Source organism: Pseudanabaena sp. UWO310, assembly GCF_006861605.1.
Taxonomy (GTDB): Bacteria; Cyanobacteriota; Cyanobacteriia; order Pseudanabaenales; family Pseudanabaenaceae; genus Pseudanabaena.
In genome coordinates this window covers 1-57671 of sequence record NZ_SELU01000016.1, presented here as the reverse complement: position 1 = coordinate 57671, position 57671 = coordinate 1, and the positions used below count along the sequence as shown (strand labels likewise).

At 44.6% G+C, this 57671-nt stretch carries 48 protein-coding genes (1 of these 48 running past the window's edge); 17 read left to right on the top strand and 31 right to left on the bottom strand.

The window, feature by feature from the left end; translation table 11 throughout:
- Nucleotides 1–667: the 5' portion of a FecR domain-containing protein gene (locus tag PseudUWO310_RS07300; RefSeq protein ID WP_142600061.1), read on the bottom strand. It extends 476 nt beyond the left edge of the window; the window shows 667 of its 1143 coding nt (coding positions 1–667); the start codon lies at nt 665–667; the stop codon falls past the left edge of the window.
- Between the two features lie 210 nt (nt 668–877).
- On the opposite strand from PseudUWO310_RS07300, the gene rplI reads away from it, so the two are divergent.
- On the top strand, nt 878–1339 hold the full coding sequence (gene rplI, locus PseudUWO310_RS07295; protein WP_142600060.1) for a 50S ribosomal protein L9: 462 nt from the start codon (nt 878–880) through the stop codon (nt 1337–1339).
- A gap of 267 nt (nt 1340–1606) precedes the next feature.
- Here the strand turns inward: rplI and pdxA are convergent, their stop codons facing one another.
- On the bottom strand, nt 1607–2749 hold the full coding sequence (gene pdxA, locus PseudUWO310_RS07290) for a 4-hydroxythreonine-4-phosphate dehydrogenase PdxA (protein WP_142600059.1): 1143 nt from the start codon (nt 2747–2749) through the stop codon (nt 1607–1609).
- Nucleotides 2750–2833: 84 nt separating this feature from the next.
- Between pdxA and dnaA the strand changes: the two genes are divergently transcribed.
- From dnaA to PseudUWO310_RS07275, 3 genes are all read left to right on the top strand, one after another.
- Complete coding sequence (gene dnaA / locus PseudUWO310_RS07285; RefSeq protein ID WP_142600058.1) at nt 2834–4315, top strand: chromosomal replication initiator protein DnaA; 1482 nt, start codon at nt 2834–2836, stop codon at nt 4313–4315.
- 159 nt (nt 4316–4474) lie between these two features.
- Nucleotides 4475–7117, top strand: a complete 2643-nt coding sequence (gene alaS, locus PseudUWO310_RS07280; RefSeq protein WP_142600057.1) for an alanine--tRNA ligase — start codon at nt 4475–4477, stop codon at nt 7115–7117.
- Nucleotides 7118–7279: 162 nt separating this feature from the next.
- On the top strand, nt 7280–8116 hold the full coding sequence (locus PseudUWO310_RS07275; RefSeq protein WP_142600056.1) for a RimK family alpha-L-glutamate ligase: 837 nt from the start codon (nt 7280–7282) through the stop codon (nt 8114–8116).
- 337 nt (nt 8117–8453) lie between these two features.
- Here the strand turns inward: PseudUWO310_RS07275 and PseudUWO310_RS07270 are convergent, their stop codons facing one another.
- From PseudUWO310_RS07270 to PseudUWO310_RS07255, 4 genes are all read right to left on the bottom strand, one after another.
- Nucleotides 8454–8603 (bottom strand): chlorophyll a/b-binding protein, encoded by a 150-nt coding sequence (locus PseudUWO310_RS07270; RefSeq protein ID WP_009628724.1) that lies wholly within the window; start codon nt 8601–8603, stop codon nt 8454–8456.
- A 346-nt stretch (nt 8604–8949) separates the two neighbouring features.
- The gene (locus PseudUWO310_RS07265; RefSeq protein ID WP_142600055.1) at nt 8950–10830 is read right to left on the bottom strand and encodes a lipoxygenase family protein; all 1881 of its coding nucleotides are present in this window, start codon (nt 10828–10830) and stop codon (nt 8950–8952) included.
- Between the two features lie 214 nt (nt 10831–11044).
- The gene (locus PseudUWO310_RS07260) at nt 11045–11734 is read right to left on the bottom strand and encodes a response regulator (RefSeq protein WP_055077132.1); all 690 of its coding nucleotides are present in this window, start codon (nt 11732–11734) and stop codon (nt 11045–11047) included.
- 559 nt (nt 11735–12293) lie between these two features.
- The gene (locus tag PseudUWO310_RS07255) at nt 12294–13847 is read right to left on the bottom strand and encodes a hypothetical protein (RefSeq protein WP_142600054.1); all 1554 of its coding nucleotides are present in this window, start codon (nt 13845–13847) and stop codon (nt 12294–12296) included.
- A gap of 222 nt (nt 13848–14069) precedes the next feature.
- Between PseudUWO310_RS07255 and PseudUWO310_RS07250 the strand changes: the two genes are divergently transcribed.
- Both PseudUWO310_RS07250 and PseudUWO310_RS07245 read left to right on the top strand, forming a co-directional pair.
- Nucleotides 14070–14354 (top strand): hypothetical protein, encoded by a 285-nt coding sequence (locus tag PseudUWO310_RS07250; RefSeq protein WP_055074569.1) that lies wholly within the window; start codon nt 14070–14072, stop codon nt 14352–14354.
- Between the two features lie 32 nt (nt 14355–14386).
- On the top strand, nt 14387–15721 hold the full coding sequence (locus tag PseudUWO310_RS07245; protein WP_142600053.1) for an ATP-binding protein: 1335 nt from the start codon (nt 14387–14389) through the stop codon (nt 15719–15721).
- A 268-nt stretch (nt 15722–15989) separates the two neighbouring features.
- On the opposite strand, the gene PseudUWO310_RS07240 is transcribed toward PseudUWO310_RS07245, so the two are convergent.
- From PseudUWO310_RS07240 to PseudUWO310_RS07230, 3 genes are all read right to left on the bottom strand, one after another.
- Entirely contained in the window at nt 15990–16400 is a 411-nt protein-coding gene (locus tag PseudUWO310_RS07240; protein WP_142600052.1) for a GtrA family protein, read from the bottom strand.
- Nucleotides 16401–16526: 126 nt separating this feature from the next.
- On the bottom strand, nt 16527–17483 hold the full coding sequence (locus PseudUWO310_RS07235; protein WP_142600051.1) for a glycosyltransferase: 957 nt from the start codon (nt 17481–17483) through the stop codon (nt 16527–16529).
- A gap of 151 nt (nt 17484–17634) precedes the next feature.
- Nucleotides 17635–18804 (bottom strand): glycosyltransferase family 2 protein, encoded by a 1170-nt coding sequence (locus PseudUWO310_RS07230; RefSeq protein ID WP_190315940.1) that lies wholly within the window; start codon nt 18802–18804, stop codon nt 17635–17637.
- Between the two features lie 478 nt (nt 18805–19282).
- Between PseudUWO310_RS07230 and purL the strand changes: the two genes are divergently transcribed.
- The gene (gene purL, locus PseudUWO310_RS07225; RefSeq protein ID WP_142600082.1) at nt 19283–21610 is read left to right on the top strand and encodes a phosphoribosylformylglycinamidine synthase subunit PurL; all 2328 of its coding nucleotides are present in this window, start codon (nt 19283–19285) and stop codon (nt 21608–21610) included.
- A 135-nt stretch (nt 21611–21745) separates the two neighbouring features.
- Here purL and PseudUWO310_RS07220 read toward each other — a convergent pair whose 3' ends face one another.
- The 7 genes from PseudUWO310_RS07220 to PseudUWO310_RS07190 all read right to left on the bottom strand — a co-directional run bounded on the left by PseudUWO310_RS07220 (nt 21746) and on the right by PseudUWO310_RS07190 (nt 30826).
- On the bottom strand, nt 21746–22258 hold the full coding sequence (locus PseudUWO310_RS07220; protein WP_142600050.1) for a chemotaxis protein CheW: 513 nt from the start codon (nt 22256–22258) through the stop codon (nt 21746–21748).
- A 14-nt stretch (nt 22259–22272) separates the two neighbouring features.
- Complete coding sequence (locus PseudUWO310_RS07215) at nt 22273–25212, bottom strand: hybrid sensor histidine kinase/response regulator (protein WP_142600049.1); 2940 nt, start codon at nt 25210–25212, stop codon at nt 22273–22275.
- A 219-nt stretch (nt 25213–25431) separates the two neighbouring features.
- Entirely contained in the window at nt 25432–27750 is a 2319-nt protein-coding gene (locus PseudUWO310_RS07210; RefSeq protein WP_142600048.1) for a methyl-accepting chemotaxis protein, read from the bottom strand.
- 197 nt (nt 27751–27947) lie between these two features.
- Nucleotides 27948–28457: a chemotaxis protein CheW gene (locus PseudUWO310_RS07205; RefSeq protein WP_190315939.1), complete on the bottom strand. Its 510-nt coding sequence runs from the start codon at nt 28455–28457 to the stop codon at nt 27948–27950.
- A gap of 1 nt (nt 28458) precedes the next feature.
- Nucleotides 28459–28824, bottom strand: coding sequence for a response regulator transcription factor (locus PseudUWO310_RS07200; RefSeq protein WP_142600046.1), 366 nt, complete (start codon nt 28822–28824; stop codon nt 28459–28461).
- Between the two features lie 137 nt (nt 28825–28961).
- Entirely contained in the window at nt 28962–29321 is a 360-nt protein-coding gene (locus PseudUWO310_RS07195; protein WP_142600045.1) for a PleD family two-component system response regulator, read from the bottom strand.
- Nucleotides 29322–29530: 209 nt separating this feature from the next.
- Nucleotides 29531–30826 (bottom strand): response regulator, encoded by a 1296-nt coding sequence (locus PseudUWO310_RS07190; RefSeq protein WP_142600044.1) that lies wholly within the window; start codon nt 30824–30826, stop codon nt 29531–29533.
- A 1000-nt stretch (nt 30827–31826) separates the two neighbouring features.
- On the opposite strand from PseudUWO310_RS07190, the gene PseudUWO310_RS07185 reads away from it, so the two are divergent.
- Together PseudUWO310_RS07185 and PseudUWO310_RS07180 are read left to right on the top strand one after the other, a co-directional pair.
- On the top strand, nt 31827–32462 hold the full coding sequence (locus PseudUWO310_RS07185) for a YdcF family protein (RefSeq protein ID WP_317845550.1): 636 nt from the start codon (nt 31827–31829) through the stop codon (nt 32460–32462).
- A gap of 294 nt (nt 32463–32756) precedes the next feature.
- Nucleotides 32757–34616 (top strand): polysaccharide deacetylase family protein, encoded by a 1860-nt coding sequence (locus PseudUWO310_RS07180; RefSeq protein WP_142600042.1) that lies wholly within the window; start codon nt 32757–32759, stop codon nt 34614–34616.
- Nucleotides 34617–34732: 116 nt separating this feature from the next.
- Here PseudUWO310_RS07180 and PseudUWO310_RS07175 read toward each other — a convergent pair whose 3' ends face one another.
- From PseudUWO310_RS07175 to PseudUWO310_RS07155, 5 genes are all read right to left on the bottom strand, one after another.
- Nucleotides 34733–35725 (bottom strand): heme o synthase, encoded by a 993-nt coding sequence (locus PseudUWO310_RS07175; protein WP_142600041.1) that lies wholly within the window; start codon nt 35723–35725, stop codon nt 34733–34735.
- Nucleotides 35726–35760: 35 nt separating this feature from the next.
- On the bottom strand, nt 35761–36777 hold the full coding sequence (locus tag PseudUWO310_RS07170) for a COX15/CtaA family protein (protein ID WP_142600040.1): 1017 nt from the start codon (nt 36775–36777) through the stop codon (nt 35761–35763).
- Nucleotides 36778–37111: 334 nt separating this feature from the next.
- The gene (locus PseudUWO310_RS07165) at nt 37112–37783 is read right to left on the bottom strand and encodes a Spy/CpxP family protein refolding chaperone (RefSeq protein WP_142600039.1); all 672 of its coding nucleotides are present in this window, start codon (nt 37781–37783) and stop codon (nt 37112–37114) included.
- 74 nt (nt 37784–37857) lie between these two features.
- A complete protein-coding gene (locus PseudUWO310_RS07160; protein ID WP_142600038.1) occupies nt 37858–38361 on the bottom strand; it encodes a hypothetical protein in 504 nt (167 codons plus the stop codon).
- Nucleotides 38358–38969, bottom strand: a complete 612-nt coding sequence (locus PseudUWO310_RS07155; protein ID WP_009628549.1) for a sigma-70 family RNA polymerase sigma factor — start codon at nt 38967–38969, stop codon at nt 38358–38360. Before PseudUWO310_RS07155 ends, PseudUWO310_RS07160 begins: the two co-directional genes overlap by 4 nt.
- A 306-nt stretch (nt 38970–39275) precedes the next feature.
- Here PseudUWO310_RS07155 and PseudUWO310_RS07150 point away from each other — a divergent pair, with 306 nt between their 5' ends.
- On the top strand, nt 39276–39776 hold the full coding sequence (locus tag PseudUWO310_RS07150; RefSeq protein WP_142600037.1) for a DUF2993 domain-containing protein: 501 nt from the start codon (nt 39276–39278) through the stop codon (nt 39774–39776).
- Nucleotides 39777–39823: 47 nt separating this feature from the next.
- Nucleotides 39824–40369 (top strand): thermonuclease family protein, encoded by a 546-nt coding sequence (locus tag PseudUWO310_RS07145; RefSeq protein ID WP_142600036.1) that lies wholly within the window; start codon nt 39824–39826, stop codon nt 40367–40369.
- Nucleotides 40370–40580: 211 nt separating this feature from the next.
- Here the strand turns inward: PseudUWO310_RS07145 and rpsU are convergent, their stop codons facing one another.
- A complete protein-coding gene (rpsU, locus tag PseudUWO310_RS07140) occupies nt 40581–40772 on the bottom strand; it encodes a 30S ribosomal protein S21 (protein ID WP_009628553.1) in 192 nt (63 codons plus the stop codon).
- A 218-nt stretch (nt 40773–40990) separates the two neighbouring features.
- Here rpsU and PseudUWO310_RS07135 point away from each other — a divergent pair, with 218 nt between their 5' ends.
- Complete coding sequence (locus PseudUWO310_RS07135) at nt 40991–42652, top strand: GMC oxidoreductase (protein WP_142600035.1); 1662 nt, start codon at nt 40991–40993, stop codon at nt 42650–42652.
- Between the two features lie 163 nt (nt 42653–42815).
- On the opposite strand, the gene PseudUWO310_RS07130 is transcribed toward PseudUWO310_RS07135, so the two are convergent.
- Together PseudUWO310_RS07130 and PseudUWO310_RS07125 are read right to left on the bottom strand one after the other, a co-directional pair.
- Nucleotides 42816–44552 carry a M48 family metalloprotease gene (locus PseudUWO310_RS07130; RefSeq protein WP_142600034.1) on the bottom strand — a complete coding sequence of 579 codons (1737 nt, stop codon included), beginning with the start codon at nt 44550–44552 and terminating at the stop codon, nt 42816–42818.
- 342 nt (nt 44553–44894) lie between these two features.
- Nucleotides 44895–45110, bottom strand: coding sequence for a hypothetical protein (locus tag PseudUWO310_RS07125; protein WP_142600033.1), 216 nt, complete (start codon nt 45108–45110; stop codon nt 44895–44897).
- A 5-nt stretch (nt 45111–45115) separates the two neighbouring features.
- Here PseudUWO310_RS07125 and PseudUWO310_RS07120 point away from each other — a divergent pair, with 5 nt between their 5' ends.
- Entirely contained in the window at nt 45116–45625 is a 510-nt protein-coding gene (locus PseudUWO310_RS07120) for a hypothetical protein (RefSeq protein WP_142600032.1), read from the top strand.
- Nucleotides 45626–45813: 188 nt separating this feature from the next.
- Here the strand turns inward: PseudUWO310_RS07120 and PseudUWO310_RS07115 are convergent, their stop codons facing one another.
- The 4 genes from PseudUWO310_RS07115 to rpsT form a co-directional block, all read right to left on the bottom strand.
- A complete protein-coding gene (locus tag PseudUWO310_RS07115; protein ID WP_142600031.1) occupies nt 45814–47076 on the bottom strand; it encodes an MFS transporter in 1263 nt (420 codons plus the stop codon).
- A 278-nt stretch (nt 47077–47354) separates the two neighbouring features.
- Nucleotides 47355–48896: a DEAD/DEAH box helicase gene (locus PseudUWO310_RS07110; protein ID WP_055074499.1), complete on the bottom strand. Its 1542-nt coding sequence runs from the start codon at nt 48894–48896 to the stop codon at nt 47355–47357.
- 385 nt (nt 48897–49281) lie between these two features.
- Nucleotides 49282–49515, bottom strand: a complete 234-nt coding sequence (locus tag PseudUWO310_RS07105; RefSeq protein ID WP_142600030.1) for a hypothetical protein — start codon at nt 49513–49515, stop codon at nt 49282–49284.
- Between the two features lie 333 nt (nt 49516–49848).
- On the bottom strand, nt 49849–50142 hold the full coding sequence (rpsT, locus tag PseudUWO310_RS07100) for a 30S ribosomal protein S20 (protein ID WP_009629068.1): 294 nt from the start codon (nt 50140–50142) through the stop codon (nt 49849–49851).
- A 200-nt stretch (nt 50143–50342) separates the two neighbouring features.
- Here rpsT and PseudUWO310_RS07095 point away from each other — a divergent pair, with 200 nt between their 5' ends.
- Entirely contained in the window at nt 50343–51950 is a 1608-nt protein-coding gene (locus tag PseudUWO310_RS07095) for a NupC/NupG family nucleoside CNT transporter (RefSeq protein ID WP_142600029.1), read from the top strand.
- Between the two features lie 400 nt (nt 51951–52350).
- Here PseudUWO310_RS07095 and PseudUWO310_RS07090 read toward each other — a convergent pair whose 3' ends face one another.
- Both PseudUWO310_RS07090 and PseudUWO310_RS07085 read right to left on the bottom strand, forming a co-directional pair.
- On the bottom strand, nt 52351–52650 hold the full coding sequence (locus tag PseudUWO310_RS07090; protein ID WP_142600028.1) for a DUF6825 family protein: 300 nt from the start codon (nt 52648–52650) through the stop codon (nt 52351–52353).
- Between the two features lie 283 nt (nt 52651–52933).
- Nucleotides 52934–53887 carry an NmrA family NAD(P)-binding protein gene (locus tag PseudUWO310_RS07085; RefSeq protein WP_142600027.1) on the bottom strand — a complete coding sequence of 318 codons (954 nt, stop codon included), beginning with the start codon at nt 53885–53887 and terminating at the stop codon, nt 52934–52936.
- Nucleotides 53888–54554: 667 nt separating this feature from the next.
- Here PseudUWO310_RS07085 and PseudUWO310_RS22800 point away from each other — a divergent pair.
- Together PseudUWO310_RS22800 and PseudUWO310_RS07080 are read left to right on the top strand one after the other, a co-directional pair.
- Nucleotides 54555–54728 (top strand): hypothetical protein, encoded by a 174-nt coding sequence (locus tag PseudUWO310_RS22800; RefSeq protein ID WP_009629642.1) that lies wholly within the window; start codon nt 54555–54557, stop codon nt 54726–54728.
- Nucleotides 54729–55081: 353 nt separating this feature from the next.
- Nucleotides 55082–55336, top strand: a complete 255-nt coding sequence (locus tag PseudUWO310_RS07080; protein WP_142600081.1) for a YciI family protein — start codon at nt 55082–55084, stop codon at nt 55334–55336.
- Nucleotides 55337–55533: 197 nt separating this feature from the next.
- On the opposite strand, the gene PseudUWO310_RS07075 is transcribed toward PseudUWO310_RS07080, so the two are convergent.
- Complete coding sequence (locus tag PseudUWO310_RS07075; RefSeq protein WP_142600026.1) at nt 55534–56592, bottom strand: AI-2E family transporter; 1059 nt, start codon at nt 56590–56592, stop codon at nt 55534–55536.
- A 120-nt stretch (nt 56593–56712) separates the two neighbouring features.
- On the opposite strand from PseudUWO310_RS07075, the gene PseudUWO310_RS07070 reads away from it, so the two are divergent.
- Nucleotides 56713–57492, top strand: a complete 780-nt coding sequence (locus PseudUWO310_RS07070) for an ABC transporter permease (RefSeq protein ID WP_142600025.1) — start codon at nt 56713–56715, stop codon at nt 57490–57492.
- The last annotated feature ends 179 nt before the right edge of the window (nt 57493–57671 follow it).

Sequence of the window (57671 nt, the reverse complement as noted above, 5' to 3'; positions counted from 1 at the left end):
AGATAAGTGAATTATTGGCAATGCTTTTAGCAATACTTTCTTTGTCAAGGCGTTTGGGAGTTGTCGCCTTGCCGTTAGCTTTGATGCTAATCTCTTCACCCTTACCGAGCGTTACAATTTCAGAAGTGCTTTTTAACAACACTGTAACCGTCCCATCTAGGGCAATTACCCGACGATCCTCTGCTGCCTTGGTAGGAATTTCTACGTATAAAGTGCCATCGTTACTAGAAATTTCGCCAAAGGGGGTTTGGATTTGAGCGGGAGCTTGACTATCTTTGGCAGCCCATGCCAACAAACGTCCGTTGTTAAATTCAACTTGATTTTGGGGTTTGAGGGTTAGACTCGATTGCCCACCAATGCGAATAATTGCCCCACTGCGTAAAGTTACTTGGGCAGTTGAGGAATCTTCGGTACTGACGCTTTCATTTACTTTGAGGGGTACACCAACGGTTGCAGGTCTGGGGGCATTGGCGTTGATGTATTTAACCCGCACTGGAAAACTGCGAATTTCACTGATTTCGGCGATCGCTTCCGTCGGTAAAGCCTCAGAGCTAAAAGGTTTAGCTGGCTGATTAAAAGCACAACTAGGCAGCATTACAGCTCCTAGAGATAAGACGAAAAGAGGCAAAATTCGTCCAGAGATTTTAGATAACTGCCAACGCTGCATCGTAAATTTTTTGTAGAGTCTACAAAGCCAGTTTTTTCGCTATACTAGAAAGTCTGGTTAAAACCGTAAATTCTAATATATACATATTAGTTCTAACATCGTTGTTTGACCATAGCTATCAGTAATTCTAATTATGATTGATGAAAGAGTGCTGATGGCAGACTTTCATGGATCTCAATCTATCTTCAAACGAGTAAGAGTCAAAAGCACATGGCAAAGAGTAATTTGCAGGTCATGCTGACCAAAAATGTTACAAAATTAGGTAAACTCGGCGACTTAGTATCGGTAACACCGGGTTATGCCCAAAATTTTCTCATACCTCAGGGTTTAGCTATTCGTGCTACCTCTGGTGTGGTTAAAGAAGTTGAAAGACGTAAGGAAGTCGAACGTCAACGTTTGATTGCCATTCGTCAAGAAGCCGAAAGCCGTAAGACTGCGCTCTCGACCATTGGCGGTTTTATTATCAAGAAAAAAGTTGGTGAAGGTAATGCGATCTTTGGTACTGTGACCGATCGCGAAGTCGCTCAGTTGATTACCGCGAAGTCGATGTTAGAAATCGATCACCGTGATATTACAATCCCTGAAATCAATCAAACAGGTACTTTTGATGTTTCGATCAAGCTTCATGCTGAAGTCACCGCAACAATCAAGATCCAAGTTATTCCCGAATAATTCAACTAAAAAAAGGGCGACGCAATGCGTCGCCCTTTTTTTGCTGCCTTTTTTTGCTGCCAAGTTATAGCTACCGCCAACTGTATCAGGACATAAAACCCAAGATCGTGTTGCCGCGCTCCGCGCGGCAACACGATCTTGGGTTTTAATTCTGTCCTAACAAGACTGGCGGTAGCTATAACTTGGCAGTAGCTATCGCCAAATGTACTAGGAACCCAATAAAAGAATAGCGGCGCGAAGCGCCGCCATTCTTTTATTGAGGGCAGCTTAAGAGCCAAGCTTGCGTATATTTGCCAGTTCCACCGCTAAGGCGATCGCTTCGATCGTACTGGCGGGATCGGCGAGCCCCTTGCCAGCGATATCAAAGGCAGTACCGTGATCGGGGGATGTCCTCACAAAGGGCAATCCGATTGTGGTATTCACCGCCCGATCAAAGGCTAAAAGCTTGACGGGAATTAAACCCTGATCGTGATACATCGCCAGATAAGCGTCATAACCAAGGTCAGTGCGATCGCGATCCTGCCAAGCCTTGGCAGGATTGAGCCACATGGTATCGGGAGGAATGGGGTTGCTAAGTTGGACATTGGGGTGTTGTTGACGATAGCGATCGATCGCAGGTTGCAGCCATTCCAGCTCCTCCCGTCCCAATTGCCCCTGTTCACCACTATGGGGATTGATCCCCGCGATCGCAATGCGCGGGTTAGCGATCCCAAAGTCCTGCCATAGCGATCGCCTTAATAGTTCTAATTTTTGCTCGATCAGTTGGGGGGTGAGCCTCTGCGTGACTTCATGTAAAGGAATATGGACTGTGGCTAGCAAAGTCCTCAATACCCAGTCAGTATGGGGAGACTTGCCCACAAACAACATACCAAAATCATCAACTTGGCTGCGCTCAGCAAGCAGTTCTGTTTGCCCAGCATAGTGATGTCCCGCTTGTTTCCATGCTGACTTGGCGATCGGGGCGGTGACGATCGCATCAAAGTCCCCCGCCAAGGTTGCCGCGATCGCCGCATCGAGATAGGCAAAACTTGCTGCTCCACTTGCCCGATTGCCGATCCCCAAGGAAATATCGCCCTCGGTGCAAATATCGACAATCTCTAAGCGCGAGGGGTCAGCCAGTGGCAGATTGCTATGATTTATTAACAAATTATAGGTTTCTTGCAAGTAACGGCGATCGCCAAAGATCGTGAATGTAGCCTCTAAACCACGTAAATTACGGGCTAAAGTACGATCTAAAGAGGGCTCTAAATTTGGCTCTAAAGAACCATCTAAATAGCGATCGGCAAGAGACTTTAGAATGATTTCCGTACCAATTCCTGCGGGATCGCCTATAGTGAGAGCTATTCGCGCTCTAGAGCTAGAATGAGATTTTGCTACAGAGCTTATATGGGAATTCCGCAGAGTATTCATTAAGTCAATTAAGTAATTCTCCAAAATTTTAATACACGCGATAAGATCGTGATCCGCCGTTAGCCCTCTTGACCACCACCAACGATGTCAGTTGATATTTCCTTAGAAACCCTCTGGAATCAAGTCCTCGAACTGCTTGAAAGCCAACTTAGCCGTCCTACCTATGAAGGATGGATCAAGACAGTTGTGGCAGATGGGCTTACGGCCGATCGCTTGACCATTCGTACGCCCTCTCTTTTTGCCAAAAATTGGCTGCATAAGTATTATTTTCAAAATATTACCGATGCGGTTACCGAGATTCTTGGTTATCCTGTCGAGATTCATATCGTCGCGGCTCCTAGTAGTGATCCGCCCACGGGACAACCCGAACTCAATCTAAATCTTGATGGTAAAGATGAAGTTAGTCAGGATGGGATGCTTGAAACAGCGATCGCCGCTGAGGCTGTGCAAGCCATGGCAGCCGCCATTCCCCCACCGCCCCTTGACAATGGTCAGAGTAATTCTCAAACCGAGAGTAATGGCAATGCACCGCGCCCTAGCAACCTCAATCGCAAGTATAATTTCAATCGTTTTGTAGTTGGCTCTACCAATCGGATGGCTCATGCGGCCGCTCTGGCTGTATCCGAAGCGCCGGGACGTGAGTTTAATCCCTTGTTTTTATGTGGTGGCGTGGGTCTAGGCAAGACCCATTTGATGCAAGCGATCGCCCATTACCGTCTGGAAATCGATCCAAAAGCCAGAATTGCCTATGTATCGACGGAGCAGTTTACGAACGATCTGATCTCGGCAATTCGTAAAGATAGTATGCAGAGATTTCGGGAGCTATATCGCGAGATCGATATGTTGATCGTCGATGATATTCAATTTATTGAAGGCAAGGAATACACTCAAGAGGAGTTTTTCCATACTTTTAATACGCTCTATGAAACGGGTAAACAAATTGTATTAGCGAGCGATCGCCCGCCTGCCCAGATTCCCCGTTTACAAGAGCGTCTTTGCTCACGCTTTTCGATGGGTTTGATTGCCGATATTCAAGTTCCCGATCTGGAAACCCGCATGGCGATTTTGCAAAAAAAAGCCGAATACGACAACCTCAAAATTCCCGCCGATGTCCTCCATTACATCGCCGCCAGCTACACTTCCAATATTCGCGAATTGGAAGGAGCGTTGGTGCGAACCGTTGCCTATATTTCGATTTCAGGGCTGCCCATGACGGTGGAAAATGTCGCGCCCGTGCTGAATCCCCCTAAAGAGCCTGTGGAAGTTTCGGCGGAGATGGTTTTAAGTGTGGTTACCGAAACCCTAAATATCGATCTAGCCGATCTGCTGGGCAATTCTCGCCGCCGTGAAATTAGTCAAGCCCGTCAATACGTCATGTATCTAATGCGCCAACATACGAATCTCAGCTTGCCCAAAATTGGCGAGGCAGTCGGTGGTAAAGACCATACTACGGTCATGTATAGCTGCGAAAAAGTTGCCCAATTGCAGTCCACTGATGGGGATATTGCTCAGTTATTACGCCAATTAAGCGATCGCATTTACCTAGTTGCCCAAACTAAAAATTAGGGAAAATTCATAGCGACTCAAAAGGCAAAAGATGAGTAGCAGGGCTTCGCGCTGCTACTCATCTTTTGGGTTTTCTGCCCTAAGCAAAACTTACGTTGCTACAATACATGTACAAAAAATTTACCTGTCTTGATTAGTTCAAAATTAGTTCAAACTTTTATGGCTAGCCTTCCTTCTCTTACTGGTGCTGAAATTCGGTCAAAATTCCTCAGGTTCTTTGAGGAGCGCGATCATAAGGTATTGCCTAGTGCCTCGCTCGTCCCTGCCGACCCGACGGTATTACTGACGATCGCGGGAATGCTACCATTTAAGCCAATTTTTTTAGGACAGCAGGAGGCGGAAGTCCCTCGCGCTACGACATCTCAAAAATGTATTCGGACAAATGATATTGAAAATGTCGGCAGAACCGCCCGTCATCATACATTTTTTGAAATGTTAGGCAATTTCAGCTTTGGCGATTACTTCAAAAAAGAAGCGATCGCTTGGGGATGGGAATTAGTCACGAAAGTATTTCAATTACCACCCGATCGCCTAGTGGTAAGCGTCTATCACACCGATGAGGATGCTTTTGCGATTTGGCGAGATGCGATCGGTATTCCCGCCCATCGGATTCAGCGGATGGGTGACGATAACTTCTGGGCATCGGGGGCGACGGGTCCCTGTGGTCCATGTTCCGAAATCTATTTTGATTTTCATCCTGAATTGGGCGATGATGCGATTGATTTAGAAGATGATTCGCGATTTTTAGAGATTTATAACCTCGTATTCATGGAATTAAATCGCGAAGCCGATGGCAGTCTCACTAAACTCAAAAAGCAAAATATTGATACGGGCTTGGGATTGGAACGGATGGCTCAGGTATTGCAAGGCGTTCCCAATAACTACGAAACGGATTTAATCTTCCCAATTGTCAAAAAAGCTGCCGATCTGGCAGGGCTCGATTATCACCAGAGCGATGAAAAGGTAAAGACTTCGCTGAAGGTGATCGGCGATCATGTACGTTCGGTCGTCCATATGATTGCTGATGGTATTAATGCTTCCAATGTCGGTCGTGGCTATGTCATGCGTCGTCTATTGCGGCGTGTGGTGCGGCATGGGCGCTTGATTGGCATTTCTGGAACCTTTGCCTCGGAAGTAGCAGAAGTGGCGATCGCCCTTTCGGAATCCGTCTATCCCAACACCCGTGAAAGGGAAAAAGTCATTAAAGACGAAATTCAAATAGAGGAAACTCGCTTCTTGCAAACCCTAGAGAGGGGCGAAAAATTACTGGTAGAAATACTCGAAAAAGCTGAATCGCAATCGAGTAAGACGATCTCAGGTGTAGATGCTTTCACACTCTATGACACCTACGGATTTCCGTTTGAACTGACCCAAGAAATCGCGGAAGAAGAAGGTTTTGTCGTCGATGCGGCAGGATTTGAGGCGGAAATGAAGAAGCAACAGGAGCGATCGCAAGCCGCCCATGAAGACATCGATCTAATGGCAAAGGATAGCTGGGTAAATATTGCCAAGGAAATTGGGAAAACGGAATTTCTCGGTTACAAAGAACTGGGCAGTTCCGCTCAGGTGAAAAGGATTCTAGTTAATGGAGAATCCGTAAAAACAGCGATCGCAGGTAATAAGGTACAAATCGTCTTAGATCGTACTCCTTTTTATGCCGAGTCAGGCGGACAGGTGGGAGATAAGGGCTATCTCGCCATTGGTGAAGCGATCGCCCAGATTAGTGATGTCCAGAAGCAAGCCGATTTATTCGTTCACATCGGACAGATAGAACGGGGTGAAATTACGGTCGGGGATCATGTTAACGCGCAAATCGCCCTATCCGATCGCCGCCGCATCCAAGCGCACCATACCGCCACCCACCTATTACAAGCCGCTCTCAAAAAGATCGTCGATCCTAATGTTTCCCAAGCTGGGTCTTTAGTTGATGGCGATCGTCTTCGTTTTGACTTCAATCTCAATCGAGCCGTGACTGCTGCCGAAATTCAGCAAATCGAGCTGCAAATCAATAACTGGATTGCCGAAGCCCATGATTCGGTAATTGAAGTGATGCCAATTGCTCAAGCCAAGGCTAAGGGAGCGATCGCCATGTTTGGCGAAAAATATGGAGCCGAAGTTCGCGTCATGGATATTCCTAACGTATCAATGGAACTTTGCGGGGGCACTCATGTAAAAAACACTAGCGAAATTGGTGTATTTAAAATCATTTCGGAAGCTGGTGTTGCCTCTGGGGTAAGGCGGATCGAAGCGATCGCAGGTCAAGCCGTCCTCGAATATTTAACTGTCCGCGACAATATCGCCAAGGATTTAAGCGATCGCTTCAAGATTAAACCTGAAGAAATTAGCGATCGGATTACAGGGCTGCAACAGGAGCTTAAAACTGCCCACAAAGAGGTGGAAACTCTCAAACAAGAATTAGCCCTCGTCAAAGCTGACACCCTCATCCATGAAGCCGAAGCAGTGGGTTCCTTTAAGATCCTAGTCGCGCAACTTCCCGATATCGAAGCAGAAGCTCTGAAAGCTGCTGCCGAAAAACTAGCGGCAAAGTTAGGACATAGTGCGGTCGTCCTTGGGTCTTTTAGCCCAGACGGGAAGGTGACATTGGTTGCTTGCTTCAGTAAGGAGGTTATCGCGAAAGGACTGCAAGCGGGTAAATTTGTCGGTGCGATCGCGAAAATCTGCGGTGGTGGCGGCGGCGGTCGTCCCAACCTCGCCCAAGCTGGCGGCAAGGATGCGGGTAAGTTGCCAGAAGCGCTTGAAGCGGCTGAAACTCAATTAAGACAAGTTCTGAGCAATTCTTAGTTTTTAGTTTTTAGTTTTTGGTTTTTAGTTTTTTCTATGTTTTATAGCTATCGCCACGTTATAGAACAAAAAATCGAAAGGGTGATTGGCGGCGCAAAGCACCGCCAATCACCCTTTTGATTTTCCCAACTGATTTTGTAGAGTTTAATAACTTTAATAACTATGCTGACGAATATCAAAATGTTAATGGCAGCTTGTAAAAAGTTGTCCTTTGACTATGAGATCTTGCATCCCAATCAGAATTTAGTCAAAGTTAAACTGCGCGATCGCGCAGTTTACTTCACTAACTATGCAACACCATTGACTCCTCAATCTGTTGCCGAAATTTTTAAAGATAAACAGTATTTTTATCAAGTTTTCCAAGATGTGGTGAAGATGCCGCGCACTATGTCTTATATTTCTCCCTATTGCGATGAGAAATATAAAGAGTATTTGCAATTTTCTTCCATTGACGAAATCCTGACGGAAATCGAGAAACATTTTGAGTTGCCACTCATTTTAAAAAGAAATCGGGGTTCGGGGGGAAGCAATGTTTTCAAATGCCACGATCCGCAGCAAATGAGAAATGCTTTAAATGTCATCTTTGATATTAATTCTAAGAGTTATGACTATGTTGCCCTCGCCCAAGAGCCTATTAATATTGTGAAAGAATATCGCTCTGTCTGTCTCAATAGCGAACAGATAATTTTGTATGACAAGGATTTTTCGCAGGCGAAGTTTACAGGCAATCTCAGCCCTTTGCATTGGGAGGGTGCGATCGCCAAAAAAGTCAATGACCCAGAAACGTTAGAGGCGATCGCTAGGTTTATTCAACCGATTTTCCAGAAAATGCCGATCGCCTATGTTGGGCTAGATGTGGCGCTAGACGATCGAGGTAAGTACTGGTTAATTGAAGCAAATTCCCATCCTAATTTTGATATCTTCATTCGCGACAATGGAGAAGATGCGATCGTGAATCTTTTTGAAAGGATTTTAAAGTATTTAAACACTCCAGCATAGTTATCACTGCCATCAACTAAATAGTGTTACCGTGCTCCGCACGGTAACACTATTTTGGGGTTTATTTTTTGTCCTGACAAAACTGGCGATATCTATAGCTACAGTCACTTGACTTAGGACAAATCAAACCCCAAGAATTGATTGGCGGCGCGAAGCGCCGCCAATCAATTCTTGGGGTTTATGTCCTATTAGACTTGGCGACAGCTATATAAATCATAAAAAAGCCCCAAGGAGGAAAGTTGTTGCTTTGCAACAATTTTCCTCCTTGGGGCTTTTATGCAAAAAGAGAGAGGGAAGCGCATAACACTCCCCTCTCTCTTTTTCTATGGAAGAAGAATTACATTAAGCCGATTTGAGAAAGAATACCTTGACCAGTGAGCAACTCTGTTGCCAAACCGATAACGAAGCCAAGCATTGCAAGACGACCGTTCCAAGTTTCAGCGAAGTTGTTAAAACCAAATTTGGGTTCTGTAGTAGTGTCAGACATTGCAATAATCTCCTTTGATGTTTAGACTGTTAACTTTGAAGATAAGAATCTTTGCTTGTCTTAATAATACTTTATATTTCTTAACGGTCTATCCTACTAAAGATAGATTCGATCAAGTTATACCAATTCACGAAAGTGTGACAACACTTTTGTGAATTAAAAAACAAACCCAGTAAGGGTTTTCAAAGCTCAAAATGGCTACGCCATTTTGAGCTTTGGTATTAAGGGGCTAGACAAGATTAAATATCAAAGCCCTAAAGATGAGTGGCGGCGCGGAGCGCCGCCACTCATCTTTAGGGCTTTATAGCCAAGTTAAGAAATGGCTACGCCATTTCTTAACTTGGTATTAGATATTAATGCTTTGAGGAATCCGTGATGGTTTTAAGTAATTGTAATCAGCAACCCTAGTCTCATTGCGCGACTTAATTGTAGACTCGATCGCTTTTAACCCATCTTGAAAATCGCGTAAGGGTTGCTGAAGGCGATCGTCGTTGAAATAATCTGAACCATAGTCGCCTAGAGTCGTGTAATAAACAGATCCCAGAATATAGGTCATGGTCAATTGACTCTTAGCTTGGTCGATGGGCGGTAGCATGGCAAAGAAATCTGCTTCCGTTGCGCCAGTGGTTGCCGTTGGTGCGGGAGTATAGCCCGCTAGGGGAATTGCTGGCGTGTAGTCCATCAAATCTCCCTGAGGGAAGTTTACCGCCGCATGTTGAGCGCTGCTGGTAAAGATCAGCAATGTCACCGCATCGACCAAATAATCGAAGGTCTGAATCTGACCATTTTGACCAAAACTCTTGACGCGCCCGCCATCAACCGAGGTAATTTCCTTCGCCCATGCTTGCAGTTCCGAATCTCTAAGGACATCAGTATCGCTGAAATAATAGATGGATAGATAGTTTTTGACCCAAGTTGCGATCGCTCCCCAGACCAATAAAGCATCATCGCGATAGGGATAATCGGGCAGCATATTGACATCGTCCACTCCCCTCTTCTTCAGGGCTACAGGCAACATCGCTTCATTGAAGTTATAGTTCTCAACGGACTGTGCTGACAGGGTGCGCGAGGAAGTGATCGTTCCCGCTAGTAGACTATCCACGGTTCCACCAGCACTAATCAGTCCCGATTGAGCAGCATTATTGATCGCTAAAGTTCCTTGGAAATGAGGCTTGAGCAGAATATACAAAGGATGATTGCTGGCAAGTTGGCGATTAGTCGCGATCGCAAAGGGTTCGATAAATAAATGGGTTCTACCTAAATGGCTAATCAGTTCGTGGTAATTGGCATCAGCAATCTGGACAACGGTTTTAGCTAGAAGCCAGTTCGGTTCATCATCAGCCTGACAGACAAAGATGGGATAAGCACTAGGGTCTTGCCCTAATTGAATAGCGATCGGTGTCAAACTCTGCTGTCCTTTGGGAACGGCAAACAATGCCAAAGGTGCATTTATATACTTTTGCGCTCCCTTAGGAAACGTACCGCCCGCGATCGCCGTTAGCTCTGCATAATCAGCCAGATACAAGCGACCTTGCGCTCCAGCCTCAGCGAGAGAGTCCCCCGCTAACACCGTTTGAAACTGATCTTCCGTGAGAGGAAATTTCGCATCTAAGGTCTTGATACGTTGGATCGTCACAGGGTTAAATCCAGCAACGCGAAGCCTTGCAAACTCAGAATTAGTTGTAAAACTTTGACTGATCTTGGGCAAAGAAATAATCCAAAAAAGATCGTTATATTCCTTAATGTTTGAACCTTCGACATTGGTGGGTTCAGTCTCTAATAGGGTGGGAATCTCTGATAATAGCCCTATTATTGCGGAATTCGACTGAGCAACGCCAGCTTCAAGTAAACGTTTTGAGAAGTCTTGTTGCCTAGCTTTAGAGGCATTTTTACCCTTTTCACTCAAGAGGAAAGGATTCGCAATATCATTTAATAAAATTTCGATAACTGCCTTTCCTACCAATAAGCCCCAAGACAATGAGAACTGCTCGCCAGTTGGCACTTTTTCGACCATCGGCAAGGGGGCAACATAGGTGTAGTTATACTGATAGAGCTGTCTAGACTGGTTGAGCAGAGCCTGTCGTCGATCGGTTTCGGGATCGTTTTGAGGTAATAGGGGATATTTACTTGAAGGCGATCGCCGCAATATTAAACTTGCTAAGTCGGACAACTTAGTCGCAAGGAAATTTAATATTTGGGCAATACCACGCAAAATCGAAGAGATCATGGATGCACCTTAAAATCTGTACATCCATATATAAAACTTTAATGATGTAATTTAGATAAATTTTTTTAAAGGATGAGGGCAGGGTAAAGCACTGCCCTCATCCTACAGCGCTTTGCGCTCAAACCCAAACCAAGGAAATTTTTGAGAGCGTTGCTTCGCAACGATTTCAAAAATTTCCTTGTGGTTCGTTTGATCGATAATTGCTGGTCGTGCTTTACTTGACCAATCCCGCTCTAAGCGCTCTTACGGCTGCTTGGGTGCGATCGTCAGCACATAGCTTATTTAAAATATTACGTACGTGGGTTTTGACCGTTCCAACTGTGATATAGAGGCGTTCGGCAATTTCCGCATTGCTATTGCCATTGACGATCTCGGATAACACTTCTAATTCGCGCTCGGTCAGGGGTGTGGCTTCCAAAACCTGTTTGTAGTCTGCTTCGGCGGCATCAATTTCCACCGTTGCCTCACGGCGGCGCACCTGTTGCAAAACAATGCTGGCGATCGCAGGATCGATCCACGAATTCCCTTCAGCAGTTAGTTTCAGAGCCTGAACGAGATTTTCCGAGCTAATATCTTTGATGCAATAGGAATCGGCACCTGCCGCGAAGGCGGCTAATACGATTTCTTGGCTATCGGTAAGGGTCAGGATTAAAACTTTAGTGGCTCTACCTGCTTCGGTGGCGGCTGCCTTAATTTGGCGCGTTACCTCAACACCATCCATATCAGGTAAGCCCAAATCGACGATCGCCACATCAGGCTGTTGACTGTTTACTAAGGCAACGCCTTCTGCACCCGTCGCCGCTTCCCCCACAAACAGAAGCTCTCCTTGCTGTTGCAAAGCGATCTTCATGCCCATGCGGGTCAGGTCATGGTCTTCAATTAGGACAACACGAATCGAACTCATAAGCACTTTTGCAGATTATGCAGGGTCTGTATTGATACCAGAATCTCATAGAAGGGGTAATAAAAACCAAATAAGTAGCTAGGCACAATTAAAAAGCAGAGGCAAAAGTCGTAGTGCAAGCTGAGCTTGCACTACGACTTTTCGGTTTTATATTTAATTGCGCCTATCCGCTTTCTTGGTAAAACCAATTATTACGAGCAATAAGTAGCTAGGCATAATTAATTACAAACCAAAACCCCATAGAGAGTTGCGGCGCAAAGCGCCGCAACTCTCTATGGGGTTTGATGTCCTGACTTATACCAATTCCCAAAATAGCATTGCCATTTTAGGAATCTCAAAACTTTACTGGGTTTGGTGTTTAATTCCCAAAAGTGTTGTCACACTTTCGTGAATTGGTATTAAGTGAATATAGCTATATATAGCTACAGTCACTTGACTTAGGACAAATCAAACCCCAAGAATTGACTGGCGGAGCGAAGCGCCGCCAGTCAATTCTTGGGGTTTATGTCCTAATCCACTTGGCGACAGCTATAAAGACACAATCAGAACCCTTACCTCCTTAATTTTTACCAACAACAAAAGACTTATCAATGCTTTGATCGTATTTTGTGCCGCTCTTGGTGATTTGATTGATGACAATGCCATAGCCCACGTTGTAATCGGCTTTAAGCCAAGGGGAACAGTATCTGCCCACGGGGAGGGTATAGGTATTGCCATTGACGATCGCGCCATCACTGGGCTGCAATTTGGGAGGAATTTTGAAAGTAATACTGCGCCGTTTGACATAATCGTTTGCCACTACTCCCGTCGCCGATTGTTTGCTAAAGCATTGCACTTCGATCTGGGTATCCTTGAGCAATTCGCGGACATTGCCCCGATCGCTCAAAATTAGTTGGTTATCGTTTCCGACTCCTGAGATACTCTGCACTTGAAATGACTTAACACGGTCGGGGGCAAAGCCTCCTGTAATTTTGACGACTTGCAGGTTGTCGGCGGAGTTGGTAGGCAGAACTTGATATTCTAAGGTTCCGGGCAATTGATACTGGATTTCGGCTACTTCGTCGCGGACATTAGCGATCGCACCAATCTCCACGCGATCAATCCCTAATGTTTTTGGTGTTTCTGGAGCAGCCCAATCAAATCGATAAAATAGTCGTGCGGTATCTTTGAGATAGGTATAGCGATCGGACACATCAGAACTAGCTCGCAGCAGTTTCGCTAAACCATTGCGCTCGACCCAAATATTTTTGATCAGACCGACTTTCTTCCCGATCGCATCCGCTAAGGGAGTGCGATCGCTGATTATCTCCGCAGGAATATCTAAACGCGGTACGAGCGTGACTTTGCCATAACTACCCATCTCGCCATCGCGTCCATCATTACCATTCTCTCCGTCAAGTCCTCTACGGCAGGAATAGTAGTCAGAACGAGAAACGCCTTTATAGGTGCGCCGATAGAGCCAATCATCGCGACGATATTCCGATACTCGCGAAGATGGGCGATCGTAATCATCGCCTGATCGATAGCATAGCTTTGTATCCCTAGAATAGGATTGCCATTCAGCTTTATCATCATTAAAAGGACGACGGGTAATTTCCCAATCACAATATTTAATCCGCCATTCCGTTTCTTGGCATTCACATCCCTTTCCACCCACCGCACTACGTCCATTGCGACCGCCTTTGCCGCCCGAATTACGAATTTCTAGCTGCTGAAGGGCGGTGGCATCCGTATAAAAGACCGTCGCGTTTCCACCATTGCCGCCACGCCCCCCATTGCCACCATCGCCGCCACGACCACCCGATGCACCCACTAACGAATACTCAGGACGATAGGGCTGCTCACACATACTTGCCGATCGCCCAGTTTTTCCATCTTGGGCATCATCTCCCATGATCCCTGTGAGATTATAGACCGCAGGTTTGCCATCGAGGATAATTTTGGTGTCTTGACCATCGCGCCCATTGCGCCCATCCTTGCCCCGACTGCCATCTTGCCCTACTTGTCCAAAGGTGGTTTCAGCGATCGCCCCTGCATTAAAGGTCGTACTCACTAGTGGTAAGGTCAGAATTGCGATCGATAAAGTACGAACAAGTAATTGATTGTTCCACATGCCTAAAGCCTTTGAAATTAATTTAATATGTTGACACCGTCATTTCAGCCTGAGTTCCAAGCATAGGTAGCTAGGCATAATTAAAAAACAAACCCAGAGAGCGTACCGCCCGCTACGCGGGCGGTACGCTCTTCTAGGTTTGCCTAGCTACTTAATTGCTCCAAAATTACTGATCCAAAATTACATTTTAAAAATTATGTCTCTAAATTTATCTCTAAATTTATGTCTCTAAATCAAGGTCAACAACTGGAAAACTATAGTGCTAAGCACCCTCAAGAGGTATTGCTAGTAAAACTAAAACTCGGAGAAGAACTTGATGAAGTGATGATTTTCAAGGGTTTTTCTAGCTCATTAATGCGATCGACAGCTTTCGATCCCGATGTCCCCGTAATTTCCGATCGCGCCGAAATTTTAACCATCGATCGCCTCACAGCACCTTACCGACCAAATCAGCCTAACTATATCCAACAGGGGATAACATGGGAAGGGTTTAAAGATTATTTGTGAGGCAGAAACCTCACAATTTTAACGTGGTTACTATGCTTGAAGAAACCCGCCAATCAATCTATAGAAAGCAGGTAAAAATTGCCTCATTGCTGCTATACCAAAATATATTAGAGCAGGAAGTATGGAAAAGCTATGTCAAACTATTACATAGCCTTGCCAACTTCGCTTTGGACGGTCATGAAAACAGTTCGCGCCATCTTAGTTATTTATTTGCCTATGGTAAGTGGTTTAGAGCCATTGCAGCTACAGGCTATAACTGGCGGGACTACGTAATTTTACAAATCCTAACCTCCGACAATCCCTTTAGTCGGCAATCGCAAACTATTCCCTTCGATCGCTTATCCATTGCTTTAGTTGCGGCGGCAAAGCATGACCTCAAAATTTTAGAAGAGCTGAGTCTCTGGGGTGGGGATAAACTCGTCGATTGGATTGAGGCTTTAGGCGATCGCCTCGTCACTTGGCAGTTGGCAGAAAGTAATATGTCAAAGCTTCCCGAAATTAAGCGATCGCTAATTCTGAAGTTTCAAACAGCCGATGATTGGACGCAACTGTTACCTGAATTAGCCAATTATTACCAACAATCGGGCACGGGCATATTTACCGATTACGATGCTTTTCGTTGGCGCAAAGGTCATTTACAGGGAATTCCCCATCCCGATCTGGTGCAGTTATCCGATCTCATCGGCTACGAAACACAGCGACAAACCCTTTACAAAAATACTGAAGCTTTTTTGTCAGGTTACCCCGCCCTCCATGTGCTGCTCTATGGCAGTCGCGGTACGGGCAAGTCTTCCATGGTGAAGTCATTAATGTATGCCTATCGCGATCGCGGATTACGCATAATTGAGGTGACGAAAAACGACCTTAAGGACTTACCAATCATTGCTGATATAGTGCGACAGTCTCCCCAGAAATTTATCATTTTTGTTGATGACCTATCCTTTGAAGAAGAAAGTGAAGACTACAAGGCTCTTAAGGTCATGCTAGAGGGTAATCTCTCGTCCCAACCCAGTAATCTGTTGGTTTACGCCACCTCTAACCGTCGTCATTTGTTACGTGAATATTTTAGCGATCGCCCTAGTCTGAGAGATCTAAGCAATAGCAAAGAGGTCAATCCTTGGGACACCATGCAAGAAAAACTATCCCTCAGCGATCGCTTTGGTTTGACTTTAACCTTTTTGCAAGCCGATCAAGAAATTTATCTTAAAATCGTGCATCATCTTGCAAAACGTGCGGGGATTAATTTAATGAATGAGGATCTCGATTTTCGCGCTTTACAATGGGCTACTCGCCACAACGGTCAATCGGGGCGTACCGCCCAGCAGTTCGTGGATTTTTTGCAAGCCGATCTCCAAATTAAGAATTGAGAGTAGCTAGGCACAATTCAATATACAACCCCAAAAACTGTAGCGCAAGCTGCGCTTGCACTACAGGTTTTAAGATTTTAACTATGCCCAGCTATTTAACGTGAGTTCGGTTTAAGCTAGCAAGTTTTAAAAGCCCAAAAGTAAAAGCCTTGCTACGCAAGGCTTTTACTTTTGGGCTTTGAGAAAGGGTTTGCGTAGCAAACCCTTTCTCAAAGCCCGTTTCAAATTATCCCGAACTCCCGTTATTTAGTAACAAGATGGGATAAATTTACTTTTTAAAAGTCCATTTCTGATGAGACAAAAAATTAAAAATCATCATCATAATAGTAATCAAAACAAATGCATATAAATACCAAACATGAAAAATATCCACCAATAAATACATCAAGCTAGAAACCATTAAAAAGCTTGAAATCATTACAGCATAATACTTTGCCAACCCTTCCCAGAATTCACCTTTTGTCCTTTTAAAAGTAAAGCGCCTATTCAAATAAAATCCTATATAGTTAACAACAACTGTTTGGATTAAAACAGACAAGAGATAGTGAAAATTTAATATACCCGTAAGAATATATAGTATGACTATATTTAGAAAAGCGCAAAAACCTCCCACCATAAAAAATCTTAAAAATTGATTTTCTAGAGAAACATAGGAAGCTTTGGATTTGAGATATTTCATACTAATGCTTGACTCTAGTAATTAACTGATGTTAGTTATTAAGTAAGTGGGCTTAATTAAATATAAAACCCTAAAACCTGCAGCGCACGCGCAGCGTGCGCCGCAGGTTTTAGATCTGGATTTTAATTATGCTGAGGTACTTAGTCTGACTTTCAATCTTGCCGTGACCCTTTCCCAGATACGAGAGTATTGCCAGTATCGATACCATCCCGCAGTCCCTAATACTAAAAAAGAGACTAAAAGCTTCAACAAATTAACCTTCTGTCCGTGAATTATTCCCGCTAAAGCTGTATTCATGCGGATGGAAAAAATGGCGATTCTTTTGGTGTTATGGCGAGACTTTTGCGATGCTTGCCATAGTTTTAAATGCCTGTTTAACACTATGGCGTGCTGTTGTTGAAAATCATGCAAATAGGAACTCCTCACTATGGTTTGGGAATCTGCATGAATGCGAAAAGCAGAAAGGGGATGGGGATAATACATAGCTGAGCCAAGGGCTGCAAGCTTTAGCCAAAAATCCCAGTCGGCTGTGTACCATAGCTTTTCATCTAGTCCGCCAACCTGCAAAGCGGCTTCTCTTCTAAAAATGGGAGCAGGAATGGCAATAAAATTCTGGATGAGTAACCTCTTAACCAGTGTATGTGGAGGGGTTGCCAATGGATATTTCGGTAACGGACTTTTCCATAAGCCCAAACATTTGCCATCACGATCAATAAATTGGGAAGCATGTAAAAATAAATTTACCTGCGGATGTTTATCAATTAGAGATTTCATGATGCGAAGTCGATCGTCGAGCCAAATGTCATCCTGATGTAAGAAACAGACATAATCAGCAGTAGCAATAGATAGAATATGGTTGGTAGTTGCCACCCAATTCCCTTTTCGCAATCCCTGAATAACTTTAAGTGGAAGTTTATCTACATAGTCGTTCAGAATTTCAAGGGTTCCATCGGTCGATCCATCGTCGATCGCGATACATTCAATTTGGCGATCGCCCTGCCTGAGAATTGAATCTAGAGTGAATCGGAGATAATCTTTGCCGTTATACGTGGGAATTAAAACTGATAACCAAGGTCGATCCATGTTTTTCTATTTTTATATTATATTCTCAATTAACTCCTAATACCAATTCACTTAAGTGAGCCAACACTTTGGTGAATTAACAAACAAACCCAGTAAGGTTTTGAGATTCCCAAAATGGCAACGCCATTTTGGGAATTAGTATAACCACTGACTAGCTTCTTTTTAAAGCAAGGATGCTCAGAAAGAAACTGGAGAAAATGACTTGAAAGCCCAGCGCTAAGCAAGTAACTGATGGAATAACGATTCGCATAGTTTGGCTAGGATTCAGGAATCCAAAGGAATTCAATTCCCACATTTTCAGTGCGTAGATAGATCCCATGAAGCCCATAAAGATTAGGAAAATTCCGCATATCAACCCCTTCTCTAAGTTGAGAAAATGTAACAGCCTTTTGAGTCGATAATCATCGGGAATTATACCTTCAGCCATGGCAAAAGCTTTGGTAAATATGCTAAACACCACGGTTTGGAATCCAATCACAATTGCCGTAGTTGAATAAATTAAGGAATGGACTTTAGTTCCACTTAACAGGATGATCGCAGTCAGCAATCCCGCAATCATCAAAATCATTCCTGGGTAGAGAAATAGCCATCTGGGACTAAAAAGCAGTAAAAATCTTAAATGCCGCCAGCCATCGCGCCAACTTCGCAAATGGGGCGAGCGGTTGCGCCCATCAGGATAGAGAATAGTAGGCACTTCGGCAATCTGCATTTTGTAGAGGCTTGCTTTCACAATCATTTCACTCGCAAATTCCATTCCTGTAGTTTGCAAATTTAATGATTCGATCGCATCTTTTCTGAATCCTCGTAAACCACAGTGAAAGTCACCACAGGGACTAGGAAAAAATAAACGCCCGATCCATGTAAGTACGGGATTGCCTAGGTATCGATGCAAAGGGGGCATGGCTCCTTTTCTGATGCCACCTTTGAAACGATTACCCATAACCAGTTCATAACCTTCTAGGAGCTTATTGATAAACAAGGTTAGGTCGGAAAAATCATAACTATCATCAGCATCTCCGATGATAATATACTGACCTTCGGCATTAGCTATACCACCTCTAAGGGCGTTGCCATAGCCTTTTTCTTGGATATGGACAATACGAGCACCTAACCGAGTGGCGATTTCTTGCGAGCCGTCGGTGCTGCCATTGTCAGCTATTAAGACTTCACCATCGATGTCATGGCGAAGAAAATAGTTTTTCGCTTTGGTAATGCAGGTTCCTAAAGTTTCTGCCTCATTTAGGCAGGGCATTAGTACAGTTACTAGGGGTTTTTCTGAGGCTATTTCTTGCATGGTTTGTTGCACCTTAATTAACAGCATCAATAGCATCATTGCCAAGCAAAACTTATCCTGAATTATAGCATCAGAATTACGGAGATTTACAGGTTTAATTCATTAATGCAATATAATTCCAATCGGTACTTCGTGCTAACCTTCTCCTTTTGAGGTGAATGTAAGTAGCTAAGCATAAGTAAACTTAAAACCTAGAAGAGCATACCGCCCGCTAAGCGGGCGGTATGCTCTCTGGTTTTGGTTTTTAATTAAGCCTAGCTACTTAATAAGTAGTTACGGAAGTTCTTAATTAAGAAAGGGTTTAGAAGAAAGGATTTAGAAGAAAGGATTTAGAAGAAAGGATTTGGAAGAATTGGAAACAATTAGGGATAGGTTGCCTATTAGCTATCGGTTTTGACTCGTTTTAGCATCGATAATTTTGCGATAAAAATGTTAGATTAATAGCTGCTGAGAGTAATTGCCAAGCTATCAAATCAGCATTCCCCAACTTTTTCGCATGTTAATTATGACCGTCAATACCGCTACAGCCAAGTTTTCCCCAGCCGAGATCAAATCTGAGGGGTTAACCCTAGAAGAATATCAAATGATTTGCGATCGCCTCGGTCGTGAGCCTAACAAAGCCGAATTGGGGATGTTTGGCGTAATGTGGTCAGAGCATTGCTGTTATAAAAATTCGCGTCCTTTACTAAAACAATTTCCCACTACAGGCGATCGCATTTTGGTTGGGCCTGGGGAGAATGCAGGGGTGGTCAAAATTACCGACGAGATCGCGATTAGTTTTAAGATCGAGAGTCACAATCGCCCCTCCGCCGTCGAGCCATACCAAGGCGCAGCCACAGGAGTCGGAGGTATTTTGCGCGATATTTTTACCATGGGTGCAAGACCCGTGGCTCTTTTGAATTCCTTAAGATTTGGCGAACTGTCCGATCCTTGGGTACGCAGTCGCGTCAATGGCATTGTCAACGGCATTGCGGGCTATGGTAATTGTATCGGTGTGCCCACGGTGGGTGGGGAAGTCTATTTTGACAAAGCCTACAACCGCAATCCGCTCGTAAATGCCATGGCGATCGGCATTATGGAAACGAAGGAAATCGTCAAGTCGGGCGCTTCAGGAATCGGGAATCCCGTGATCTATGTTGGTTCTACAACGGGACGAGACGGTATGAAGGGGGCGAGTTTTGCTAGTTCCGAACTTTCAGACAAATCGGAACAGAGCCGCCCTGCGGTGCAGGTGGGCGATCCCTTCCTTGAGAAAGCCCTAGTGGAAGCTTGTCTAGAAGCATTTAAAACGGGTGCGGTGGTGGCAGCACAGGACATGGGGGCTGCGGGGTTGACCTGTTCCACTTCAGAAATGGCGGCGAAAGGAGGTGTGGGGGTTGTACTAGACTTGGATAAGATTCCTGCCCGTGAAGCGGGAATGACTCCCTATGAATATCTACTTTCCGAATCACAGGAACGGATGCTATTTGTCGCCCATCAGGGAAGAGAGCAAGAACTAATCGATATTTTTGAACGGTGGGGACTTCATGCCGTGGTGGCAGGTGAGGTTCTAGCGGAACCAATTGTGCGGATTCTCTGGCATGGTGAGATCGCGGCGGAGATTCCTGCCACTGCGCTGGCAGACAATACACCCATTTATCATCGTCAACTCGCTGACACCCCTGAATATGCCCAAAAAGCTTGGGCTTGGGACGAGCAAACGGCGATCGCTGCTTTTAAAACGATTACGCCTAATGAGGCTCTTTTGCAACTCCTCGATACCCCTGCGATCGCTTCCAAGGCGTGGGTCTATCGCCAGTACGATCATCAAGTTCAGAATAATACGGTAATTTTTCCAGGAGGAGCGGATGCGGCGGTAATTCGTTTGCGCAGTCAAGGCTTCGGCACGGGTGAGTTGGATTCTAGACAATGCAATGTGGACTCTCTGGTGGGAGTGGCGGCTACCGTCGATTGCAATGCCCGTTATGTCTATCTCGATCCCTATGAGGGAGCGAGACTGGCGGTAGCCGAAGCGGCTCGCAATCTCTCCTGTGTTGGCTCGGAACCGCTATCAGTTACGGATAATTTAAACTTTGGTAGCCCAGAACATGCGATCGGTTATTGGCAACTGCATGAGGCTTGTCGCGGTATTGCCGATGCCTGCCGCGAATTGCAAACCCCTGTTACGGGCGGCAATGTTTCGCTTTACAACGAGACCATTAATGCGGAAGGAACTTCTCAGCCCATCTATCCCACTCCAGTCATCGGCATGGTCGGACTAGTTGAGGATGTGACTAAGGTTTGCGGTCAGGGCTGGCAATCCGCTGGGGACGCAATTTATCTGCTCGGCAGCGATCGCGTTAGCTTGGCGGGTTCGGAATATCTTGCCTCAGTGATCGGTGAGGTGGCTGGCAAACCCCTGCCCGTAAACTTTGAACTAGAGCGCCAAGTGCAATTGGTCTGCCGCCAAGGTATTGCGCGGGGGGTAGTACGGTCGGCTCATGATTGTTCAGAGGGCGGATTGGCGATCGCCTTGGCGGAGTCCTCTATTTCTGGCAAACTCACGGCTCAGATCCAGTTGTCGGCGGTGGAAGGCTTACATCCCACCCAAATTTTATTTGGCGAAGGGGCAAGTCGCATTGTTGTGTCAGTCAAGGAAAGCGATCGCGCCTTGTGGGAAGAACACCTTGGCGATATTTTGGACAAAAATTGGCAATATATTGGCAGGGTCAGCGAGGCAAATAGTGACCTAACCATTGCCGTTGGCGATGATCAGGCGATCGCCTTATCCCTCGCCCAAATCACGAAGAATTTTAACGAAGCGATTCCCAAACGTATGGGACATGGCTTATAAAAATCATGCTAAAAGAGGATGGGCGGCGCTTATCGCCGCCCATCCTCAACCCCAATAGAGAATTGCGGCGCTCTGCGCTGCAATTCTCTATTGTTTTTTTCACCTTGCGTTGCTAAAGCTATACATTGCGATAGATTATTTTGTATGCAAAATTTTTGATGCCAAGCGATCACTATCGATCGCAAACAAAGAGGGACGTTCCTTAGAAGGAATAGTCATTGAAGTAATAAAATCAACCTTCCAACGCTGCACGTAGGTTTGTGGTAGCGGTACGAGATCATCCTGCAAGATCTTTTGGAGCGCTGGCTGAGAGTTACTGAGTATCCCAACTAGATCGTCAGTTTGACTGCGAACTACAACTAGGCAGGGTTTTGAGACGACTCTCGCGCCATTGACGATGAGGGGCTGGACTGTGTTAGCGGCAGTTTGCGCCTGTGCAAATAGGAGCTTGCCGAGATCAACAATCGGCACATTCTGCCCTACGACAGTAAGTTTGGGAATAGTTTTTTCAAGGGGAATCACCCGATAAATGGATTTGACGGGAAGAATAAACCATGCGAGGCGCATTCTAAAAGCAACATATTGCTGCCCGATATCGGTACGAAATTCGGAAAGTCTTTGCGATCGCAGAGAAGAAATAGCTGGCATAGGGATTCTGAGTTTTAAGTTGACTGTAGCTGCCGATTAGAAATCAGTTGCGATAGGGTTTGTAAGAGCTCGTTATCCTTAAAGGGCTTAGAGAAATATGCCGATGCTCCCAAACGCATCGCCAAATCTCGGTGCTTATTACCACTGCGCGATGTGAGCATAACGACAGGGAGATCTTGGTAATGGGGATCGGCACGGGACTGCACTAAAAAGCCAAAGCCATCGAGACGGGGCATCTCAATGTCGCAGATGACCAAACTGACCTGAGCATTTTTAGGCAATGTTTGCATTTTTCGCAATTTTTCCATCGCCTCCAGCCCGTCCTTAGCTTGTTCGACCCGATAGTTGGCTTTTTCTAGAGTCATCGCGACAAAGCGCCGCACGTTAATCGAATCGTCAACTACCAATACCGTCGTTCTCTGCGTATCTTTCTTCGGCATGAGCGTGAGTGGCTTGCTAAGGGGGAGATCAATATTGATCGCCCAAGCAACTAATCCATCAATATCTACCAGAGGTACGAGCTTACCGCCGCCCAAGATCGCACAACCCATAAAGCCTGTGGGCAGAGGAATGAGACTCTGGACACCCCGAATCGTAACTTCCTGCTCACCCCAATAGCGATCGACTTGCAACCCAAACGGCACATTATTATGGGTTACGATCGCAATTAAGGGCTCATCGACAATGGGGCGGTTTTCCGTTTCTGTCTGTAATTGAGGGCGGGAGAACTGAAGGCGATCTCCAAGTTTAAATAAAGGTACGGAATATCCTTCCCAATCGAGCAATCTCTGATCGGCAACGGTGTGGATCTTCGCATCTTTAATGAGAAGAATTTCTTCAACGCCGCTGACGAGAATTGCCATCTGTAAGCCACTGCTCTCAAACAGGAGCACCTTAGCAATCGAGAGAGAAACGGGTACTGTCAAAATAAAAGTCGTACCTTTACCCGCTTCGGTTTCAACGCGGACGTTCCCCCCAATTCTATTCAAATTCGAGCGGACTACATCCATGCCCACGCCGCGCCCTGAAAGCGAGGTTACGCGCTCCGCCGTACTAAATCCAGCTTCAAAAATCAACTCCAAAAGCTCGATGTCGGTCGAATCATCCAGATCACTCTCACTTAATCCCATTTGTAGAGCGCGATCGCGGAGTTTGGCGAAATCGATCCCATTACCATCGTCGCTGACCGTAATTATGGTTTGGTTACCTCGATAACCTGCGGCAATTTCGATCCTCCCCTTCGGTGGTTTACCTTTGGCAATACGAGCTTCAGGGGATTCGATCCCATGATCGAAAGCGTTGCGAATCAGATGTAAAAGCGGATCTTCTAAAACTTCAATGACCGATCGCTCCACCAATGTCGAACTACCACGGACTACCAATTCAACCTGCTTGCCATGGGATAGGGATAGGTCACGGAGGAGGCGCGGGAATCGGCTAAAAATCTCACTAAGCATTCGCATTCTCGCCTGCTCGATCGCCGTTTGCATTTGCCGTGAGGCTCGCCCCAGTTCGCGTTCGGTGCTTTCGGTATCGGTTAAAGCGGTCTCCAAGTCGCTGGACACCTCCTGCAACTGCACCACGCTATCCATAATTTCCCTTGATAGTACGTGCAACTCACTATAGGAGTCCATTTCTAAGAGATCAAATCGACTGGCATAGGGTAGAAAAGTTTCGCTAGGGGGGAGAGCTAACTTTTCCGAAGGAGGGGTAGCGGCTATGGGTTTAAAAGTTTCCGAGGTGGCTACCCGATCGTAGGCTTCTCTCAATTGCGCGTTAGACTGCTCTAACCCATGCATTCTCTTATTTAAAAGTTGCACTAGGTCGCGCATCCGTTTTAACTGAAGGCGCAATCCACTCCGCTCCGCATTCAGTTCACCAAAGCGATCGCTCAGCAATTCCAACTGTTGTAAGGGAATCCGCACCGTAGTACCGATATTTTGTTCAGATTTATGCGATAGATTTTCGCCAATAGTCGAATCGGTAGGGGTTATATCTTGAAAATCTGATATGTCCAGTAATGATTGATCGAGACTGATGGTCGGATCTTCATAGATAATATGTTCATCATAGATAATACTATTCTCATGTTGAAGATCAGTTTCCTCTAGAGAATCCTGCAAGGTTGACTCTGGCGCAGGAGTAAGCAGATCTTTAACTGACGGTGGGTTTGCCGTTACTATTCCAAAATGTGCGGGTAAGGCTTGAAACTGACCAACCAAAACTAGCGCTTGCGATCGCCGCCAAGCCGCTAATGCTGCGGTTGCTACTGCTTTAAGATTATTACTTTTGTCTGCTAAGGCTTGAGCGATCTCTTCACAAAGTTGGCTAAAGGCTGGCAACTCCAACATTTCACCTAAACAGCCAAACTCCTGACTCGTAAGTTCAAATTCTTCCTTAAGTAACCGCGCATTGGGATCGTTAAGAACGCTAGTTAAGCGATCGAGGCAAGCATCCACTTCAGTCGTAAACATGAGGACGCGCATATCTTGCCCGACCTCTTCGGATAGAAGACTAGCTTCATCGTGGGAGGATAGGTCTCCTAATATGGCATGGAGCCGCCGAAAAGGTGGGTCAATCTGCTCCTGCATCCAATCAATATTGGGTAATTTGCGCTGCTTATGAATGTTGGCAACCTTACCCATACCATCGATCACGCCTAGAAATAGGCTTTCCATCTCAGAAGCGATCGCTGTTTGATTTTTAGCTTGCAAGATCTTAAAAAAGTCTTCTAACTGGTGGGCTAGCTCGCTGAGAGCTTGAAAACCCATCATGGCAGCCCCTCCCTTCATCGAGTGAGCGGCTCGCAAAATTTTATTAATCGCCGATTTCTGTAAACCGCGATCGCTCAAACCTAATACTTCCGTTTCGATTTCAGCGAGATAATCTCTAACTTCATCAAGAAACAGTAATCGCACTTTCCATTCGCGATCGGTTAATGTATCAATAGCCATATCGACCTCTACTAATTTTGATATTTTTAGATCGATGGTCAATCCATGAGTTATCTATGATTTATCTATGATTTATCTATGATTTATCTATGAGTTATTTTTACCTTGTCTTAGGCTTGCCTTTGCCTTGTCTTTGCCTTGCCTAGGTAAAACACAAATTGACCATCAAAGATTAACCATTAAAGATTGAGCGTCTAAAGATTGACCATCAAATAAAGGCTATGCCACATCCACCTTAAATGTCTCCACTGAAGCTTGCAGCTTACTAGCTACGTTTGCGGTTTCTTGGAGAGCGATCGCTACTTCTCGCGATGTTTCTGACGACTTCTGCGATTGATTGGAAAGATTTTCCATAACCGACTTCACCGATTGTGAAGTTTGCACCTGTGAAGTAGTAGCCGAAGAAATGCCTTGGAACAGTTCGTTTACTTTCCTTGCCACTTCCACAATCTGATTCAAACTTCTACGGGCATCCTCAACCTTATTCGTACCTTCAACCACCTGTACCGTACTAGCTTCCATGGATTCCACAACTTCGCTAGTTTCCTGTTGAATGCTCTCAACAATTCGCGAGATTTCCTTGGTGGCTGTTGCTGACTGCGCCGCCAATGCACCAACTTCTTCCGCAACCACCGCGAAACCACGACCTTCTTCCCCTGCGCGAGCCGCCTCAATACTGGCGTTTACCGCTAGCATGTTGGTTTTGAGGGCAATTTGATCGATCAGTACGACTACCTTAGAAATCTGTTGCGAAGCTTCACCCAGTCTCTTGACCTTTTTCGCTGTTTCCGCAACGGTTTGGCGTAGTTGGAGGATACTTTCGGCGGACTTCTCGATCGCTAAGCTACCAGTTTCCGCAGTTGCCGCCGCTGAGTTAGAGGCATCGGCAGCTTCTTTCGCGTTACTTGCCACCTGTTGGATCGAGTCGGTCATCTGTTCTACCGATTGCAGCGCATCATCCAGTTGTTCTGCCTGTAGGGTCGCGTCGCTGGCTAGGGTACGAATCGATTCATTATTAGTGTTTACTGAGGTGTTTACCTGCAACGTGGCAACTTTTACCTGCGATACAACGTCCCGCAAACTTTCCACGATCGCGTTAAAAAAGTCGGCAACGATCCCAATTTCCCCAGCAGATATCTTAGCGCGTACGGTCAAGTCTCCCGATGCTGCACCTTCAACGTCCGATAGTAATTCGATTAACTCACGCTGAATCGATTCGCTGCGCAAACGCTCTCTTTCGGCGGCTTCCGCCGATTGTTGTACTTGGACTTCTTGGAGGGCGATAAATTCCTGTAGCTGTCCGGCCATTAAGTTGATGTTGCCTCCCAACTGGGCTAGCTCATCTTGCCCTTGAACCGTAAGCCGAGTATCGAGATTACCCTTACCTAGTTCAACCACCGCCGCCGTTGCATCGATAACGGGTTGGGTAGCGCGTTGGGCGATGAAAATTGCCAATAGGGTCGCGACAGCCCCCACGCCTGTAGTGGCAAGGAGCAAAATTAAGAGCAACTGTTGCAAGGGCTTAAGCGCGGTATTACTATCAATTGCCAGTACTGCGTCCCATTTTAAATCTGGCAGTCCATCCAACTGGGGCAGGGGAGCGTAACCCGCAAACTGCTCTTGCGAAGTTTGACTGTCAACCACTGTTGCGGAACTTGTTTCCCGCTTGGTAAGAATAGGAGTTAATAAGGGAAGATCAGATTTAAAAGTACGTCCAATTCTATCCTTGTCCGTCGCCAAAAAGAAACTACCGTCAGATTCAGTTAAGTAGTATTTGGAATTGCCGCCACCAACGTCCTTAATTACTTCGTCCAACGAATCCGTTTTCAGTCGAGCGCGAATAATTGCAATGGTTTTACCCGTGTTAACATCCTTAACAGGCGCGGCAACAAAGATACTAACTTTTTTAGTTGAAGGGGATATTTCAGGTTGACTGATGAAGGGCTTATCAGTTGTCAGAACCGTTTGGAACCAAGGTCGTTGGGAAACGTTAGGAAGGGAAGGTTCGCCAGCGTCAAGAAATACTCTCCCATCTAAGGCAGCTACCGCAATACTGTCATAGACCAGATAAGACTTAAGATAATTTTCGAGGATTGTCTTTTGTTCTGGGGCTGTTAAAAGGGCTTGTACTTTAGGGTTGGTTAAAAATGACAGTTGCGACAATGTTTGAGCATCTCCATATCGCTCCCGCATAAAATATGCCATCCGAGTTGCCAGACCCTGAGTTTGGAGAGCTTGAGACTGCTTGGTTGTATTCGCGATATTTTGTCCAACATAAAAGTAAGCAAAGCCCCCCAAGGAAATCAAGGGAATCGTAATCGCCGCCACCGACACAAGCGTAGTTTTTGAGCGCAATCCTAGAGCTTGCCACCATTGACCGATGGATTTGCGCTGTTTTGCTGCGGCTCTTTTCCCCGATGTAGGCGGAGCCGTTGAGGTAATTTCCGTTATATCAATGGAGCCATTAGCAGGGACTTGATCGCCCTTATCCTTGATTTTTTCATTGCTATCGACATGGGTACGCGAATCGAGAACCATTGATTTATCCTCTGTTAGTTTTATCTGTTAGTTTTGGCTGTTAGATCGAATTTGTATCGAATTTGTATCGAATTTGTATCGAATTTGTATCGAACCTGTATCGAAAATTTTTTGAGGTTAGGCTATATAATTCCAAAGATTTGCCCGTCCTAACCTTCTTAAATAGCAAATCTAGATCGCAAATCCAGATCGCAAATCTAGATCGCAAAATTGAAGTTCGCGATCGCCTCAGCATCAAGTACATATATGCTGTTATTGCCATCGGGAGCCATCACACAACCCTTAAGAAAAGGTACGGTTTGGAGTGCAGCCTTAGTATTTGGCAATACTAAGGGAGATACGATGTCTGTCTCGGTAAATCGTAGTACTCGGCTGACACTATACACAGCGAGACCGAGAAACATATCGGCTATTTGTAAAACCGCTATATGCTTCTCAACTGTCGTCGAATCGAGGGATTCAAATCCCAATAATTGCGGTAAGTCCAGTACCCAAAAAACATTACTGCGGTGCTCGACCAAACCAATTAAACAGGAATGAACGTTGGGCATTTGAGTAAAGCGATCGCCTCCTAATGTTAAAGTCTCGCGGATAAACTTTAACTGCACGGCAACGTTGATATTACGTTCCACATACAGACTTAAGTAAGGCAATCCTGCGATCGCTTGCGATTTCTCTTCCCGTAGTTCAATCGTCAAATTACTCACGTCATTCTCCCAAATTTAGAGACTGTACCGCTTGCACTATGTCATTTCTTGTAAACGGCTTAGTTAGATAGGCATCTAGCCCCTGTTTCATACCCCAAAATCGATCTAAATCCTGTTTTTTTGCCGTGCAAGCAATGACAGGAACAGCCCCTAGGATCGATTTTTTAATTGCTCTACATAGTTCCAATCCACTCATCTCAGGCATCATGAGATCTGTAATTACAACGTTAGGTCGGCTTTGCTCGAATTTATCCAACCCATCTTTCCCGTCGCAGGCACTGATTACAGAATATCCGCCTTCTCGCAGATAGTCACAAATTAATTCGCGTTCTGAACTCGTATCTTCCACAACCAATACTTTAATCAAGATTTTATCTCCTTGCTATTATGTTGAATTGGATAGGATGAGGTTTTGGATGAACTTCTAATTAGGAAATAATTAGTAAGTTAGTAGAGCAATGTAACAACGTCTTCTGCGATCGCGGTATCAAGAAGCCATTCTATCTAGACTACCGAACGAACTGCTCTCAATATATCGTCACGAGAGAATGGCTTAGTTAAATAAATAGCAATTCCTTGTTTCATCCCCCACAATCGATCCAGCTCTTGATCCTTAGAAGTACAAGCCACTACAGGAATGTCCTTAGTGTCGTCGTTCTTTTTTAAGCTCCGACATAGCTCCAATCCACTCATCCCAGGCATTACCAAATCGGTAATTACTACATTGGGTTTCTTGTCTCCAATCTTTTTGAGAGCTTCCTGTCCATTTGTTGCAGTAACAACATTATACCCACCTTCGTCTAAATAGCTAACAATCAAATCCTGCTCGGAAGGAGTATCTTCAACCACGAGAATCGTCGTCATAATAGCCTCTAAAATTGCTTTCAGTTAGTTAACTTTGCCTATTAAATACATTAGATTTGGAATTTCAGTCTTACTTTTAATCAAGTAATTTTTATCCAATTTTCTAATTCTAAATAGGACATAAATATAACATAATTCAGTTGTAATTGTCCCACATACATGACTTAGAAGGCATTAAGAGACTATTAATCAGCCAAATTATGTATATTTTAGAGCAGATGCCGCATCATCATTTTGAGCAAGTCGGCCTGCATAAATGGCTTAGTCAGGTAGTCAGTAGCCCCTGCAAAACGAGCTCTTGCGCGATCAATTATCCCCTTATTTCCTGTTACCATAACAATGGGAATATCCTTAAGGGCTGAAGACTTGCGAATTAAAGTACATAGTTGATAACCATCAACATTAGGCATTCCTATATCCAACAAAATTAGATCGGGACGAATTGAATTAATCTTCATCAACGCCTTCATGGAGTCTTGGATTAAGGTAACTTGAAAATCTTCTCGTCCGAGGTAACTGCTAATAATACTCAACATCGATTCGCTATCATCAATACAGACAATCTTCCATGTTTTGGCGGATTGACTTTTGAAAGCTTGCGAAATGTTGGCGATATCATCCCCTGAGCTAACTTCATCAGCGAAAGTTTCCGACAGTTGCGTGATATTTTCCTGCTCAGCTTCGGGAGCTAGGTAGTAGGTATGGGGGAGCATGTCAAAGGGTGATAAGGGATCCCTTAACAGGATCGCACCATCACTAATGAGGGTACTGAGCTGCTTAGCGATCGCTAAAGGATCCTTCGACAATAATGCTCCCAATTGACAAAAGTTAAATCCCCGTAAAATGCGTCCAAGGCGTTGGACAGTTTCAGGAGACATGCTCTTTTCGGCGGTTGACTGACTGACTAAATACGGGCATTGGTAAGGAGAACGAATCGTAGGTCCAAGGCTATACCATGCTTTTAGACGCTGATTAACAACTTCGACGATGCGATCGATCGATAAACTGCAATAGGTCTGTTGCAGAAAATGCTCGTAATACATATCGTTAAAGTTGCCATTGGGTAAGCAGAGGAATGATTCCACTACTTCCTGAATGATCCGCGCCACTAATTTGCCAGCCATCGGCTTGGGCAGGTAGTTCTCATCCACTAGCCAAAGAATAGCTAGGTATTCAACACAAAGCATTTCGCTCGTAACTTTGTATTTTGCCTTTTCGGGCGATGGATCATCAAACATCAGCCGCAGTTGCGATCGCAGTTTATCGTTCAGGGAGGGTACATCTCGGCTGAGCGATCGTAAATGTCTTTCTAGACGCTCAAAACTATCTAAGGAGTGTGAGGCGTACACCAATTTACCGCGTACTATATAAAACGACCAACGAACGCGATCGCGGACAAAATAAACGCATCCATCTCTGCTTAATTCCAAACTTTTTAAAAGTTCGCGAGCAGATTGTTTTTTGTCTTGACTTACATCGTCTATATGAATGTCAGAACACATCATAGTAATTACTACCAATTGTTAAGTTCGGAATTGATATCGAAATCACACACCTTAGGAATGTTTTGATTTTACGAATGAAGCCTTAAGCCTTTTAGCCCTTGCATTATCAAAATGATTATTGAAATTATCGTACCCCCCTGAAAATCTTTATCGGTCAGCAAAAAGTAGTAGATCGTTTTGGAAATAATCCCTAATCCCTTACATTCGGCTTCACAAGCGTTATTAATACTAACTATGCTGGATGAATTATGCTGGGTTAATTATATTAACTTAAGCCAGTTGCTTAATTATTTAGCTTAATTAAAGATATTGAAAATGATATTTTCCAGTATCTCCCAGCGAAGCCAGCTATTTTAATTGAAGCCCAGAATCTCAGAAATTAAGCGCAATAACTTCTTAATATCTTTTAATGGCTCACTTGTGATGTATCGTTAATTCCCTTATCGGCTATTAAAGCATAGTCTGATCGCAAATGGAATAAAGTTGCCATAGCTCAACCATATTTAAGCAATAGCTAATAACTGTTAATAAAGTTATTAATCCCAAAATATACCTAACAACTTACCCAATTGCCTAAGAGTAATTAAATTATTTCATATTTTATTTATACAAATACTTTTGATCTAGATCACTTCTTGATGTGATTTTTTATCCTAGCTTTTGCCTGATCCCACGTCTGCAAATATTAGCATAGCCGAGGATTTTTATGTATTATTTATATGTAGTATCTATAAAACGATTTTAAAGAAGCCTTTATTTTATGTAATATTTACAAAAATGGTTTTAAGCTGTGTCACTTTTTTTGTCGAAACTTTTGCCGCTGTTTTTTTACCCATTGGGTTTATCGATTCTTTTAATATCGATTGCTTTAATAGTTTTTTTAGGGCGAAATAAACGATCGCGCAATGCGAACAGCGTCACTTCCCAGGCAACCTTCAAACTATTCACGAAAAAGAAGATAATTGCGACTTTACTCGGAACTGCTTTAACAGTTTTATGCTTGGGCAGTAATGAATTTCTCTCTCAGTTGTTAGTGCGATCGCTAGAATGGCAATATTTGCCCAAAGGCAACTTACCACAAGTTGAAGCAATTGTGGTTTTGGGTGGTGGTACTCGTCCGCGCCTATCCCCACGACCTTGGTATGAAGTTAATGAAGCGGGCGATCGGATTTTGTACGGTTCGTTGCTATATAAGCAGGGTCATGCTCCCCTATTAGTAGTAACAGGAGGTCGAGCCGAATGGTATGGCGAAGGTGGTAATCCCGAATCCGAAGATATGGCGGCGATCGCTGAATTTGTGGGCGTTCCGAGTCAAGCCATCATCCAAGAGTCGCAGTCTTTGAATACCCGTGAGAATGCGGTGAATACAAAACAGATCTTAAGTAAAAGAGGAATCAATCAAATCTTATTAGTAACCTCGGCTCTGCATATGCCGCGATCGATGGAAATATTTCGTAAAGTTGGATTTGAATGCATTGCTGCACCGACAGACTTTTTAGTAGTCCAGCATGAAAACAATAAGGGTTGGGCCTCAATTTTAGATCTTTTGCCTAGCGCGGAGGCTCTTAAAAATACAACCAACGCCATTAAGGAATATATCGGATTATTTATTTATCAAATGGTAGGTTGGGCTTAGCAAATCCCTATAATAACAATTCACGAAAGTGTGACAACACTTTTGTGAATTAAAAACTAAACCTCGTAAGAGTTTTCAAGTTATAGCTGTCGCCAAATGTAATAGGACATAAACCCCAAGAATTGATTGGCGGCGCTTCGCGCCGCCAATCAATTCTTTGATTCGTCCTAGGTCAAGTGACTGTAGCTATAAGAAATGGCTACGCCATTTCTTAACTTGGTACAAGTACTTGTGTACGTGATGGCTCTCTGATTAAATAAGCCGTAGTAATATTCAAAAAATTTATAAATCTTTATGAGCAGGGGCAAAGGCAAAAGTAGCAGCAGCACGAACACGATTTGGATCGTGCTGGGATTAGCTGCCCTCGGGACTGGGATGGGCGCAGCAATCGCCTCGCGACTTGTGAGCTATCGTCCTAGTTCCGTTGCTGATGATATGCCTACATCCTCCTCCGTAGGAGCAACGGCTAAAGGTTCGGCATCCTTTTGTCAATACAATGCTCTCGAGTCGGTGACGGCTTCCCTATATCAGGTAAGGGCGATCAATGCGATCGCTAATGATCCCTTGCCAACCCTATCAAGTTTGAGCGGTAGCCTCAATGCCGATCTGATCGCCAGCTTTACCCCTGCCCCTTTCCCCCAAATTAGCGATCGCGCCCGTGGAGCAAAAATCCCGATCATCATGTATCACGACATTACGTCGGTAAAGGATGTTGATTGGGATGTGACTCCTGAGGATCTCGAAAAACATTTTCAGATGTTGCAAGATGGAGGCTATACCCCGATCACCATGGATCGACTGGTAAGCTATCTGCGTACGGGGGGACAACTACCAGAAAAGCCTGTATTGCTTACCTTTGATGACAATTATTTGGGGCAATATAAATATGCATTCCCATTATTAAAGAAATATAACTATCCTGCGGTATGGTCAGTGCATACCCGTTTTGTGGGGACGGGTGGGAAAAAGCCGAAGGCGACATGGGATCAGCTCAGGGAAATGCAAAAAAGCGGCTTGATCACCGTGGCATCCCATACCGTAAATCATCTCAATATGAAAAATCTGAGCGATGCGGAGATCGATCGCGAAGTACTGGAATCCAAAAAAGTACTTGAAAAAGAATTAGGAATTACCATCGATTACTTTACCTACCCTGAAGGGGACTTTACCGAACGGGCAAAGGATAAAGTCAAGGATGTGGGCTATAAGGCGGCGCTTTCCATGAGTCTCGATCCGCGCCAAGAGCGATCGGCAAATGAATCGGAGGATTTACTTTCGATTATGCGTTTCGGTCAATCGCGATTTAGCGAAGCGATCGAGCAAGCGTCAGGGGGAACAGCCTCAAATCAGGTAGCGCTATTGCCAAACGTAAGTAATGGTTCTATTGATTTCACTACTCCAGTGGAGAAACGTAAAGTTACCATTGACGGGTTGCCTCTCACCTTGGTGTATGGGGGCAAAGCTGTCACCGCCCATGCGGACAAACGGGCTCAGGTTGCCGAGATCATGGCTATGACCCCTAATGCGATCGCCGCCGTGGATGGCGGCTTTTTCTCCCTAGAGCGCATCGATGGAAATACGATGATCGGTCCCGTTATGAGTCAGTTTTCCAGCAATTCAGGCATTTTCAACACTGGTAATAAGGGGGAAAACCCACTTTTGAATGGGCGACCTCTAGTTTTGATCGGGCCGACTTCCGTCAAATTTATCCCCTTTAATGCCGCTAAGCATACTTCCCTAGAGGCTGTGCGATCGGAGATGTCCGATGTGACCGATGCTTTTGTTGCGGCTGGTTGGCTCGTGCGTGATGGTAAGCCTCAATCCGCCGAATCCTTTGGTAGACTTTACGGGTTTGATGCTAGTCGCGATCGCGCATTTTGGGGAATTGACCGTTCGGGAAGACCTGTAATTGGCGTAACTATGGAAATGATCGATTCTGTTGGCTTGGGCAAAATTTTAGCCAAGGCAGGTTTACAGGATGTGGTGATGCTGGATTCGGGAGCTAGTGCTTCTCTTGCCTATCGAGGTAAATCTGTCATGGCGTACGAGCCACGACCCGTGCCCCATATTGTCGCTTTATTACCGCCCGATCCTGTCCGTACTGAAACTGCGGATAAACCTAATTGTCCCGTCAGTTTCAATCCTCGCAATTAAAACCCAAAAGAAGATTGGCTCGCACGAAGTGTGCGCCAATCTTCTTTTGGGTTTTAATTAGCGACAGCTATATAATACCAAAGCTCAAAATGGCTTAGCCATTTTGAGCTTTTGCCTTAAAGACTACTTGGTATTTTTAATAAAGCGATCGCCTGTTGGCTAGAGATATGGGCTAAGGGCAAACTATCAATCCCCATCGCCACGCAAAGTAAAGCTAAATAGAGAATCGAATATTTGAACACAGAACGGGCCATATTGCGATCGCTCGGTTCTTTTAATAGCTGGGTTGCCTTATAAATGAAAGTTGCGCCTAAAGCGATCGCCGAAAAGCCATAGACTAACCCCATGACATTGCAAGGATAAACCAGCAATAAGGATACGGGAATAATTAACAATGTATAGACCAAAATCTGATTGGCAGTTACTTCCGCGCCCTTAACTACTGGCAGCATCGGTACGCCAACCTTGGCATATTCATCGCGGATCATTAGGGCTAAAGCCCAGAAATGGGGAGGAGTCCACACAAAAATAATCGCAAATAATACCCATGCCGCCCAACTCAATTCACCCGTTACCGCCGCCCAGCCCACAAGGGGAGGAATTGCCCCTGCGGCTCCACCAATGACAATGTTTTGGGTGCTGGAACGCTTGAGCCAAATTGTGTAAACACCAACATAGATAGCGATGCCCGACATTGCCAAACAAGCGGCAAGAAGGTTGGCACAGATCGCTAGCAAAGTAAAGGAAATCATCGCCAAGGCGATCGCAAAGATGAGTGCTTGCAAAGGGCTAATCCGCCCCGATGGAATTGGTCGCCAACTGGTGCGTTCCATTTTGGCATCAATATCGCGATCGTACAGACAGTTAATCGCATTTGCCGAAGCAGCGGCGATCGCTCCCCCCAAGACCGTAGTCAACATTAATAATCCATCAACTTGACCTTTAGAGGCAATCCACATCGCCCCTGCGGTAGTAATTAGTAATAGGACAATAATGCGAGGTTTGGTTAACTCTGTGTAATCTTGAATGACACTGCGCCAATCGCGAGCCGATTGATTCGATCGATCAGCCTCAGCAAATATAGTTTCTGGGATCGCTGTTTCTTGCATTACGCTTAACTCCTAAAATATTTTGCAGATTACGGTTAGCGAATCGCAGGTTGCACTTGATTCTGTTCTTTGGTTTGAGATGGATCTTGGTTAGCAGCTCGAAATGCTAATACAGTAAAGCAAACAAGGGTTCCGAGTAATGCTGAGCCGATCGCTTGGTGGGCGATCGTTAATGGTTCGACTTGTAAATGGAGTTTATAGGTAGCATAGCCAATCGCTACTTGTGAAAGTACTAGTAAACCGACAAGCAGGGAAATGCGCCGTAGCCAAGGCGAGATTGTCTTAGCAAGCCATGTCACCACGACAACGGCAATGCTAGAAATACTGGCAGGAATTACACCTAATAAATGGGCATTCAAAACCACACACATATCCTGTGTAGCAAAGCATTGATGCAGAGCCCATTGCGAAGCAACTAACGCCCCAAGAATACTTTGTAAGTACACAAAAATTGCTGCCGAGAGCCCTAACCAAGCAATTTTTTTAGAGCCGAGATGATTTGCCGAACTTGATTGCTGGCTCAAGGTAGAAGCGATCGCCAACAAACTAGAGAAAAATAATAACCCCGTGCCCAAGTGAGCCGTGACGATATCAAACCTTAATAATTGGGTTACGGTCAATCCGCCCAAAATGCCCTGAAAAACCACCAGAGATAATGAACCCGAAGTCGCCCAAGGTAACCAACTTGGTAACGATTTACGAAAATACCAGCTTGCACCAAACAGAACAATGGTGGCAAATCCGACCGAGGAGGCAACCAGACGATGAAACCATTCTAAAAAAACTTGGAGGTTCATCTGCTCGGCGGGTAATACCGATCCATAGCACAGGGGCCAATCGGGGCAAGCCAATCCCGCATTCATCACGCGAGTAGCACTGCCAATCGCCATCACCATCCAAGTGGCGATCGCAATTCCCAAAGCAATGCTACGGAGTAGGACTATAACTCGGTTTCTAATTTCAGGGCTACTTTCAACGTTAATTTCAGAATTACTATTAGTCAGATGTTCAGCCGCTCGTGCTGCTTTGTAAGAAGATAAAGAATCAGTCATGCAAGTGTAGGAGGTTCAGGCTTTCTTCGTGAATCTTGATAAAACTCAACAGAAGTATTGATAATAGTTACGACTTATATTAAGAGCAGTTCTAGATTTGGTAGGAGGACTTAACAATTTCTTCGTTAATTTCTTCGTTAACGTCAGTTCGGGTTAAGCTGGCAAATTTTAAAAGCTCAAAAGTAAAAGCCTTGCTAAGCAAGGCTTTTACTTTTGGGCTTGAAGACTCCAAGCCTGTTGCAAATTATCCCGAACTCACGTTCGTTAAGTGTTGGCATCGATCGCAGAAAAAGCCCTGCATAGCAGGGCTTTTTCTTGGTGATCATGGTCGGCTTCATAGGGTTTGGCGATCGCGGAAATTTTCCAAACGATTATCGATGCGATTTTTGATATTGTCTCTGATGTTATCTCTAATGCTCTCTTTGGGACGATTGGGAGAACGATCGGGACGATTTTTTTGGATAATTTCATTGAGTTGCGATCGCTGTTGAGGGGTCAAGATATCTCGCATAGCCAACATTCTTTCAAAATGTTGCTTTTGTAGCTCCTGCTGAAGGTTTAAAACTTGCGTATGTTTCTGGCGAATTACAGCGCTACTTTCATTACTAGCTAACAAATCCCGCAGCTCGCGATTGGCTTGGCGCGACTGTTGGGACAGATCGCGAATGCGATCGCGATCGCGATCGCGCACCTCCTTAAGTTTTTGTAATTGTTCGGGGGATAAATTTAACTGCTTTAAAATTTTGCCTGAGGGCATATCGGCACTTTCAGAGCGATTGGGATGGTTGTCTGGCTTTGGTGATGGGTTTTCTTCGGCTAGGGTTTGAGGATTGCTATCCGACTTTACTTGGGGCTGGCTGGCAACTTGGGATTGGCTGAGAGATTGCCCCTGTGGTTGCGATTGCAAAATATTGCTACTACTCAAAAAAATGCTGCTAGCCCCAACCACGGCAGCAGTGAGGGCGACATAGCGAAATATCTTGGAACTTAAAATAGATTTGAACATAGCATCTTCAATTTTTCGATAAATTTTTCAATAATTCAACATTTCAATATTTCAATAAATAGAAATAGCCAAAATCACTCATATTCAAGGGGCGATAGCTCCGACAAAATTTGGTTTTCTGTTGAGGTGGACGAGCTTGGGGTGGCAGTATTGTCAGTAGCGTCCCAACTATAGATAAGTGATTGCTCGATCTCCGCTCTGTCGGCTTCACCGATCGTTTTCCCTTGGGGTTTCCCTTGCGTAATATTGGGCGCATTGGCAATTTGATACTGGGGCGTTCGACTCGTTGCCCAATTAAAAGCTACCCCTGTGGAGATCGCCACGGGAATCGCCAAAGCCCAAGGAAGCCAACGCCGCAAACGTGCTTTGAATGGTTTGGCAGCAGGTTGGGGATATTTACTAATCTCCGCAAATAGCTGCTGCTCAAAGTTGGGGGCAGGGGGTGGCGCGATCGATTTGTGCTGCTTGAGAAAAGACACTAAGGAGTCGTGCGAAGAGGATTCGTGAGAATTTTTAGGGGCATCTCCACCAAAATCTTCGCTAAAATCCTGTGGTTCCTGAGTATATTTATTTTTCATAACTCGACTCCTTGCGCTTCTAAAAACTTTTTGATGGCACTGCGGGCATGAAACAATCTTGATTTCACCGTGCCTACAGGAATGGATAAAATTTCGGCAATATCTTTTTGAGGTAACTCTTCTAAATCGTGCAGTACTAGTACGGTGCGATGATCTTCACTGAGCTTGGCTAAACCGCGCTGCATTAGGTCTTGATAATGCATTTGCGTGAGGTTCGGCTGCGAATCACCATCACGGGCGATCGCCTCATCGGCGAAATTAGCAAGTTGCTCGTCTTCCACATTAATATTGCGCGATCGCATTTTGGCTAGAGCTTTGCGGCGATCGCTCGCAACGTTAAAGGCAATCCGATAGAGCCATGTCGAAAACTGCGAAGATTGACGAAATTTCGGTAGTCCTTTCCATGCTCGTAAAAAGACATCCTGTACCAAATCATCTAAACCATCCGTACCGCATAGCTGATATAGCGTTGAGCGCACCTTTTGCTGATGACGTTGATAGAGCTTTTTAAAACCATGGGGATCGCCTTGCAAGCAAGCCTGCACGATACTTAGATCGGGATCGCTAAGACTAGGTTCTTCGATATTGGTGATTACCGTTTTGAACATCTACTATCAACCATCGTAGAGAGAAGGAATATGGGCGGAGAAAAGCGGCTATTCCTAAGACCATGAGAGCAACTATACTTGTTGGGACTCGTTTATTGGGACTTATCGGGACTTATTTATTGGGACTTATTTATTGGGACTTATTGAGGCTCACTGAGACAATAATTACTCATTGAGGCAATAATTAAAGCAATAATTAAGGCAATATCGTTGGTAATCAACTTATAGGTTTTGACCGCCGTGATCTCAAAAAGGTTCATTCCTAATTTTTAGGAATAAAATGGTTATCTCTAAAAGGCTCTACTCATGTCTGTTGTTAGCTCTGTATTAATTCCTATCATTAAACTATGGTTACGATCGCAGGTCGAACATATTGAAGCTATCGAAATTGCGATCGCTGGCAAAAGTCGCCAGATCCTCAGTGGTGACATTCCTAAAGCGAATGTAATTGGGGTAGGGGCAAAATATCAAGGCTTAGCGGTTACTAATATTGACCTATGCGCCGAGGCGATCCATCTCAATATCGCGCAGATCCTCAAGGGGGAAACGTTAAGGCTGCTCGATCCGATCCGCGTCACTATGGATGTTGAGCTGTCGGCGGCAGATTTGCAGAGTTGTTTACGCTCTCCTGTTTTTCTAGAAGCGATCGCTACCGATGTGCCTCCTGTCGTTACTAGTGATGATGAAATTCGCGCTTTGCTCGAAACGTTATTACATAAACTAGGCGATGAATTTACACTGCATGAGTTGGCGATTGTCGAGGGTCGGGCTAAATGTCGCGGTGAATTTGCGATCGCCGCTACCTAAATCATTTCCCCAGTCCAGAAAGCTAAGATATTCTTTTAATTTATTTCATGTCCTTGGCTAAGTTTATTTATCCATCTCAGAAATTGTTGGCGATCGCGTTGATCAATTTGTTGATCAATTTATTTTGTCTGTTGGGCTGTCTAGCGATCGCGATCCCACCAGCATGGGCGACATCGTTTGCGGTTAGGGTATTTGATGGCGACAACATTACGCTGATTGATCGCGGGATTAAAACCAAAGTGCATCTTGCCTGTATCGATGCGCCTGAGCTATTGCAAGCAGAAGGCGAACATGCGCGTAAAGTATTACAAAATGTCCTTGATGATGAAGAGATCGCTGTCAAGGTTTTTAAAAAAGATAAATTTGGACGCTACTATGGCGAGGTCTTAGCGGGTGGGCAAAATGCCAATAAAGTGATGGTGTCCCTCGGACTTGCCCATTACGATCGCCTTCAAGAAAAGGACTGTTCAGAATACGAAGCGATCGAACAAAAAGCGCAGAGCGATCGCCTCGGAATCTGGGCAAATGGTACTGAAGTTATCTTACCGAGCCAGTTTCGCCGCGAGCATAAGTTATTAGGTGTTGGCTATTAACTAGAACTGACGTTAATTATGCTCAGCTACTTATAGCTATATTCACTTAAGTCAGGACATCAAACCCAATAGAACCCAATAGAGAGTTGCGGCGCTTCGCGCCGCAACTCTCTATTGGGTTTGATTTTTGTCCTAACATTACTGACTATAGCTATAGCCAGATATAAAAAGGGCTGTGCAATGCACAGCCCTTTTTATATCTGTTTCTATATTAGACATCACGACGACGGAAACGACCGCGACGTTTGGCATTTTCAGCCTTACGCTTACGTTTTTCGCCTGCGGTTTCGTGATACTGACAGCGACGAATATCTGCTAGTAAGCCAGCTTTTTGGATTTTTTTCTTAAATCGACGTAGAGCCGATTCAATCCCTTCATTTTCACCAACGATTATTTGAGTCATGCTTATTTAGGTAGCAAAGTATTGTTCTTAATTATGCTGTAGTTTGGCGCATTTTAATTTAGGCGACGGGTATCTAGCTTAGCAAATCTAAGCCAAAGTTGTAAAGTCTATTTTTGGGGATGCAAGGAAAATCCCGATTAGCTCATTTTTGGGGATCATTTTCCGTCAATATATCAATATATAGCTGTTTCTAAGCAAAAGGTCTGTCAAGAAATAACATGAGTCCCCATCCTTCTACAGAAGTTTATGATGCGATCGTAGTTGGCTCTGGAGCCAATGGCGGAGTTGCGGCAAAAGAATTGAGCGAAAGGGGTTTAAAAGTCCTTGTCTTAGAAGCTGGTCGAACTCCCGCGCCTAACGAGTTAGGCAATAATGTCAAGGATATGGCAAAGCGTTTTTATAACCTTGCGATCGCAAAACGCCAGTCCTATCAATCAATGCATCCTGGTTATTGGAAAGCTAACCCCGATCTATTCATTGATGAAAAGGATAATCCCTACACCACGCCACCAGAGAAACCCTTTTACTGGATTCGCGGTCGTCAGGTCGGTGGCAAAAGTCTTACTTGGGGTGGCATTACCCTCCGACTATCCGACTACGAATTTAAAGCCGCAAGTCGCGACGGATACGATCAGGATTGGCCGATCGCCTATGCCGATCTTGCACCCTACTACAGCAAATTAGAAAAATTCTTTCAGGTGCGCGGCAGCCAAGAGGGGCTCGACCAACTTCCCGATGGGGAATATCAACCCACTTTGCCCCTCACACCTGCCGAACAGTATCTACAAGAAATCGTAGAAAAAAAATGGTCTGACCGTCGGCTCATCCCTTCACGGGGGTTTGGTTTACACCGCCCTACGCCATCCCAGCCTTGGCCGATGTATTCCAGTTTGGGTTCCTCTCTCAAAGCGGCGATCGCGACGGGAAATGTGACTTTGCGATCGGATGCTGTGGTCAGCCATGCGATCTTCGATCCCAATAGCCGTAAAGCTCGTGGGGTAGTATTTATCAATCGCCAAACGAAGCAAGCCCATGAAGCCTTCGCAAGAACGGTGATTTTATGCGCTTCCACCATTGAGTCGGTGCGGATTCTTTTGCATTCTACGGAGCAGTATCAACCCGCTGGTCTAACTAATCCCTCAGGAATGTTAGGACATTACCTCATGGATCACGTTTCCACTTCCACCTTCTTTTTACTCCCCCATATCAAACAGACTCCCAAACCCTTCGATCTATCGGGATGCGATAGCTTCTTCATCCCTTGCTTCAGTAATTTGGCATCGCAGCAAGAGAAATTTTTACGGGGCTATGGCATTTGGGGCGGCGTACAACGTTTTGATTTACCAAACGTTTTGCGTAAGGTTGGCGATGGCTCCATTGGCTTCATGATCGCCCATGGCGAGGTCTTGCCACGCTATCGCAACCAGATCGAACTGAATCCTGATGTAGTTGATGCTTGGGGCATTCCCGTGCCTCATATTGAATGTGCTTGGTCAGACAACGAACATTTAATGCTCGACCATATGCATAGACAGATTGATGAAATCATCAAGATCGCTGGAGGTAAAAGTATGCAGTTAACGGATATCTTTCATGTTCCCGTCTTTTCGGAATTTGTCAGTCGCATGGAAGAGATGATGGCTTTTTCGGCTCCTCCAGGTTATTACATCCATGAAGTTGGGGGTGCGAGAATGGGAACTTCGCCCACTAATTCAGTAGTGAACGAACATAATCAGTTATGGGAATCTCCCAATCTCTTTGTTACCGATGGAGCCTGCTGGACTTCCTCTGGTTGGCAAAGCCCTACTTTGACCGAAATGGCAATCACCGCAAGGGCTAGCGAGTTTATCTCGGAGCAATTACGTAAGGGGGTTTTCTAGCGGCAAGGATTAAGCAGCCCAATATTATATATCTATCGCCACTCGCGTTAGGACAAAATCAAAAGCCAAGAAGAGAAGGTTGGCGCTTCGCGCCAACCTTCTCTTCTTGGCTTTTATACCAAATCACAAAATGGCTACGCCATTTTGTGATTTGGTATAAGAACTATTTTGCAAAAAATAGTAATGTGCCTACCGCCAAAAAGACGATTGACCATAATAGTCCCCAAAAAGCGGGATGACTGGAAACTTTGTTACCATTAGCTGTAGATAGAAGCTCTAAATCCATCCAAGAAGCAACACCACGACGGAACCATCCTTTTACCTTGGTCTCAGAACCAATTAAGCCTTGTACGCGCTTCATGCCAAAGAAGAAATTGCCCAAGGGTCCCCAACGGGAAGCATAGAGCAAATACATTAGTCCCGATTTATCTTGTAACATGATATCGGAACCAAATATGTAGCCCGCATCGCCACGACCAATCAAGGTTCCTTCCAATTGTACGGGTTGACCGCGTAGAGGACTGGCATAGGCATCAGACATGAGGGTAATCACATCGCTAGCTGGTGCATTTTGAGAACTGGGGTACATAATCGATCGCTTAAATAGCATTACCCCACCCAATAGAACTAAAGGAAGGGCAAAAAATGCTTGCACTCCTCCCAATCCGCGCCCAAAGAGAAATGCTCCGATCGCTAAACCGATTACAATCGCGATAAATTCTGCACCATAGAGTAGAACATCTTGATAGAACGTACCGTAAAGGCGTTTTTTGTCGAGCAGCTTACCCTCAGCAGCCACGCGCCCCATGTCAAATTCCATTTCTAAGCCTAGTTGCTCGGCGTAGTTACTGAGGGCACGAACCCGTTTGCCCGTCAGAGGATGAGTGGAATTTAATTCCATCCACCAACCCCAAGGATTAAAGAGATCCCAGAGAAATAGACGACCGATCTTTTCAGGAGAGGAAGTAATTTGGTAAGCCGTACCTGTGGTTGCGGCGGCTTTGGCATCGTAAATACCGATCGCACGAGTACCCTGCATTAAACGGCTGGGTTCCTTTGATTTCTCTGTTTCTTGAATAATACCATAGGCAATTTTAACCAGAGCCCGCGATAGAGCATTGGGATTGCCCGTTTGTTCGGCGGCAAAGCAATCGGCAAAGTATTCTCTAGTGCGCGATAGATAAAGTAATAGATAGGTTCCCACAATATAGAAAACATAGGCAATAAAAGCAGCGATCGCCGCTGCATTTTCAGCCCGTTCATCATTTACTTTTTTGCCGATCTCACGAATGGTGATATAGAGCAGATAGGTAATTTGGACTAAGGTAGAAGCTACAGTCATCACGGCAAAATCCCAATGAACGATATGCCCTAGCTCGTGGGCATAAACCGTTGCCGCTTCGTCATCATCGAGATATTTAAATAAACCCGCACTGACCACGATCCGAGCGCTATCTGGCAAGGCTCCATAGGTAAAGGCGGTGGGATTATTGTCATCGATAATGCCAATACGTGGCTGTTTAATCTTTTTAAGACTGCAAATGCGCTGAATTGTATGCGCCGATTCAGGGCTGAGTCGTTCGATTTCTTCAATCTTTACCCAACGTGTATGATAAAGCCAGCCCTGAACTAAATCCATAATCCAAGGCGATATAAAGAATACGATCGCATTGAATGCAATGGTAAAGAGCGCGGCAATGCCAAATCCGAGAACGGGATTGGAACTATCGACGATAAAAATAGTGGCCGCAACTAAAGAAAATACGATCCCTACGAGTAAAGCGATCGTAACGCTAGATGCAAGGGCAAGATTGCCTGCGACTTTAGCTGTAGCCAGAATTACTCCAGCTTGCTCGGCTCGTCCTGCCTTACGAGGTAGTTCTGAGTTGGATATGGACATAAAAGCCTCTCTAGGTTGTTAGCATTAGTCCCGTAATTGTTGCTTGATGGCGCGATAATTAGACTTAAAACCTAGAAGAGCGTACCGCCCGCTACGCGGGCGGTACGCTCTCTGGTTTTGTTTTTTAATTATGCCTAACTACTTAAGGATTTAGGCATAATTAAAATCCAGATTAAAAACCTGTGGCGCAAGCCATACATGAGCCATAGGTTTTGGGATTTTATATTTAAGTGCGCCTAGATCCTTGTAGATATGATATAGCGATCGCTCTGATCATGCTATTTAAGAAAGATTAAAAACCCTAATATTAATTGTTCCTTCTCCACCGAATGCAAGTACCAATCATTTTGCCCATACATATGCTTTTAAAAAGGAAAGGATAGGCGGCGCAAAGCGCCGACCATCCTTTCCTTTTTTAGCACTACCCCAAAAAATGAAGAAATCAAGGCAGAGGATAAGTTTTGTACAGTAGTCAAGCAACTCACGCATCAGCTCAATCGCGATAATGCAATCGTAAGGAAGCAGCACCAAAATCGCATCAAAAATTCGGAGTTTCAAAGACTATGCCAAAATTTATTTTAAGATTTCTCCTCGGTGCAATTCCGATCGCGATCGTATTGATGGCATCGGAGACCGCAGCCCAAACGCAAACCATGGGTGAGTATCTTGACAATAGTACTCCTCAAGTCATCGAAAAAATTTCTGGCAATATTATTACCTTCAAAAATACTACTGGAGAGTCTCATGCTTATTATATTCCCAGTTGGATGATTGAGAAATACAATCTCAATGTCGGCACTTCGGCAAGCCTATACAACCGCAATATTATTCAGGGCATCTATCGCGATCGCTATATCGATGTAGTTAGACAAGGACTGCCCCAAAACATGGCGGCGTTTAGACTTCACGATACGGAAATGAACTGCACAATTCCGCAAAGCCCCGCCAGTGAAGGTTTAATGTGGGGTAAACCTGTTTGGTATAAAACCGAAAGTTGCCCGTCAGCAATTCCGATTGTCGGTTCGATGTCACTTTATATACCTAGAGCGCTTGCCTTGTCAGAGACAAAATAAAAAGCAAATATGAGTGGCGGCACTAAGTGCCGCCACTCATATTTGCTTTTTTGAATTTTGAAACGGGCTTTGAGAAAGGGTTTGCTACGCAAACCCTCTCTCAAAGCCCAAAAGTAAAAGCCTTGCGTAGCAAGACTTTTACTTTTGGGCTTTTAAAATTTGCTAGCTTAACCCGAACTGACGTTATCCTAAATGCGAATCTGAGAAGACTTCACAGCGTAGCGATCGCTTGTTTTACCAATCGCAAATTTAAAGGAATCGGACAACGTCTTGTTAGATTGGGTACTGAAAATAGCCATGCCCATGACACAAAGTCCTGTGGCGATCGCAAAGATATTCGCAATCCCCACAAAGGCAATCAGCTTACCCATAATCGGTCCTGCCAAAGCGATCCCCAGATCGAAGCCGATCCATGTCATCCCAAATACATATCCCCGTTCCTGCGGAACTGTGCGATCGGCAAGTAAAGACACGATCGCAGGAATAACAATTCCCGAACCAATTCCCTCGGCAATGCCAGATAGCAGAAACTCGTAGTCATGGTTCGCAAAATAGATGATCCCCATAGAGGCGGCATAAAAGAAGATTCCGATGGAGATAAAAATACCCCGTCCCCATTCGTCACTTAATCTTCCCACGGGAAACCTAATGATAAATCCTGAAAGTGCCGCCGCCATATAGAACAAGCCAGCATTTAAAGGAACATGTTTTTGTTGCATCAAAAGAGGCATAAAAGCACTAAGGGTTCCAAAAGCAAATCCTACGAGTAAGAGGATGGTCGAAGGAACTCTGACGCGGGGATTAAGGAATGTCTCCCAAAAATCTGGTTTCGCCGTATTAGCTGCTCCCGCTTGACGATTACCAATATCTCCTTCTGTCTCAATTTGAGTGGTTAATAGCAGCCCTGCGATCGCTAGGAGTGATGCCGATATAAATAGAAGTTGATATCCCCATGCTTCATACATCAAACCACCAATTGCAGGGCCAAACGCCAAACCTAAGGGGTTGACCAAGCTCATATAACCAATAATTTCTCCGCGTTTCTCAATTGGCGCGAGATCGGAAACTAAAGCACTATAGCTAGCGGCAAAGGCAGCAATACTAATGCCATGTACGGCGCGAAAGAACATTAACAAAGGAATTGATGGTAATGCGGCATAGCATAGGGGCACTATAGCCGCAACAATCAATCCAATTCTCATCGTATAACGTCTGCCCTTGCGATCGGAGAGTCTGCCAAGATAAGAACGACAGACAAGCAGACCGATCGCAAAGGAACCCATGACGATCCCAATTTGATCGAAGGACTGCGTTAAGGTGCGGACGTAGAGAGGTAAAGTTGGCAACTGGGAAGCCATACTCGACCAAAAGAACAGCCCTGCCAAAAAAATCGCAGTCAGATTTTTGCGAAGGTTATTATCAAGGCTCGAAAAGGTTGTTAAGGACTGCATGATCTCAGATATGACCATTAAAATAGTTAGCCCAAGTCATTCAAGAAAATTTCGCTTAACGAAACTTCCTTCAAATAACTTGGGCTGCGATTACTTATTTACGATTATCTCTTAAGTACTAGCTCGGCGATATCTTGCGATCGGGTGAATTATACCAAAGCTGAAAATGGCTACGCCATTTTCAGCTTTGAAAACCCTTACTGGGTTTGGTTTTTAACTCACTGAAGTGAGCCAATACTTCAGTGAGTTGGTATAACTAGCTAGGCGTAATATCTAACTTAGTATTTAACAGGAGCCGAGGAACGATCGCGATCGCGAGAAGGACGACGCGAATCATAGCCGCCATCACGACCACCGCCATCACGACCGCCGCCAGAACGACCACCGCCATCGGAACGACCACCACTTTGACCGCGTTTGATAGGTCTACCACTGTAGGAACCGCCATCGCGATCGCCACCACGGTCACGACCTGAAGGAGTATGGGGTTGTTTTGCCAAAACCTGTAATGCAGCTTGTTCCGCTTTTTCGGATTGCAACTGGGTATAGGCTAATTGCAGAGCAGCCGCAGCGATCGCTTGAGGATCGTAATCTTCTACCAACTGCGACACTAGGGGCAAGAAGGAAGCCAATCTTTCGCCTGTTAAGGCTTGCAGAATTTGCTCGGTAAATCTGCCAATGCGACGCTCTTGAATCTGAGCCACACTAGGCAAGGGCAAAGGAGGCAAGGGCATACCGACCTGCTGTTCCAATTGACGAAGCTTGTAGCGTTCTTTACCAGAAATCAAGGTAATCGCCACACCCTTTTTACCAGCACGACCAGTGCGTCCAATACGGTGAACATAGCGTTCGGGATCGTCGGGAATATCAAGGTTAAACACATGGGTTAAACCATCGATATCCAAACCACGCGCCGCAATATCGGTAGCGACTACCCAACGCACCTGTTGATTGCGGAAACGACGCAGTAGATTTTCACGTTGAGATTGAGAAAGGTTGCCGTGATATTCATCGACACTATGTCCAGAGGATTGCAGAATTTCAGTCAATCTGCTTGCCGAGTCCTTGGTGCGGACAAAAATAATCGCCGAAGTAGGAGCTTCATACTCCAAAACGGGCAATAGGGCTTCCTCTTTGGTCAGGTGATAGGGAACCAGATAAATCTGTTGGTCGATGCGGGTAGGTGTGGAATCTTGAGTCTCAACCTTGACAGTTACAGGAGACTTCAAGAAGTTCTTCACTAAACGCTTGACCGCAGGAGGCATGGTTGCCGAGAAGAAGGTGCTTTGTTTAGTAGAAGGAGTTGTGACCAGAATCCTTTCTACATCTTGGATGAATCCCATGTTAAGCATTTCATCGGCTTCGTCTAAAACGAACCATGCGAGATTCTCCAGCTTTAGCTTACCGCGTTCCATCAAATCGATGACACGTCCTGGAGTACCGACGACAACATGAACGCCACGCTCCAATTGGATCATTTGGCGATCGATCGCCGATCCACCATATACGGTGAGAATCTTCGCACCAGGTTTGGTATTAAAACTGCGGAGAGCTTGACCGACTTGAATCGCCAATTCACGAGTTGGAGTCAAAATTAGCGCTTGAAGAGAATCGCTGTTGAGATCCAAACGCTCTAAAATTGGTAAAGCGAAGGCAGCAGTTTTACCAGTGCCAGTTTGGGCTTGACCGAGTACATCTGCACCAGCGAGCAATTGTGGAATTGCTTGTTCTTGAATAGCTGTAGGCTCTGTAAAGCCAATGGATTCGAGCTTAGCAACTCGAGCTTCTGAAATACCGAGAGAAAGAAAAGATGAGGGCATGGATGATCCTAAGATTTGCAGCAAATTTGTTCTAAGAACAGTTCGCCTATTCTGCCAATCGCACGGGATAAACAATCACTAACAAAGCCGAAGGACATCTCTGCCCTAAATTTTAAGCGGTTTAAAAAGAGCTTTTCTATGAAAACCTCAGCTTCCAAAGATTAGATTGCTTTGGATAGTCATGCAATGGGAGAAATCAGCAAAATGAAATTAATTATTTCTAGTATATCTAGTATAAACCTATGTTAAAGATTGTAAACAATCTTTTCGAGATTTATATCTATGGGTTAGGTTGATGAGCGTTGATGGTATTGAAATTGGTGTCGAACTGGGATCGACTTGATATCGACTTGAATATTGACTGAGTTTTGATTCAGCTATGCGATCAATCATCAGACAAAAGATTTTTTCTCGATCGATCTAGTTCTGCCCAGAGATCCTTAATTTGTTTGTAAGCTTCCATCGGTGGAATTTTACCACCTGTTTCTAAAGCACATATAAGTGAAATACGATTAGCAAACTCTTGTAAATTAGCATTAAAAGCCAAATTTTCAGGAGTAAATTCGCCCCTGTAACCAAACATAGGATTCAAGAATCTATCTTTGTCTGTATCAGACATGAGCTTAGGGTGATTTTAATTGAACAGGACAGGCTGAGAAGATCTCAAGATCGCAGACGATAGCTGTAGGGAAAAGCGATTATTCTACAACCTGCCCGAACAAGGAGATCACGAACAAATTATTAAAAATCAACGAAAGATTAACAAAATGTTGTGAAACCGCAATCCAAATTTGATCGATCTCGAACCATTATCGGATCAATTGTAGCAAGTTTGAAGAAGATCCTTGGTAATTCGTAATACAAAGCGTAATACATTTCCCCTTGATTTTTCAGAACTTTTGACCGCTAATGATTGTAAAGCACCTATATGGCAAAGTACTTGTATTGAGGCTTATTTATTCACAGTAACTTTTTTAAGAGCTACCGCTAGCTTGGATTTGCGACGCGCACCTGTGTTGTTGTGTAATACTCCACATTTGACTGCGCGATCGATCTTGCTATAGGCCAAGGACTGTTTAGCATTAACTGCTTCTAGCGCCTCAGGAGTAGGATTAGCCTTATAGGCTTCAACTGCTTCTAAATAGCTCTTCATTAAAGTCTTGACGGCTGACTTATATGATTTATTATGCAGACGGTTACGCTCAGCGATCTGAATGCGCTTTTTTGCGGACTTGATGTTTGCCACAGTTTATTCCTTTAGCGAAATGACATGGTTTAAAGCATTTATCATCGTAACATTTTGATCGAATTTTGCAACTGTTTTGGCAATTTACTTTTTAATTTGTTTTAATTTGCTTTGGGATTGCTTGTTCGATTCGGTTATTCTTGGTTGTCCTTTTGGTTGTCCTTCTGGTTTTCTATGTTGAATCTCATCCTCAAACGCCCATGACCTACTTGAATTTTGTTTCTTTCTTTGGCATTTTTGGCTTGTGCTTTGTGGCTTGGATCTTTTCTGAGGATCGCCGAGTCATTCCTTGGCGGGTCATTCTTTGGGGAATTGGCTTGCAGTTAGTGCTGGGCTATTTTGTGTTTCAGCAACCTCAGACGAGAGAGGGCTTACAAAAATTTAGCGATCTGCTGAATGCTTTGTTTGATTCGGCTGATGCAGGGGCAAGATTTGTGTTTGGGCGCTTGTTGGTACCGCCAACTGGGCAAGAACCCTATGCCCTGTTGCCGATCAAGCCTGATGGGACTTGCCCTCCTGGACAGGTTTTACTAGATGATCTGACAACTGCCGCAAATGCGGCGGCAAAGTACTGCACGACAAATCGTTTAGCCTATGTATTTGCCTTTCGGGCTTTGCCTGCGGTAATTTTCTTTTCGGGATTTATGGCTTTGCTCGAAAACCTTGGCGTTATCCAGATCGTAGTTAATGTATTTGCTAAGTTGTTTTTCTGGACGATGCGCTTGAGTGGGGCAGAGGCTTTGAGCGGTGCGGCAAATATCTTTGTGGGTATTGAGGCGGCGATCGTGGTTAAGCCCTATTTGCCGAGGATGACTCGTAGCGAACTATGTGCGATTTTGGCTTGCTGTTTTGGGACGGCCGCCTCTTCGACCTTGGCAATCTATACAAGTTTTTTAAAGCCAGTTTTCCCTAATATTCTTGGGCATTTAGTTTCGGCTTCGATTATTGCGATCCCCGCCTGCTTTGTGCTTTCCAAAATCCTTGTTCCTGAGACATCAGTCCCTGTCACCATGGGCGGTATTCCCAAGGAAGACAAGTCGGCAAAGCCTAAAGATGACGAGCTGGAAAATGCAGGTGGCGAGACGATGAAGCGGATGAGTCCAATGGATGCCACGATTATTGGAGCCTTGGATGGGTTAAAAATGGCTGCTTCGATCGCAGCAATTTTGATTTTAATCGTGGGTCTAGTCGATCTGATCAATCAAATTTTTGCGCAGCTTGCGAATTTTAGCGACATTTTCAAGGTGGTTAATTTACCAAATATCCAAGGAGCTTTGTTTTATCCGTTAACTTTGCTAACAGGGGTTTCTTTGGATGATTCTTGGACGGCTTCGGTAATTATTGGTAGAAGGTTGTTTGAGACGGCAATTCCTCCCTATCAGGCTTTGGCTCAGGCTTCTAAGGATGGGTTAATTAGCGATCGCACTGTGATCATTGTGAGCTACGCCCTATCTGGTTTTGCCCATTTGGCATCTGTAGGGATTTTCGTGGGTGGCACGATCTCCTTAATCCCTTCCCGTCGTCGTGATATTTCCGATTTAGGTTGGAAGGCTTTATTTGTGGGTACATTGGCAACCTTGATGATTGCTTGCATTGCAGGGGTATTTGACGATGGGACTCCTAGTATTTTAGGTGAAAAGAAAAGAGTAGAGGCTCAACCAGATAAGCCAGCGGCTACGACTACACCCAATACCTCCCCCAATCCTAATACTTCACCCAATCCATTACCTACTGTTTCGCCTACAAATACACCGATAAGAACTATACCTATGCCTAAAGCATCGCCTTCTCTACCCACATCACGCTAATAGACCGCTAATACCAATTCCCAAAATGGCGTTGCCATTTTGGGAATCTCAAACCCTTACTGGGTTTGGTGTTTAATTCACAAAGTTTAATTCACAAAAGTGTTGTCACACGTTCGTGAATTGGTATAAATCGTACTATAGCTACAGTCACTTGACTTAGGACAAATCAAACCCCAAGAATTGACTGGCGGCGCTTCGCGCCGCCAGTCAATTCTTGGGGTTTATATCCTAGTACAGGCGACAGCTATATAACGTCAGTTCGGGTTAAGCTAGCAAATTTTCAAAGCCCCAAAGTAAAAGCCTTGCGTAGCAAGGCTTTTACTTTGGGACTTTGAGAAAGGGTTTGCGTAGTAAACCCTTTCTCAAAGCCCATTTCAAATTATCCCGAACTCACGTTAGTTTACTGATGTCGATATTGCTGCAATTCAGACTTTAGTTGTGCGATTTCGGCACGGAGGTTGTCAATAGTTTCCTGCAACTCGTCAGGGGCGATATCGCCATCATCCTGCGTGACGGCTCCCTTTTGCCGATCTGCTTTCTCTAAAATTGCTTCAACGAAAGTACGCAGATGTTCGCGCTGTTCGGCATCAAATTTGCCGAAGGCACTGAGAGCATCGGTCACAGTGTCTTCGATGCGATCGATCACAGCCTCAGCAGTGGCTCTACCAATAAAGAAAGCGTCTAATGGTGATTTGCTCATAATTTTGAAATATTAGATTTAATTATTAGATTTAATTATTGGAGTTAGGGATTAACTGGAGTTACCACTTAGGAGAGAGTGTTTAGTCTGTTCTTTTTAGTCTGTTCTAAATATAGCAACAAAATTCAAGGGGCTAGGCAGCGCTTCATACATAGTCTATCTAGAGTCTATCTAGATAGACTTTTAAGTAGCTAGGAATAAGTAAACTTAAAACCCAGAAGAGCATACCGCCCGCTGCGTGGGCGGTATGCTCTCTGGTTTTGGTTTTTAATTGCCTAGCTACTTAGAACGGAGCTTTAATTTTGGGTTCCTTATAATCTAGCTCCTTCAGCTTTTTAAGAATGCGGCTGAAGTATTCCTGCATATAGGATTCCAACGTGGTCATATCTTCTTCTTGAAGATCGAAAGTTTTGTAAGTTTCCGCCATATCCGCGTCAAGGGGAATCCCACTGGCAAGAACTTCGGCATAGGTCATGCGTTCTGCAAAACTCCAACCCCATTCAAAACCTAGGGCAACTTTGCGGGCAAAACGGAGTAAGCCAAGGGGCATATTGGCGGTGCGGCGGGTTCGTCCTGACATTCTTTCGCAGAGTTTGATAATTTCGCTTGGCTGCCATGCTTTGGGCCCTGCGATCGCAAAGGACTTACGCTCAGTTTCCTTAACCGTGAGCGCACGAACTGCAAACTTGGCGATATCTTGGGTATTCATGTAGGCGATCGGGGATGCTTCACCGCCAATCCAGATCGTTTGATTTTCGAGGATGGGGATCGCATATTCCCCAATCAAGTTTTGGTAAAACCCGCAGGGTTTGAGGATGGTGTAGTTGAGATCGGTGGAGGCAAGAAATTTTTCGGTGCAGTATTTAATGTCCATCAACGGAACATTGGGATATTTCTCAGCATTCAGAATGGAGAAAAAGACAAAACGCTGGATCTTAGCGCGTTCGGCGGCTTGAATTAGGGCAACCTTGCCTAACCAATCGACATCTTTAATTCTCAAGGAGCCAGTGGCGCGGGTAGTGGCGGCATCAATAATTTCAGTGACCCCTTCTAATGCGTCATCTAGGCTTTCGGGATTAGTAAGATTCCCGACAACCAAATCGGCTCCCCATTCTCTAAGAAATCCTGCTTTTTTAGGATAGCGGACAAGACATTTGACTTTTAGCCCCCGATCTATTGCGTGACGGGTGATTTGACGACCTAGTGTACCTGTCGCGCCAACGATCAGTAAGCTCATAAAATTTTTTATTAAATTGACTTTGTAAACATATATAAATCTATCAGATATTTGGTGACATCTTTTGGTAGGCGATGGTGGCGATCGCGATATCTATCTACGGATAGTGAAAAAGCCCTAAAGACGATGAGGGCTTCTTGATCTGCTTTTTCAATCTAAATTTATAGGTATAGCTATAGCCAAATAGGTTAAGACATAAAACCCAGAAGAGTGTTGCGGCGCTTCGCGCCGCAACACTCTTCTGGGTTTTGTTTTTGTCCTAACATAACTGGCTACTGCTATATCTAGGCGCAATTAAATATAAAACCCTAAAACCTGATGCGTACGCTGCGCGTGCGCCGCAGCTTTTAGCTCTGGATTTTAATTATGCTGAGAGTTAGTTAAGAAAACCAAAGCCCCAAATATGAGTGGCGTTGCTGAGCAACGCCACTCATGTTTGGAGGCTTTATGTCCTGAGGCAAACTTTAGCGATCGCTGCGCTTATTGGTAATGAATAGTAATGAAACTTGCAACTAGATTTGCATCTAATTTTGTAACCGAATATTAAGAAAATCTTGGCGAGCAAGAAGAATTATTGAGAACTGTCAATGCTTTTGAGTCGCTACTGTTAGGCTAGCAATTATTAAGCATTAAAAATTTTTATTCGTTATAGTTCGGTGGTTTTAAAATGTACAATAAATCAGCTAAAGATCCTGTAGTTGCGGCAGTTACCGCAGGTTTGGGAGCTGGAGCGGTAGCATGTTTCAGTGTTAGTCAAGGACAAAATATCATTGTTGCGTTTGGAGTAACTATTTTTGCTACTACTGTTGCTTTGATCGTAGATCGGTTGTTTTTTAATTAAAATAAATATTAATCTTAATTAATCCTCAATAAATAAGAGCGTGCAATGTACGCTCTTATTTATTGAGGATTTAATTAGGATTAAGTACCTCAGCATAATTAGAATCTAGAGCTAAAACCTGCGACGCAAGCGCAGCTTGCGCCGCAGGTTTTAGGGTTTTATATTTAATTAAGCCAAATTATACCAAAACACAAAATGGCTACGCCATTTTATGTTTTAAAAACCCTTACTGGGTTTGGTTTTTAATTCACAAAAGTGTTGTCACATTTTCGTGAATTGGTATTACTGATTCAGAAATAGTTACTATATTGGGGATCGCTAGGAAATTGAGTACCGAACTAAAAAAATTTGTTATGTGGGGCAGCTACTGCGAAAACGTTCTTGAAAAGCGTGCGCCCTTTCGCCAAGCCCATCTTGACAACCTCAAAGCTTTGCATGAGACGGGAACCTTGCTCACGGTTGGTCCTACGCAGGACGTGACCAAAGTATTCGCCATATACGTCGCTCCCGATGTGGCGGCGGCAAAAAAATTAGTCGAGTCCGATCCCTATTGGCAAAACGGTATTTGGACAGATTACGAAATCCATGAATGGATTCAGGTCTACTAAATTGGAATAAAGGGGCGCAAATCGCCCTTTTATTCCAATTTGTAGTAAGGGTTTTCAAGGCTCAAAATGGCTACGCCATTTTGAGCCTTGGTGTTATAACAAAACACAAAATGGCGTAGCCATTTTGTGTTTTTAAAACCCTTACTGGGTTTGGTTTTCAATTCCCAAAAGTGTAGCCACACTTTTGGGAATTGGTATTATTCGTTATCGTTATTGGTGGTACTAACGGCAAAGTGCTTAAAAAGAATACGGCTCGTACCTGCGATCGGCGGAGCGATAATTGCGCCCACAACACCAAAAAGCTCGGCTCCCACAATAATGGAAAGTAAAAGCTCAAAGGGATCGAGGTTTAAATAGGGCGCAACTAGCCAAGGTTGCAAGATAAAAGCCTCGATTTGTTGTAATGCAAAGCAAATAAATAGGGCGATCGCCCCTCGATTAAAGTCAACTCCCCACGCCGCGATAAAGATGGCGGCAAGAGCCATTAAGCCACCGATATAGGGAACGAGATTGGCGATCGCCACCAATAGTCCCAAGGCTCCTGCGTAAGGAATTCCACAAATCGATAGGGTTAGATAGGTGCAAAACCCTAACAAACTAGAAGTACCAACCCTACCCACCACATAGGCTCCCAAACATCTGGTAATCGGGGGAATGAGAATTTCGACCTCTTGGCGAATCTGTTTAGAAAAGGGACGTAAGCACCTTCTTAGCAAGCTATCTGAATGAACCACCATGTAGGCCGCAAGCAACATACTTAAAACGCCAACACCGATCGCATTGACAACTTGCAAGGTGAATACAAAGGTTTGACTGACAATATCCTTGCCAAAATTTTGAGCTTGATCGATTAAGGGTTGGGTTTGCAAAATGTGATTGAGCTGGTCTTGGCTAAAATTGGCAATACCGCTTTTCGGGGGCTGGATCTGCTCTAGGAGATTTGGCAACTTAATAAAAAATTGTCCCAATTCCTGAATGATTTGCGGGGCAGGAGCGATCGCCAAAACTATCACGATCAACAAAAATAAATAGAGCAGGGACACCGCCCAGATCCGATTTAAGCCAATTTCCCATTGCTTGACCTTAATCCGAAAATTGGTCATTTGCTCGATAATAGGCGTAATTGCACCTGCTAAAAACAAGCTAGTTAGCAATAATTGCACTGTCTGCCGTAATCTAAAGACAAGATAAATCGCAACAGCAATAATTAAAATGCGTTGTAGATATTTCCCAAGCGGAGTTTTGCCATTTAACACAGTTGTAATTTCGTCTCTAACTGTTCATTGCTCAAATCAGTGATCAAGAAGATAGAAGCGCTTCTTGCCGCCTCTACCTATAATTACCATAGCAAGATACTCAATCACTAAAAATTTCACATGAATTACGGGTATGAAGCGATCGCGATCGGGCGACGTATTTTACTGGAATTATTTCGCACCTATCGTACTTTACTCCTGTGGGTGATCTTTCCCATTTCGATGCTGTTGCTAAATGGTTTTGTCTTAGCGGAGGGTTCTAAAATTACCACGATGGAATCCTTTAAACTTTCTGCTCCTGCGACTTTAATTGGTTCGGCATTATTTTTTAGTTGCCTTGGGGGCACGATGTCCACCATCGTTTCAGAGAGAGAAAGCCTGACGATTAAGCGGCTACTCATTTCTCCGATCAATGGGGTCTCCTATTTTTTAGGAATTTTCTTTGCCTATGCCACCATTGGGATCGGACAGACCCTCATTGTTTATACCGTTGCCGCCTTCTGGGAAGTACGTTTTAGCGGCTCGATCGCCTTGGGAATTTTAGTGATTTTGGCAAGTATTGGCTCCTATGTGGGGATGGGATTTGTCCTTGCCACTAAATTTGCGCGTAAGGTAGAAGATGTTAATTCCCTAGTGGCGGGGGTGGGCGTACCGCTATTGATTTTGGGCGGGGCATTTTTCCCAACGACTTTTTTGTCTAAAGATTTACTTTTAATTACCCAATTTAATCCCGTCTACCACATGAGTGAAGCTTTTACGGCGCTATCGACCAATAGTAAAGCTGTTACCAGTACCGATATGATCCTGCATCTGCGATTTTTAGTAGGATTTTTTGTCGTAGCGATCGCGTCAGGGTGGCTAGCCTATAAACGCATGTTAAAAAGCGAAAGTCATCTCTAAATAAAGCTCTACCCCCTTCCCCGCGAAAAATTAGACGTTGAGGCGCGAAGCGCCGCCACTCATCTTTTGGGCTTTATGTCCTACGCAAACCTTACGTTGCTAAGTAGCTGGACATAATTAAAAACCCAAAGAGCTGTAGCGCACGCTCCGCGTGCGCTACAGCTCTTTGGGTTTTATAT

Bases quoted from the DNA above. Each gene is read 5' to 3' on its own strand.
- rplI (WP_142600060.1), top strand. From the start codon at position 878: ATGGCAAAGAGTAATTTGCAGGTCATGCTGACCAAAAATGTTACAAAA.
- pdxA (WP_142600059.1), bottom strand. From the start codon at position 2,749: ATGAATACTCTGCGGAATTCCCATATAAGCTCTGTAGCAAAATCTCAT.
- dnaA (WP_142600058.1), top strand. From the start codon at position 2,834: ATGTCAGTTGATATTTCCTTAGAAACCCTCTGGAATCAAGTCCTCGAA.
- alaS (WP_142600057.1), top strand. From the start codon at position 4,475: ATGGCTAGCCTTCCTTCTCTTACTGGTGCTGAAATTCGGTCAAAATTC.
- PseudUWO310_RS07275 (WP_142600056.1), top strand. From the start codon at position 7,280: ATGCTGACGAATATCAAAATGTTAATGGCAGCTTGTAAAAAGTTGTCC.
- PseudUWO310_RS07270 (WP_009628724.1), bottom strand. From the start codon at position 8,603: ATGTCTGACACTACTACAGAACCCAAATTTGGTTTTAACAACTTCGCT.
- PseudUWO310_RS07265 (WP_142600055.1), bottom strand. From the start codon at position 10,830: ATGATCTCTTCGATTTTGCGTGGTATTGCCCAAATATTAAATTTCCTT.
- PseudUWO310_RS07260 (WP_055077132.1), bottom strand. From the start codon at position 11,734: ATGAGTTCGATTCGTGTTGTCCTAATTGAAGACCATGACCTGACCCGC.
- PseudUWO310_RS07255 (WP_142600054.1), bottom strand. From the start codon at position 13,847: ATGTGGAACAATCAATTACTTGTTCGTACTTTATCGATCGCAATTCTG.
- PseudUWO310_RS07250 (WP_055074569.1), top strand. From the start codon at position 14,070: ATGTCTCTAAATCAAGGTCAACAACTGGAAAACTATAGTGCTAAGCAC.
- PseudUWO310_RS07245 (WP_142600053.1), top strand. From the start codon at position 14,387: ATGCTTGAAGAAACCCGCCAATCAATCTATAGAAAGCAGGTAAAAATT.
- PseudUWO310_RS07240 (WP_142600052.1), bottom strand. From the start codon at position 16,400: ATGAAATATCTCAAATCCAAAGCTTCCTATGTTTCTCTAGAAAATCAA.
- PseudUWO310_RS07235 (WP_142600051.1), bottom strand. From the start codon at position 17,483: ATGGATCGACCTTGGTTATCAGTTTTAATTCCCACGTATAACGGCAAA.
- PseudUWO310_RS07230 (WP_190315940.1), bottom strand. From the start codon at position 18,804: ATGCTGTTAATTAAGGTGCAACAAACCATGCAAGAAATAGCCTCAGAA.
- purL (WP_142600082.1), top strand. From the start codon at position 19,283: ATGACCGTCAATACCGCTACAGCCAAGTTTTCCCCAGCCGAGATCAAA.
- PseudUWO310_RS07220 (WP_142600050.1), bottom strand. From the start codon at position 22,258: ATGCCAGCTATTTCTTCTCTGCGATCGCAAAGACTTTCCGAATTTCGT.
- PseudUWO310_RS07215 (WP_142600049.1), bottom strand. From the start codon at position 25,212: ATGGCTATTGATACATTAACCGATCGCGAATGGAAAGTGCGATTACTG.
- PseudUWO310_RS07210 (WP_142600048.1), bottom strand. From the start codon at position 27,750: ATGGTTCTCGATTCGCGTACCCATGTCGATAGCAATGAAAAAATCAAG.
- PseudUWO310_RS07195 (WP_142600045.1), bottom strand. From the start codon at position 29,321: ATGACGACGATTCTCGTGGTTGAAGATACTCCTTCCGAGCAGGATTTG.
- PseudUWO310_RS07190 (WP_142600044.1), bottom strand. From the start codon at position 30,826: ATGATGTGTTCTGACATTCATATAGACGATGTAAGTCAAGACAAAAAA.
- PseudUWO310_RS07180 (WP_142600042.1), top strand. From the start codon at position 32,757: ATGAGCAGGGGCAAAGGCAAAAGTAGCAGCAGCACGAACACGATTTGG.
- PseudUWO310_RS07175 (WP_142600041.1), bottom strand. From the start codon at position 35,725: ATGCAAGAAACAGCGATCCCAGAAACTATATTTGCTGAGGCTGATCGA.
- PseudUWO310_RS07170 (WP_142600040.1), bottom strand. From the start codon at position 36,777: ATGACTGATTCTTTATCTTCTTACAAAGCAGCACGAGCGGCTGAACAT.
- PseudUWO310_RS07165 (WP_142600039.1), bottom strand. From the start codon at position 37,783: ATGTTCAAATCTATTTTAAGTTCCAAGATATTTCGCTATGTCGCCCTC.
- PseudUWO310_RS07160 (WP_142600038.1), bottom strand. From the start codon at position 38,361: ATGAAAAATAAATATACTCAGGAACCACAGGATTTTAGCGAAGATTTT.
- PseudUWO310_RS07155 (WP_009628549.1), bottom strand. From the start codon at position 38,969: ATGTTCAAAACGGTAATCACCAATATCGAAGAACCTAGTCTTAGCGAT.
- PseudUWO310_RS07150 (WP_142600037.1), top strand. From the start codon at position 39,276: ATGTCTGTTGTTAGCTCTGTATTAATTCCTATCATTAAACTATGGTTA.
- PseudUWO310_RS07145 (WP_142600036.1), top strand. From the start codon at position 39,824: ATGTCCTTGGCTAAGTTTATTTATCCATCTCAGAAATTGTTGGCGATC.
- rpsU (WP_009628553.1), bottom strand. From the start codon at position 40,772: ATGACTCAAATAATCGTTGGTGAAAATGAAGGGATTGAATCGGCTCTA.
- PseudUWO310_RS07135 (WP_142600035.1), top strand. From the start codon at position 40,991: ATGAGTCCCCATCCTTCTACAGAAGTTTATGATGCGATCGTAGTTGGC.
- PseudUWO310_RS07130 (WP_142600034.1), bottom strand. From the start codon at position 44,552: ATGTCCATATCCAACTCAGAACTACCTCGTAAGGCAGGACGAGCCGAG.
- PseudUWO310_RS07120 (WP_142600032.1), top strand. From the start codon at position 45,116: ATGCCAAAATTTATTTTAAGATTTCTCCTCGGTGCAATTCCGATCGCG.
- PseudUWO310_RS07115 (WP_142600031.1), bottom strand. From the start codon at position 47,076: ATGCAGTCCTTAACAACCTTTTCGAGCCTTGATAATAACCTTCGCAAA.
- PseudUWO310_RS07110 (WP_055074499.1), bottom strand. From the start codon at position 48,896: ATGCCCTCATCTTTTCTTTCTCTCGGTATTTCAGAAGCTCGAGTTGCT.
- PseudUWO310_RS07105 (WP_142600030.1), bottom strand. From the start codon at position 49,515: ATGTCTGATACAGACAAAGATAGATTCTTGAATCCTATGTTTGGTTAC.
- PseudUWO310_RS07095 (WP_142600029.1), top strand. From the start codon at position 50,343: ATGACCTACTTGAATTTTGTTTCTTTCTTTGGCATTTTTGGCTTGTGC.
- PseudUWO310_RS07090 (WP_142600028.1), bottom strand. From the start codon at position 52,650: ATGAGCAAATCACCATTAGACGCTTTCTTTATTGGTAGAGCCACTGCT.
- PseudUWO310_RS07085 (WP_142600027.1), bottom strand. From the start codon at position 53,887: ATGAGCTTACTGATCGTTGGCGCGACAGGTACACTAGGTCGTCAAATC.
- PseudUWO310_RS22800 (WP_009629642.1), top strand. From the start codon at position 54,555: ATGTACAATAAATCAGCTAAAGATCCTGTAGTTGCGGCAGTTACCGCA.
- PseudUWO310_RS07080 (WP_142600081.1), top strand. From the start codon at position 55,082: ATGTGGGGCAGCTACTGCGAAAACGTTCTTGAAAAGCGTGCGCCCTTT.
- PseudUWO310_RS07070 (WP_142600025.1), top strand. From the start codon at position 56,713: ATGAATTACGGGTATGAAGCGATCGCGATCGGGCGACGTATTTTACTG.